Annotated in this window: 45 protein-coding genes and 1 pseudogene; 21 read left to right on the top strand and 25 right to left on the bottom strand. The window is 67.0% G+C overall.

The window, feature by feature from the left end; genetic code table 11:
• From ACK4IU_RS13425 to ACK4IU_RS13435, 3 genes are all read left to right on the top strand, one after another.
• Positions 1 to 506, top strand: a 506-nt coding sequence (locus ACK4IU_RS13425) for a cytochrome c-type biogenesis CcmF C-terminal domain-containing protein (RefSeq protein ID WP_409736026.1), incomplete at its 5' end; no start/stop codon positions are given.
• A complete protein-coding gene (locus ACK4IU_RS13430; protein ID WP_409736029.1) occupies positions 503 to 973 on the top strand; it encodes a cytochrome c-type biogenesis protein CcmH in 471 nt (156 codons plus the stop codon). The genes ACK4IU_RS13425 and ACK4IU_RS13430, both read left to right, overlap by 4 nt.
• Positions 974 to 1,111: 138 nt before the next feature.
• Complete coding sequence (locus ACK4IU_RS13435) at positions 1,112 to 1,882, top strand: enoyl-CoA hydratase-related protein (protein ID WP_409736031.1); 771 nt, start codon at positions 1,112 to 1,114, stop codon at positions 1,880 to 1,882.
• Between the two features lie 43 nt (positions 1,883 to 1,925).
• On the opposite strand, the gene ilvN is transcribed toward ACK4IU_RS13435, so the two are convergent.
• From ilvN to ACK4IU_RS13460, 5 genes are all read right to left on the bottom strand, one after another.
• Positions 1,926 to 2,486: an acetolactate synthase small subunit gene (ilvN, locus tag ACK4IU_RS13440; protein WP_409736034.1), complete on the bottom strand. Its 561-nt coding sequence runs from the start codon at positions 2,484 to 2,486 to the stop codon at positions 1,926 to 1,928.
• A 35-nt stretch (positions 2,487 to 2,521) separates the two neighbouring features.
• Positions 2,522 to 3,523, bottom strand: a complete 1,002-nt coding sequence (locus tag ACK4IU_RS13445) for an acyltransferase family protein (RefSeq protein ID WP_409736036.1) — start codon at positions 3,521 to 3,523, stop codon at positions 2,522 to 2,524.
• Between the two features lie 60 nt (positions 3,524 to 3,583).
• Positions 3,584 to 5,329, bottom strand: a complete 1,746-nt coding sequence (locus ACK4IU_RS13450; protein WP_409736039.1) for an acetolactate synthase 3 large subunit — start codon at positions 5,327 to 5,329, stop codon at positions 3,584 to 3,586.
• Between the two features lie 317 nt (positions 5,330 to 5,646).
• Entirely contained in the window at positions 5,647 to 6,561 is a 915-nt protein-coding gene (locus ACK4IU_RS13455; protein ID WP_409736041.1) for a calcium/sodium antiporter, read from the bottom strand.
• Positions 6,562 to 6,663: 102 nt separating this feature from the next.
• Entirely contained in the window at positions 6,664 to 7,068 is a 405-nt protein-coding gene (locus tag ACK4IU_RS13460; protein WP_409736044.1) for a VOC family protein, read from the bottom strand.
• 282 nt (positions 7,069 to 7,350) lie between these two features.
• On the opposite strand from ACK4IU_RS13460, the gene ACK4IU_RS13465 reads away from it, so the two are divergent.
• On the top strand, positions 7,351 to 8,457 hold the full coding sequence (locus ACK4IU_RS13465; protein ID WP_409736047.1) for a TRAP transporter substrate-binding protein: 1,107 nt from the start codon (positions 7,351 to 7,353) through the stop codon (positions 8,455 to 8,457).
• Positions 8,458 to 8,554: 97 nt separating this feature from the next.
• Here the strand turns inward: ACK4IU_RS13465 and ACK4IU_RS13470 are convergent, their stop codons facing one another.
• From ACK4IU_RS13470 to ACK4IU_RS13480, 3 genes are all read right to left on the bottom strand, one after another.
• Positions 8,555 to 10,345: a TRAP transporter large permease subunit gene (locus ACK4IU_RS13470; RefSeq protein WP_409736050.1), complete on the bottom strand. Its 1,791-nt coding sequence runs from the start codon at positions 10,343 to 10,345 to the stop codon at positions 8,555 to 8,557.
• A complete protein-coding gene (locus ACK4IU_RS13475) occupies positions 10,342 to 10,947 on the bottom strand; it encodes a TRAP transporter small permease subunit (protein WP_409736053.1) in 606 nt (201 codons plus the stop codon). Before ACK4IU_RS13475 ends, ACK4IU_RS13470 begins: the two co-directional genes overlap by 4 nt.
• Before the next feature lie 119 nt (positions 10,948 to 11,066).
• Complete coding sequence (locus ACK4IU_RS13480; RefSeq protein ID WP_409736055.1) at positions 11,067 to 11,417, bottom strand: winged helix-turn-helix transcriptional regulator; 351 nt, start codon at positions 11,415 to 11,417, stop codon at positions 11,067 to 11,069.
• A gap of 120 nt (positions 11,418 to 11,537) precedes the next feature.
• Here ACK4IU_RS13480 and gstA point away from each other — a divergent pair, with 120 nt between their 5' ends.
• The 4 genes from gstA to ACK4IU_RS13500 are packed head-to-tail and all read left to right on the top strand — an operon-like array spanning position 11,538 to position 13,180.
• A complete protein-coding gene (gstA, locus tag ACK4IU_RS13485; RefSeq protein ID WP_409736058.1) occupies positions 11,538 to 12,146 on the top strand; it encodes a glutathione transferase GstA in 609 nt (202 codons plus the stop codon).
• The gene (locus ACK4IU_RS13490) at positions 12,143 to 12,526 is read left to right on the top strand and encodes a nuclear transport factor 2 family protein (RefSeq protein ID WP_409736060.1); all 384 of its coding nucleotides are present in this window, start codon (positions 12,143 to 12,145) and stop codon (positions 12,524 to 12,526) included. The genes gstA and ACK4IU_RS13490 overlap by 4 nt, the downstream gene beginning before the upstream one ends.
• Before the next feature lie 2 nt (positions 12,527 to 12,528).
• On the top strand, positions 12,529 to 12,741 hold the full coding sequence (locus tag ACK4IU_RS13495; RefSeq protein ID WP_409736063.1) for a tautomerase family protein: 213 nt from the start codon (positions 12,529 to 12,531) through the stop codon (positions 12,739 to 12,741).
• Positions 12,734 to 13,180, top strand: coding sequence for a DMT family transporter (locus ACK4IU_RS13500; protein WP_409736066.1), 447 nt, complete (start codon positions 12,734 to 12,736; stop codon positions 13,178 to 13,180). The genes ACK4IU_RS13495 and ACK4IU_RS13500 overlap by 8 nt, the downstream gene beginning before the upstream one ends.
• Before the next feature lie 33 nt (positions 13,181 to 13,213).
• Here the strand turns inward: ACK4IU_RS13500 and ACK4IU_RS13505 are convergent, their stop codons facing one another.
• The 3 genes from ACK4IU_RS13505 to ACK4IU_RS13515 all read right to left on the bottom strand — a co-directional run bounded on the left by ACK4IU_RS13505 (position 13,214) and on the right by ACK4IU_RS13515 (position 15,228).
• On the bottom strand, positions 13,214 to 14,041 hold the full coding sequence (locus ACK4IU_RS13505; protein WP_409736068.1) for an arginyltransferase: 828 nt from the start codon (positions 14,039 to 14,041) through the stop codon (positions 13,214 to 13,216).
• A 129-nt stretch (positions 14,042 to 14,170) separates the two neighbouring features.
• On the bottom strand, positions 14,171 to 14,647 hold the full coding sequence (locus ACK4IU_RS13510) for a DUF2852 domain-containing protein (protein WP_409736070.1): 477 nt from the start codon (positions 14,645 to 14,647) through the stop codon (positions 14,171 to 14,173).
• A gap of 119 nt (positions 14,648 to 14,766) precedes the next feature.
• Positions 14,767 to 15,228: a YbaK/EbsC family protein gene (locus ACK4IU_RS13515; RefSeq protein ID WP_409736072.1), complete on the bottom strand. Its 462-nt coding sequence runs from the start codon at positions 15,226 to 15,228 to the stop codon at positions 14,767 to 14,769.
• 196 nt (positions 15,229 to 15,424) lie between these two features.
• Between ACK4IU_RS13515 and ACK4IU_RS13520 the strand changes: the two are divergent.
• The 3 genes and pseudogenes from ACK4IU_RS13520 to ACK4IU_RS13530 all read left to right on the top strand — a co-directional run.
• Positions 15,425 to 16,123: pseudogene (locus tag ACK4IU_RS13520) on the top strand (glutamine-synthetase adenylyltransferase); the annotation flags it as partial.
• Positions 16,124 to 16,138: 15 nt separating this feature from the next.
• A complete protein-coding gene (locus ACK4IU_RS13525) occupies positions 16,139 to 18,103 on the top strand; it encodes a hypothetical protein (RefSeq protein WP_409736118.1) in 1,965 nt (654 codons plus the stop codon).
• Positions 18,090 to 18,365 carry a hypothetical protein gene (locus tag ACK4IU_RS13530; protein WP_149586849.1) on the top strand — a complete coding sequence of 92 codons (276 nt, stop codon included), beginning with the start codon at positions 18,090 to 18,092 and terminating at the stop codon, positions 18,363 to 18,365. Before ACK4IU_RS13525 ends, ACK4IU_RS13530 begins: the two co-directional genes overlap by 14 nt.
• Before the next feature lie 42 nt (positions 18,366 to 18,407).
• Here ACK4IU_RS13530 and eda read toward each other — a convergent pair whose 3' ends face one another.
• Both eda and edd read right to left on the bottom strand, forming a co-directional pair.
• A complete protein-coding gene (eda, locus tag ACK4IU_RS13535; RefSeq protein WP_409736074.1) occupies positions 18,408 to 19,055 on the bottom strand; it encodes a bifunctional 4-hydroxy-2-oxoglutarate aldolase/2-dehydro-3-deoxy-phosphogluconate aldolase in 648 nt (215 codons plus the stop codon).
• A gap of 155 nt (positions 19,056 to 19,210) precedes the next feature.
• The gene (gene edd, locus ACK4IU_RS13540; RefSeq protein WP_409736076.1) at positions 19,211 to 21,016 is read right to left on the bottom strand and encodes a phosphogluconate dehydratase; all 1,806 of its coding nucleotides are present in this window, start codon (positions 21,014 to 21,016) and stop codon (positions 19,211 to 19,213) included.
• A gap of 255 nt (positions 21,017 to 21,271) precedes the next feature.
• Between edd and ACK4IU_RS13545 the strand changes: the two genes are divergently transcribed.
• The 3 genes from ACK4IU_RS13545 (at position 21,272) to ACK4IU_RS13555 (ending at position 23,417) form a co-directional block, all read left to right on the top strand.
• Complete coding sequence (locus ACK4IU_RS13545; protein WP_409736079.1) at positions 21,272 to 21,547, top strand: hypothetical protein; 276 nt, start codon at positions 21,272 to 21,274, stop codon at positions 21,545 to 21,547.
• 110 nt (positions 21,548 to 21,657) lie between these two features.
• Positions 21,658 to 22,875, top strand: coding sequence for an RSP_2647 family RNA methyltransferase (locus ACK4IU_RS13550; RefSeq protein ID WP_409736082.1), 1,218 nt, complete (start codon positions 21,658 to 21,660; stop codon positions 22,873 to 22,875).
• The gene (locus ACK4IU_RS13555; RefSeq protein ID WP_409736084.1) at positions 22,875 to 23,417 is read left to right on the top strand and encodes an RSP_2648 family PIN domain-containing protein; all 543 of its coding nucleotides are present in this window, start codon (positions 22,875 to 22,877) and stop codon (positions 23,415 to 23,417) included. The genes ACK4IU_RS13550 and ACK4IU_RS13555 overlap by 1 nt, the downstream gene beginning before the upstream one ends.
• Here ACK4IU_RS13555 and pdxA read toward each other — a convergent pair.
• From pdxA to lptF, 5 genes are all read right to left on the bottom strand, one after another.
• Entirely contained in the window at positions 23,414 to 24,367 is a 954-nt protein-coding gene (gene pdxA, locus ACK4IU_RS13560; protein WP_409736086.1) for a 4-hydroxythreonine-4-phosphate dehydrogenase PdxA, read from the bottom strand. The two genes, ACK4IU_RS13555 and pdxA, sit on opposite strands and share 4 nt — an antisense overlap.
• On the bottom strand, positions 24,364 to 25,539 hold the full coding sequence (locus ACK4IU_RS13565) for a peptidylprolyl isomerase (protein ID WP_409736088.1): 1,176 nt from the start codon (positions 25,537 to 25,539) through the stop codon (positions 24,364 to 24,366). The genes pdxA and ACK4IU_RS13565 overlap by 4 nt, the downstream gene beginning before the upstream one ends.
• 98 nt (positions 25,540 to 25,637) lie before the next feature.
• The gene (locus ACK4IU_RS13570; protein WP_409736090.1) at positions 25,638 to 27,779 is read right to left on the bottom strand and encodes an LPS-assembly protein LptD; all 2,142 of its coding nucleotides are present in this window, start codon (positions 27,777 to 27,779) and stop codon (positions 25,638 to 25,640) included.
• Position 27,780: 1 nt separating this feature from the next.
• Positions 27,781 to 28,878: an LPS export ABC transporter permease LptG gene (gene lptG / locus ACK4IU_RS13575; RefSeq protein ID WP_409736092.1), complete on the bottom strand. Its 1,098-nt coding sequence runs from the start codon at positions 28,876 to 28,878 to the stop codon at positions 27,781 to 27,783.
• Positions 28,875 to 29,987, bottom strand: coding sequence for an LPS export ABC transporter permease LptF (lptF, locus tag ACK4IU_RS13580; RefSeq protein WP_409736094.1), 1,113 nt, complete (start codon positions 29,985 to 29,987; stop codon positions 28,875 to 28,877). The genes lptG and lptF overlap by 4 nt, the downstream gene beginning before the upstream one ends.
• Before the next feature lie 150 nt (positions 29,988 to 30,137).
• Between lptF and ACK4IU_RS13585 the strand changes: the two genes are divergently transcribed.
• Together ACK4IU_RS13585 and ACK4IU_RS13590 are read left to right on the top strand one after the other, a co-directional pair.
• On the top strand, positions 30,138 to 31,607 hold the full coding sequence (locus ACK4IU_RS13585) for a leucyl aminopeptidase (protein WP_409736096.1): 1,470 nt from the start codon (positions 30,138 to 30,140) through the stop codon (positions 31,605 to 31,607).
• A gap of 85 nt (positions 31,608 to 31,692) precedes the next feature.
• A complete protein-coding gene (locus tag ACK4IU_RS13590) occupies positions 31,693 to 32,160 on the top strand; it encodes a DNA polymerase III subunit chi (RefSeq protein ID WP_409736098.1) in 468 nt (155 codons plus the stop codon).
• 13 nt (positions 32,161 to 32,173) lie between these two features.
• Here the strand turns inward: ACK4IU_RS13590 and hemB are convergent, their stop codons facing one another.
• Positions 32,174 to 33,175: a porphobilinogen synthase gene (hemB, locus tag ACK4IU_RS13595; RefSeq protein WP_409736100.1), complete on the bottom strand. Its 1,002-nt coding sequence runs from the start codon at positions 33,173 to 33,175 to the stop codon at positions 32,174 to 32,176.
• 124 nt (positions 33,176 to 33,299) lie between these two features.
• On the opposite strand from hemB, the gene ACK4IU_RS13600 reads away from it, so the two are divergent.
• Positions 33,300 to 33,824 (top strand): component of SufBCD complex, encoded by a 525-nt coding sequence (locus ACK4IU_RS13600; RefSeq protein ID WP_409736102.1) that lies wholly within the window; start codon positions 33,300 to 33,302, stop codon positions 33,822 to 33,824.
• Positions 33,825 to 33,841: 17 nt separating this feature from the next.
• On the top strand, positions 33,842 to 37,288 hold the full coding sequence (mfd, locus tag ACK4IU_RS13605; protein WP_409736104.1) for a transcription-repair coupling factor: 3,447 nt from the start codon (positions 33,842 to 33,844) through the stop codon (positions 37,286 to 37,288).
• On the opposite strand, the gene ACK4IU_RS13610 is transcribed toward mfd, so the two are convergent.
• Genes ACK4IU_RS13610 through ACK4IU_RS13620 form a run of 3 tightly spaced genes read right to left on the bottom strand, consistent with a single transcriptional unit; the run spans position 37,285 to position 40,624 of the window.
• Positions 37,285 to 38,442: a multidrug effflux MFS transporter gene (locus ACK4IU_RS13610; protein WP_409736120.1), complete on the bottom strand. Its 1,158-nt coding sequence runs from the start codon at positions 38,440 to 38,442 to the stop codon at positions 37,285 to 37,287. The genes mfd and ACK4IU_RS13610 overlap by 4 nt on opposite strands.
• A 44-nt stretch (positions 38,443 to 38,486) precedes the next feature.
• Positions 38,487 to 39,134 carry a DsbA family oxidoreductase gene (locus tag ACK4IU_RS13615; protein WP_409736106.1) on the bottom strand — a complete coding sequence of 216 codons (648 nt, stop codon included), beginning with the start codon at positions 39,132 to 39,134 and terminating at the stop codon, positions 38,487 to 38,489.
• Complete coding sequence (locus tag ACK4IU_RS13620; RefSeq protein ID WP_409736108.1) at positions 39,131 to 40,624, bottom strand: class I adenylate-forming enzyme family protein; 1,494 nt, start codon at positions 40,622 to 40,624, stop codon at positions 39,131 to 39,133. The genes ACK4IU_RS13615 and ACK4IU_RS13620 overlap by 4 nt, the downstream gene beginning before the upstream one ends.
• A 64-nt stretch (positions 40,625 to 40,688) precedes the next feature.
• On the opposite strand from ACK4IU_RS13620, the gene ACK4IU_RS13625 reads away from it, so the two are divergent.
• Positions 40,689 to 41,312, top strand: coding sequence for a helix-turn-helix domain-containing protein (locus ACK4IU_RS13625; protein ID WP_409736122.1), 624 nt, complete (start codon positions 40,689 to 40,691; stop codon positions 41,310 to 41,312).
• 43 nt (positions 41,313 to 41,355) lie between these two features.
• Here ACK4IU_RS13625 and ACK4IU_RS13630 read toward each other — a convergent pair whose 3' ends face one another.
• Positions 41,356 to 41,469 carry an entericidin A/B family lipoprotein gene (locus ACK4IU_RS13630; RefSeq protein ID WP_149586867.1) on the bottom strand — a complete coding sequence of 38 codons (114 nt, stop codon included), beginning with the start codon at positions 41,467 to 41,469 and terminating at the stop codon, positions 41,356 to 41,358.
• A 24-nt stretch (positions 41,470 to 41,493) separates the two neighbouring features.
• Positions 41,494 to 43,314, bottom strand: coding sequence for an extracellular solute-binding protein (locus tag ACK4IU_RS13635; RefSeq protein ID WP_409736110.1), 1,821 nt, complete (start codon positions 43,312 to 43,314; stop codon positions 41,494 to 41,496).
• A gap of 258 nt (positions 43,315 to 43,572) precedes the next feature.
• On the opposite strand from ACK4IU_RS13635, the gene ACK4IU_RS13640 reads away from it, so the two are divergent.
• Together ACK4IU_RS13640 and ACK4IU_RS13645 are read left to right on the top strand one after the other, a co-directional pair.
• Positions 43,573 to 44,346, top strand: a complete 774-nt coding sequence (locus tag ACK4IU_RS13640; protein ID WP_409736112.1) for a 3-hydroxybutyrate dehydrogenase — start codon at positions 43,573 to 43,575, stop codon at positions 44,344 to 44,346.
• A 61-nt stretch (positions 44,347 to 44,407) separates the two neighbouring features.
• Entirely contained in the window at positions 44,408 to 45,421 is a 1,014-nt protein-coding gene (locus ACK4IU_RS13645; protein ID WP_409736114.1) for a patatin-like phospholipase family protein, read from the top strand.
• On the opposite strand, the gene ACK4IU_RS13650 is transcribed toward ACK4IU_RS13645, so the two are convergent.
• Positions 45,418 to 45,864 (bottom strand): DUF502 domain-containing protein (locus tag ACK4IU_RS13650; RefSeq protein WP_409736116.1); only part of this gene is annotated, 447 nt, incomplete at its 5' end. The two genes, ACK4IU_RS13645 and ACK4IU_RS13650, sit on opposite strands and share 4 nt — an antisense overlap.

The raw sequence follows: 45,864 nt of genomic DNA on the forward strand, positions 1-45,864 counted from the left end.
CCGACTGGGGCAAGGCCTCGGCGCATTTCGGGCTGGGAGTCACGATCTTTGCCGTCTCGGCGATGCTGGCCTGGAAGGTCGAGGACATCCGCGTGGTGCAGGAGGGCGAAAGCTTCCCGCTGGGCAGCTACACGGTGCGGCTGGACAAGGTCGAAGAGGTCGAGGGGCCGAATTACAGCTCGACCATGGGCACGATGACGGTGACGAAGGGCGGCGTGCCCATAGCGGTGCTGAACCCCGAAAAGCGGTTCTACCCCGTGGCGCAGATGCCCACGACCGAGGCCGCGATCGACTATGGCTTCACCCGCGACCTCTATCTGGTGCTGGGCGACCGGCAGAAGAGCGGCGGCTGGGCCGTGCGCAGCTATATCGAGCCCTTCGCCAACTGGCTGTGGGGCGGGGCGATCATCATGGCGCTTGGCGGGGTGCTCAGCCTGTCCGATCGGCGCTATCGCGTGGCTGCGGGCGCCCGGCGGCAGGATTTGGCGGGAGTGCCGGCGGAATGACATCGCTCAAGTCGCGGTGGGGTGGAATCCCACCCTACATCCTTGCCCTGTTCCTGATGCTCAGCCCCGCATGGGCGGTGCAGCCCGACGAAATGCTGGCCGATCCCGCGCTGGAAGCCCGCGCGCGGGCGATCAGCCGCGACATCCGCTGCCCTGTCTGCCAGGGCGAGACGATCGACGATTCCAATGCTCCGATCAGCCGGGACCTGCGGCTGATCATCCGCGAGCGGCTGGTGGCCGGCGACAGTGACGCGGAGGTGGTGGATTTCATCGTCGCTCGCTATGGCGAGGGGGTGCTGTTCAAGCCCAGGGCCGAAGGGGTGAACCTGGTCCTGTGGCTGGCAGGCCCCGCGCTCTTGCTTGCAGGCATTGCGGTTGCGGTTGCGGCAGGGCGGCGGCGGGCAAGACCCGAGGCCGCGCTCAGCGCCGACGAAGAGGCGCGGCTGCGCGAAATCCTGAAACAGTGACGCCGCGTCGGGCTTTGGCCCGGGGGGGGCCGGTCGGTCTATCCAGTCAAGGGCGCAAACATGCGAGGGGCAGGCCCTCACCCCCATCCCCTCCCCACGGAGGGGGAGGGGAGGCGCCCATGGCCAAGGGAGGAACGGATGGCAGAACTTGTGCAGGTGGAGGCGGCAGGGGGCATCTGCCGGATCACGCTGAACCGGCCCGAGCTGATGAACGCGCTGAACCGTGAGTTGCGGCGGGAACTTACCGCCGCGCTTCTGGAGGGGCACGGGGCGCGGGTGATCGTGCTGACCGGCGCAGGGCGGGGGTTCTGTTCCGGGCAGGACCTGAGCGATGCCTCGGGTCTGGACGAGGTCGGGTTCGAGGCGGTGCTGAACGACGAATATGTGCCGATGATCCGGGCGATCACCGAGGCTCCGGTGCCGGTCATCGCCGCCGTGAACGGGGTGGCGGCGGGGGCGGGGGCGAACCTGGCGCTGGCCTGCGACCTGGTGATCGCGGCGGAAAGCGCGGTCTTCATCCAGGCCTTCACGCGGATCGGGCTGATCCCGGATGCGGGCGGCACCAGTTTCCTGCCGCGCCGGGTGGGGTTGCAGCGGGCGATGGGCGCGGCGCTTCTGGCCGAACCCGTCCCTGCGCGCCAGGCGGCGGACTGGGGGATGATCTGGGAAGCGGTGCCCGACGACCGCTTTGCCGAGGTGGTGGCGGCGCGGGCGACGCGGCTGGCGGCCGGCCCGACTGGGGCCTATGCGGCGCTGAAGGTCGCGCTGCGCGGCGCCTTCGACCAGAGCCTTGAGGATCAGCTGGCAGTCGAGGCGCGGTTGCAGGGGATCTGTGGGCAGTCGGCCGATTTCCGCGAGGGCGTGGCGGCTTTCCAGGAGAAGCGCGCACCTCGGTTCACGGGTCGATAGTCGCGGGTCGGACTGAAGCCCGACCTGCGGGCTTCCGGTTCGGTCACACGCCGCGTTTCAGGGCAGCGACACCGGTGCGCGCGATCTCCACCAGGCCGAGGGGGCGCATCAGGTCGGCAAAGGCGTCGATCTTTTCCGGTGTGCCGGTCATCTCGAACACGAAGCTTTCCAGCGTGGAATCGACCACGTTCGCTCGGAAGATCTCGGCCAGCCGCAGCGCCTCGATCCGGTGGTCGCCCTTGCCCTTGACCTTGACCAATGCCAGTTCGCGCTGGACCGAGGGGCCGTCCATCGTCAGGTCGTGGACGGCGTGGACCGGGACCATGCGGGAGAGTTGCGCCTCGATCTGGTCGATGACGGCGGGGGTGCCGCGGGTGACGATGGTGATGCGCGAGCGGTGGCCGGTGTGGTCCACCTCGGCCACGGTCAGGCTGTCGATGTTGTAGCCGCGCCCGGAGAAGAGGCCGATCACGCGGGCCAGGACGCCGGGTTCGTTTTCGACGATGACGGCGAGGGTGTGGGATTCCTCGACCTCGGAATTGGCCGAACGGAGGTCATAGGCGGAATGGCTGGTCGAGCCTTTCTTGATGTTCAGTGCGGACACGGGGGATTACCTTCCGTTGAGGGGTGGCATGGGGTCTAGAAGCCGATCCAGGCAGGACGGCCGATACGGCGGATGACGGCGTAGATCAGGAGCGGGCCAATGATCCCGGCCAGCGTCCCGGCGATCATGTGCAGGGTCAGATCTTGCGTCAGGCGGACCAGCACCGCGCGGGTGCCGGCGGAAAAGATGGTGTGGGCGAGGTAGATCCCCATCGAGGAGACGCCGAGCCAGGCGAAAAGGCGCAAGAGGGGGCCGCTGCGCGCCGCGGTGAGCGCATGGATCACCGCCAGCGCGGACAGCGAGAGCGCGATGCCGAGGAGTTGGGTGGTCAGCAGCGTCTCGGGCAGTCGGAAGCTGAGCACCTGCAAACCGATGAAGGCCAGGGCGGCGATGACCAGCGCCGTAAGGCCTTCCGGCCGGACGCTCGTCTGGCCAAGCGCGAGGCCGGTCAGGAAGGCCCCGGCATAGGTCAGTGCACCGAAGGTCCAGGGGGTCAGGCCGTAAGGGGTGAAGCTGGAGCCCAGCACCATCAGCGCGGCCAGCATCGCCCAGGCTGGCGCGGGCAGAGGGCCGGTGATCAGCCGGATCAGGGCAAGCACGGCGAGATGCTGGAGGAACAGCGCCCAGAGGAACCAGAAATGGTCGCGCGGCGGCAGGGGCCAGAAGGCCAGGCTCTGCCAACCGTCGAGCCGGGTGTTGGCCGCGTCCCCGGCGGCGAGGCGCGCGGCGGCGAAGAGGTAGGTCCAGAGGACCAGCGGCCAGATCAGGCGGGTCAGGCGGCTGCTCGCGGCCTCGGCAAGCGGACGGCGGAGCGCCCAGGTCTGGAAGGTCATGCCGGAGAGGATGAAGAACATCGGCATGTGGAAGTTGTAGATCAGCCGGTCGATCAGGCGGAACAGGTCGGGGTTGCCGATCATCCCCGCGCTGTCGAGGCCGCGCCAGACATGGCCGATCACGACCAGGAGGATGCCGATGCCCTTCGCGACATCCAGCGACAGGTCGCGGGTCATGACGCTGGATTCGGCGGTCTGGATCATGGTCGATCTGCCTGCGGCTGGTCGGCCGGACCCCGGACCGAACTCCGGGGTCCGGGCGCATTACACCAGCACCGCCCCCGACCGGAACGCCTCGGCGTCGGCCGAGAGCAGCATCTCGTTGTGCGGCTTGCCCGAGGGGATCATCGGGAAGCAGTTCTCGTGCTTTTCGACAAGGCAATCGAAGATCACCGGACCGTCGTAGCGGATCATCTCCATGATCGCATCGTCGAGGTCCTTCGGATCGTCGCACTTGATGCCCTTGCAGCCGAAGGCCTCAGCCAGCTTTACGAAGTCCGGCAGGCTTTCCGACCACGAGGAGGAATAGCGTTCGCCGTGCAGCAGTTCCTGCCACTGGCGCACCATGCCGAGGCGTTCGTTGTTAAGGATGAACTGCTTGACGGGTGCCCGGAACTGCATGGCGGTGCCCATTTCCTGCATGTTCATCAGCCAGGACGCCTCGCCGGCCACGTTGATGACCAGCGCCTCGGGATGGGCGATCTGCACGCCGATGCTGGCGGGCAGGCCGTAGCCCATGGTGCCGAGGCCACCGGAAGTCATCCAGCGGTTCGGGTCCTCGAAGCCCAGGAACTGCGCGGCCCACATCTGGTGCTGGCCGACCTCGGTGGTGATGTAGCGGTCCATCCCCTTGGTCAGCGCCTCCAGCCGTTCCAGCGCGTATTGCGGCTTGATCGTGGTGGTCGAGGGCTTGTAGGCGAGGCACTTCACCGCGCGCCACTCGTCGATCTGCTTCCACCATTTCGCGAGGCCCGCCTTGTCGGTCCGGGACCCGCGCGCGCGCCACTGGCGCAGAAGCTCTTCCAGCACCTTCGTCACGTCGCCAAGGATTGGCACATCGACATGGATGACCTTGTTGATCGAGGAGGGATCGATGTCGATATGCGCCTTCTTCGAGCGCGGGCTGAAATCCTTGACCCGGCCGGTGATCCGGTCGTCGAAGCGGGCACCGATGTTGATCATCAGGTCGCAGCCGTGCATGGCAAGGTTGGCCTCGTAAAGCCCGTGCATCCCCAGCATGCCGATCCAGTTCTTGCCGCTGGCCGGATAGCAGCCGAGGCCCATCAGCGTCGAGGTGATGGGGAAGTTCGTCTCGGCCACCAGTTCGCGCAAGAGCTGGCTCGCGCGGGGGCCCGAGTTGATGACGCCGCCGCCGGTATAGAGGATCGGGCGTTCGGCGGTTTCCATCATCTCGACCAGGCGGGCGATCTGGTCCGGGTCGCCCTCGGTGCGTGGCTGGTAATGTGACACCTTGGCCTTTTCGGCGGGCGTGTAGTCGGCGGTGGCGAACTGCACGTCCTTGGGGATGTCGATCAGCACCGGGCCGGGGCGGCCGTGGGTGGCGACGTGGAAGGCCTGATGGATGGTCTCGCTGAGTTTCGCGGTGTCCTTCACCAGCCAGTTCATCTTGGTGCAGGGCCGGGTGATGCCCACCGTGTCGGCCTCCTGAAAGCCGTCGGTGCCGATCATGAAGGTTGGGACCTGACCGGTCAGCACCACGATCGGGATCGAATCCATCAGCGCGTCGGTGAGGCCGGTCACGGCGTTCGTCGCCCCCGGACCCGAGGTCACCAGCGCCACGCCCGGCTTGCCGGTCGAACGGGCATAGCCCTCGGCCATGTGCACCGCGCCCTGTTCGTGGCGGACGAGGATGTGGCGGATGTCGTTCTGCAGGAACAGTTCGTCATAGATCGGAAGCACCGCGCCGCCGGGATAGCCGAAGACGACCTCGACGCCCTGATCCTTCAGCGCCTGGACCACCATCTTCGCACCGGTCATCTGCTTCGACATTTCCCGCGTCTCCGTTCTCGCGCAACAAAAAGCCCCCGAGGTTTCCTTCGGGGGCGCATGGGAACCGTTATGGTCAACCGTCACCGGCCCATGCGCGTCCTTCCTACGATGACAAGAAGTCTGGCCATTTGGACCACCCTTGACGTTTCGGTCGGAACAGTAGGGGGGGATATGCCGGGCGTCAACGGGATTTGCAAACAGAAAGTGTCGCCGTTTGCCGGGAACTTTGAACTTTTGTTGCGATCCGGCGTCGCGGTGCGCAACTTTCCTTCGCTCACTCCGGCCTGGCGGGAGTTGCCCGCGGGGCGCCGCCAGACTCAGGCCATCAGCCAGACATAGCTGCCGTAGAGCGCCAGAAGCGCCAGACCGGCGGTCCTGGGCAGGCCGTTCAGGAGCAGCGCGACCGCAGCCAGCCCGAGCGAGGACAGCGCCACCCACCACATGTCGCTGTCGGCAAAGCGCGGTTCGGCCGGAATCGGCGCGATCAGGGCGGTGATGCCGAGGATCCCGAAGATGTTGAAGATGTTCGAGCCGACCACATTGCCCACGGCGATCTCGGTGTGCTTGCGGAAGGCGGCGATGACGCTGGTCGCAAGTTCGGGCAGCGAAGTGCCCACGGCGACGATGGTCAGGCCGATCACCGCCTCGGGCACGCCGAAGGTCTCGGCGATCTGCGTGGCGCTGTCCACCAGAAGCCGGGCGCCGATGACCAGCCCCACGAGCCCCGCGCCGGTCATCAGCCACGGCTTCCAGGACTGGCCCATGGTTTCGTGGCCGGGTTCCGGCGGGTGGCCGCTGCCGACGACGAAGGCGGTGGTCAGGAAGGCAATGAGGCCGGCCACAAGGATGACGCCATCCATCCGCGAGATGTTGCCGTCCAGCAGCATGACCCAGACCGCCGCCGTGGCTGCCAGCATGAAGGCGAGGTCGCGCCAGAGCTTGCGGCCAGGCAGGACGAGGGGCGCGATCAGCGCCGAGATGCCGAGGATCAGAAGAACGTTTGAGATGTTCGAGCCGATCACGTTGCCGATGGCGATGCCCGGCCGATCGGCCAGCGCAGCCTGGACCGACACGATCAGTTCCGGCGCCGAGGTGCCGAAGCCGACGATGGTCAGGCCGATCAACAGCGGCGACAGGTGGAACTTGCGGGCAATGGCCGATGCGCCGCGCACAAGGGCCTCGCCCCCCGCCACGAGGATGACGAGGCCGACGACGAAAAGCAGATAGGTCAAGACATTCACCCGGTTTGTTTCGGGCAGAGGTTGGTGCGCCGCGGCGGAATGCAAGGGGGGAGCCGTGCGATTTCGCAGCGCAAGGCAGGGATCCGCCGCACGTCACCCGGTCGGCGTGTCCGGCCGGTAACAGACCGCGTTCAGCTTGTTGCCATCCGGGTCGCGGACGTAGGCCGCGTAGAAGTGCGCCCCGTAGTGCGGGCGCAGGCCCGGCGCGCCTTCGTCTGTGCCGCCATGGGCCAGCGCCGCGGCATGGAATGCATCCACCGCCGCGCGCGAGGGGGCGAGGAAGGAGACCATCGTGCCGTTTCCCGGAGTGGCGGGAGCGCCGTCGAAGGGCTGGGTCACCCACAGATGCGGCCCCGGATCATCCAGCCCCCAGGCGGCTGAGCGGTCCTCGGGGTCGTAGTCCTCGATCCGCGTATGGCCGAGCGGGGCAAGGACCGCGTCGTAAAAGGGCAGGGCACGGGCGAGGTCCTTGGTGCCGAGCGAGACGTAACTGAACATGCGGCAGGGCCTTTCGCGTCAGGTGATTCTTGATCCGAGAAGAAGATTTGCCCAGCTTGCAGGCAGTTGTCTGCACCACGGCACCCCTGCCGGGTAATGATAGCGCCAACACAAGGTGGCAATCGGGGCCGGCACGCGGGTGGTAAGGTTTTCTGACCAGATTCGCAGGCCTGATGCAGTTTTGAGTTCTCATCTTGTGCAAGCTTCTCTACGGTCTACTTCGCAGAGATGCCCGCGCCGGGGCCAGCGATCCCGGGCGGGCCAACAGTGGAGGAGAACTGCATGGATCGACGCTCATTTCTGACCAAGGCTTCCGCCGGCGGTGTCGCCGCTGCCGGTGCGGCTGCGCTGGCAGCGCCGGCAATTGCCCAGGATGCGCCCACCGTGACCTGGCGCGTCACATCTTCCTTCCCGAAGTCGCTGGACACGATCTACGGCGCCGCCGAGACGATGTCGAAGTATGTGGCCGAAGCCACTGACGGCAAGTTCCAGCTGCAGATCTTCCCGGCGGGCGAACTGGTGCCTGGCCTGGAGGCCGCCGATGCGGTGTCGCAGGGGACGGTCGAGGCCTGCCACACCGCCAGCTATTACTACTGGGGCAAGGATCCGACCTACGCGCTGGGGACCACGGTGCCCTTCGGCCTGAACTACCGTCAGATGAACGCCTGGCTGTATCACGGCGGCGGCATCGACATGCTGAACGAGTTCTTCAACACCCAGAACCTGCACTATCTGCCCTGCGGCAACACCGGGGTGCAGATGGGCGGCTGGTATCGCAAGGAGATCAACAGCCTCGCCGATCTTCAGGGCCTGAAGATGCGTATCGGCGGATTTGCCGGCAAGATCATCGAGAAGATCGGTGTCGTCCCGCAGCAGATCGCCGGCGGAGACATCTATCCGTCGCTGGAAAAGGGCACGATCGACGCGGCCGAATGGGTCGGCCCCTACGATGACGAAAAGCTCGGCTTCTACAAGGTCGCGCCCTACTACTACTATCCCGGCTGGTGGGAAGGCGGCCCGACGCTGTCGACGATGGTCAACCTGGCCAAGTGGAACGAGCTGCCCAAGTTCTACCAGGGTGTTCTGGCGACGGCCTGCGAGGCGTCGAACTCGAACATGATGGCGAACTATGACTACAAGAACCCGACCGCGCTGAAGAGCCTTGTTGCGAACGGGGCGCAGCTGCGGCCCTTCCCGCAGGATGTTCTCTCGGCGGCCTATGATGCGGCGATGGCGACCTATGCCGAAATCAGCGCCACCAACGCCGCGTTCAAGAAGATCCACGACAGCCAGACTGCGTTCAAGAAGGACGCCTATCTCTGGGCACAGATCGCGGAATACAACTACGACGTGTTCATGATGACGCAGCAGCAGGCCGGCAAGCTGTAAGGCATCCAGACCAGAGAAAAACCGAGAGGCCCCGGAGCGATCCGGGGCCTTTCCAGTTTGCGTTGGTTCATTCGCCGGAACGGCCCGCTCGCACTGGTCAGGGAGTGATGACCGGTGCGCCCAGCCGGGGCAGGCCGCCCGGGGCCGGGGCCTCGCCCTGCGGCGAAGGCGTCGTCGCTCCGCCCAGGTTCGGTGCGCCAAGCGTCGGAGCGCCCGGCAGGCCCGGCAGTCCCCCTGGTGCGACTGGTGCGGTGCCCTGACCTCCCGGGTCCATCGGCTGGAAGCCCGGCACCTTGATCTCGATGGTCGAGGCGTCCACCACCGGCCCCTTGTAGTGCATCACCATCTGCGGGAACAGCACCACGGCGAAGATCATCAGCACCTGGATGATGATGAAGGGGATCGCACCCTGATAGATCTGTCCGGTCTTGATCCCGTCCATCTTCTTTCCGGTGACCTTGTCGAGATAGGGCACCTTGGCCGCGACCGAGCGCAGGTAAAAGAGCGCAAAGCCGAAGGGTGGGGTCAGGAAGCTCGTCTGCAGGTTCACCCCGATGATGACACCCAGCCAGATGAGGTCGATCCCAAGCGTCTGCGCCGGCGCGATCAGGAGCGGGATCAGGATGAAGGCGATCTCGAAGAAGTCGAGGAAGAAGCCCAGGATGAAGATGATCAGGTTCACCACGAAGAGGAAGCCGTACTGGCCCCCCGGCACGGCGGTCAGCAGTTCCTCGACCCAGATGTGGCCGTTCACGCCATAGAAGGTCAGGCTGAACATCCGCGCGCCGATCAGGACGAAGAGCACGAAGGCAGACAGCCGCGTCGTGGCCGCCAGCGCCGACTGCACCATCGGGATGGTGAAGCGTCCCTTCGCGAAGGCGAGCACCATCGCACCGACCGCCCCCATGGCCCCACCCTCGGTGGGTGTGGCGAGCCCGATGAAGATGGTGCCGAGCACGAGGAAGATCAGCGCAAGCGGCGGGATCAGCACCATGATGACCTGCTGCGCGAGCCGGGACAGAAGATTCAGGCCCGCATAGCGATCGGCCAGGGCGTAGAGATAGATCGCCACCGTTCCGATCGTCGCCCCGAGCACGTCGGCATTGGCGCCCCAGTCGGCATAGGCCCAAAGATGAGCGCCATAGCCGATGCCCGACGCGGCTGCGAGTGCGACCAGAAGCGAGGTCACGCCACCGCCCAGCGTCCGTGCCTCCGGGGGCAGGGCGGGCACCTTATGGGGCTGAAAGATCGCGATCATCGCGATGTATCCCAGATACATGCCGGTGAGCACCAGACCCGGGATCAGCGCGCCCTTGTACATGTCGCCGACCGAGCGGCCCAGCTGGTCGGCCAGGATGATGAGCACGAGGCTCGGCGGAATGATCTGTGCCAGCGTCCCCGAGGCCGCGATCACCCCGGTCGCCGTACGCCGGTCGTAGCCGTAGCGCAGCATGATCGGCAGCGAGATCAGGCCCATGGCGATCACCGAGGCCGCGACCACGCCGGTCGTGGCCGCCAGCAGGGCGCCGACCAGGACCACGGCAAAGGCCAGGCCCCCGCGGATTGGTCCGAAGAGCTGGCCGATCGTGTCGAGAAGGTCCTCGGCCATGCCGCTTCGTTCGAGGATGATGCCCATGAAGGTGAAGAAGGGGATGGCAAGCAGCGTTTCGTTGGACAGGATGCCCCACAATCGCTGCGGCATCGTGCCGAGCAGGGGCCAGTCCAGTGTGATCTCGCCGTTGGAGTAGGGCGCGAGCCAGACGCCGATGACGAAGAAGATCAGCCCGTTCGCCGCCAGCGAGAAGGCAACGGGGTAGCCGAGCAGCAGGAAGACGACGAGGCTGGCGAAGATGATCGGCGCCATGTTGTGCGCGAGGATCTCGATCATTTGCGCACCTCTTCGGTCTGGGACTGCACTTCGGCCTTGAGCTCTTCGACCTCTTGCAGGGCGTGGTCCTGGGCCGAGACGAAGGGATGGGGGTCATCGATCAGCCCGCGCATCACGGCGATCTTCTTGACGATCTCGGCCAGCGCCTGTGCCACAAGTAGCAGGAAGCCCGCCAGCAGGATCGCCCGCGCCGGCCAGATGATAAGCCCACCCGCGTTGGTCGAGACCTGGCCCGAGTTGTAGGCCTGCATGGTGTAGGGCCAGAGATACCAGGCCATGAGTGCGGCGAAGGGCAAAAGGAAGAAGATGTGCCCGAAGAGGTCGATCCAGTGCTGGGTGCGGCGCGAGCGCGAGGCATAGAACACGTCGATGCGGATGTGTTCGTTCTGCTGCAAGGTGTAGGCCGCAGCGCCCATGAAGGCCGCTCCGAACAGATACCATTGCAGTTCGAGCCAGGCATTCGAGGACAGGTTGAACAGCTTTCGGCTCACCGCATTGCCAGCGCTGACCAGAACGGCCAGCAGGATGAGCCACATGACGATCTTGCCGATGAGCTCGGTCACGCGATCGACGCCCCGAGACAGGGCCAGCAGGACCTGCATGAATTGGGTTCCTCCCCTGGATCGCCACCGGCTTCTCCGATGGACCAATTATCTGGTAAATTAATCTGACCAATTAGCGCAACTCATGCCCGCAGGTCAAGCCCGTTGGGGTGCACCGGTCACTCCAGGGTCGCGACGCGTTCCTTGAGCCGCTGCCCGACCTCGGCGATGGCGCGGATGACGGGCATGAACTCGCGCCCCAGGTCCGTCAGCGCGTATTCGACCGAGGGCGGAGAGGTTTCCATCACGGACCGGGTCAGGATGCCCCGGTCTTCCAGTTCGCGCAAGCGCTGGGTCAGGACCTTGGCCGAAACGAGGGGAATATCCCCCCGCAATTCGGAAAAACGCCGGGGACCGGAGGACAGATACCAAATGATGTTCGGCGTCCAGGCCCCGCCGATGAAGGCCATGCAGTCGGACAATGGGCACATCGGATGCGGCGTGCGGTTCTTGCGGCGGATCAGGGCCATCGCGGATCTCCGGGCGGTTACCGGGCGGATACCTCATTCTGGAGATTACCGCAAGTTACTGTGTTACCTTTGGTTATCATGTGCGCTAGCCATGTCGCACCGACAACCAAGGAGACGACGATGAAACTCTACATCAAACCCGGCGCCTGCTCGATGGCCTCGCATATCATCCTGGCCGAAATCGGCGGTGATTTCGCGGTTGAGATCGTGGACACCGCGAATGGCGAGACCGCAAGCGGGGCGAACTACCGCGAGATCAATCCCAAGGGAAAGGTGCCGGCCCTGGAGGTCGGGGGCGAAGTCTTGACCGAAGGCCCGGCGATCCTGCAATTCCTGGGCGACCGGGTGCCCGGCAAGGGGCTTGCCCCGGCGCCCGGCACCCTGGCGCGGGCGCGGGTGAACGAGGTGCTGAACTTCACCGGGACCGAACTGCATGTGGCCTTCGGACCGCTGTTCAGCCCCTCCGCGACCGAGGCGCAGAAGGACGCTGCCCGGCAGGCGGTGGCGGGCAAGCTCGACTGGCTGGAGAGCCGGCTGGCCGATGGGCGGACGTATCTGACCGGCGAGGCCTTCGGCATTGCCGATGCCTATGCCTTTGTCGTCGCCAACTGGGCGAATTTCACCGGGATCGCCCTGTCGCGCTGGCCGCACCTGTCGGCCTTCATGGCCCGGGTGGCGGCCCGCCCTGCGGTGCAGTGCGTGCTGAAGGCAGAGGGACTGGCGGCATGAGCGGCACAGCGGTGGATTTCCCAGGGGTGGCGGCCGTGGTCGCGACCTATTTCGACGGGCTGCATTTCAGCGACACCTCCCGCTTGCGGCAGGTGTTCCATCCGAAGGCGCAGTACGTCTGCGCGACCGACGGCACGCTGCTTTACCGCGACATGGACGCCTATTTCCCGGTGGTCGATGCCAGACCCTCTCCGGCTTCGCGCGGAGAGGCGCGGCGCGACGAGATCGTCTCGATCGACTTCGCCGGGCCGGTGACGGCGCGGGCCGTCCTGCGCTGTTCCATCGGGCCGAGGCGGTTCACCGACTTCCTGACCCTGATCCGGCTGGAAGGCCGCTGGCAGGTGATCTCGAAGGTGTTCCACTATGACGAGGAGGCCTGAGCATGCCCTTTGTGAACATCAGGATCACCCGCGAGGGCGCAACGGCGGCCCGGAAGGCCGAACTGATCGCCGGTGTGACCGACCTGCTGGTCCGGGTACTGGACAAGTCGCCGACGACGACCTTCGTCGTGATCGACGAGGTCGCCATGGAGGACTGGGGCATCGGCGGCTTGCCGGTAGAGGCCTACCGGGCGCGGGTTCGCTCCGATGGGTGAGGGCCTGCGCGATGTGGCCCTGATGGTCGCGGCGGGGATCGGCATTCCGGTCCTCGCCGCGCTGAACACAGCCCTGGGCCATCGGATCGGCTCTGCCAATGCGGCCGCCGTGGTGCTGTTTGCCGTGGCGCTGGCGGCGGCGCTGGCGGTGCTGGTCGCTACCGGAGAGGGCAGGGCGCTTGGCCGGGTCGCCGGACAACCGCCGGTCCTTCTGCTCGCTGGATGCCTGGTGGCCTTTTACATCCTGTCGATCACCCATGTCACGCCCCGTTTCGGCCTGGCGCGGGCGATCCAGTGCGTGCTGCTGGGTCAACTGGTCAGCGCGGCACTGATCGATGCGACCGGGTTTGCGGGGCTGGCCTCAAGGCCGATCAGCGGCGAAAGGATGCTGGGGCTCGGCCTGATGGCGGCCGGGGTGCTGCTCAGCCAGCGCGGCTAGGCAAGGGCGAACGGCGCAGTCGGCCCGGTTGCGCTATTTCCGGCTATCAGGCAGGCTGATCCGGGCCACCTGTTCGGCGATGGGATCCACCGAGAGCGGATGCAGGTCGGCCCCGTGGCTGGACGGGTCGCCCATCGGAACCCACTCCCCGCCCTTGTAGATCTCCAGGGCTGAGAAGCCGGCCTTGTAGCCCATCTTGCGGCTGCCTGGCACCCAGTAGCCGAGATAGACATAGGGCAGCCCCGCCTCGCGCGCGATCGCGATGTGGTCGAGAATGACATGGGTCCCGAGGCTGAGCCCGGGCAGGTCGGGATCGTAGAAGCTGTAGACCATGCTCAGCCCGTCGTCGAAGACGTCGGTCAGGCAGACTGCGGCAAGGGGGGTGCCGCGTTCCCCCGGGTTCGGCGGACGGGTGTATTCGATGACCCGGGACTTGATCGGTGTCTCCTCGATCATCGCGGCGAATTCGAAGATGTCCATGTCGGCCATGCCCCCGTCGGCGTGGCGATGGTCGAGATAGCGGCGGAACAGCGCGAATTGGTCCTCGGTCGCCCAGGGCGAGGTGGCATTGCGGCGCAGGTGCGCCGCGCGTTTCAGGATCCGCCTTTGCGTCCGCGTGGGCCGGAAGTCCGCCACCCGGATCCGGGCAGACAGGCAGGCCGAGCATTCCGCGCAGGATGGGCGGTAAAGCACGTTCTGGCTGCGGCGGAAGCCCTGTTTGGACAGGGTATCGTTCAGCTTCTGCGCGTGTTCCCCCTGAAGCGCGGTAAACAGCTTGCGCTCCATCCGCCCGGGCAGGTAGGGGCAGGGTTGCGGCGCCGTCACATAGAACTGGGGCGTCAAGGGAAGGGAATGGCGCATCGGCTTCGGTTCGGGGATGGAGACGCGCAGAGCCTAGCAAGCGAAATCGTTTCCGCCAAGCGTCCCCTTGCGGAAATGCCTGCCCCGCCCGCTCGCAGGCGCGGGCGGGCGGAGCAGGTCGCCAGGCGGTCAGTACTCGCCGGGACGGGCACCGGGTTCGGGACGGGCTTCGGTCTGGGCGACATCCTTCGCGGCCGTGGCGCGGGCGCGTTCCTCCATGAAACTGTCGAACTCGGTCTTGTCCTTCGAGGCGCGCAGGCGCTCGAGGAAGGCCTCGAAGGCCTCCTGCTCTTCTTCCAGACGCCGCAGCGCCTCGGCCTTGTAGTCATCGAAGGCGCGGTTGCCGGTCGGCTGGCCGGCACGCATCGCATGGCGGCCCCAACTGTGGTCGTGGGCATGGCGGCGCTGGCCGCAGGAACGTGCAAACATCTGTTTTCCCCAGATCAGATAGGCCAGGATGGCAAGGCCGAGGAAGGGGTTGATGACGAAGCCCAGGACCGTGAAGGCGATCCAGGCCCATTTCCCCTTGGCATCGAGCCACGCTTCGCCCCGGCGGAGGCTGTTGCGGAAGCCGCCTTGCGGGGCGGTGTTCGTCGAGTTGTGCATGGCGGTCTCCTGTTTGATGTGAACGGCTTTCACATGAGGGAAGATGGACCCGGTCCTGCATCCTCGCAAGAGGTCATGTGAAGTATTTTCACATCCCGGACCTGCGTGCGCTTTTCCGCCTATCCGGTGAAGTCCGCCACGCGCGCGCCCGTCACCCGCACCAGATCCTCTGGCGCGATCCGAAACATGTGGCGCGGCGTGCCGGCTGCCGCCCAGACCTCGGCAAAGTCCAGAAGCCGGGGGTCAAGGAAGGTCGGCAGAGGGGTCAGGTGCCCCAAGGGTGCCACACCGCCGATGGCAAAGCCCGTGACTTCACGCACCAGCTCGATCTCGGCCCGCGACAGCGCTTCCCCGGCCAGTGCGGCCGCCTTGGCCGGATCGACCCGGTTGCCTCCTGCGGTCAGGAACAGGAACAGCCCGCCTTCGCCCCGAAACAGAATCGACTTGACGATCTGATCCACCGCCACACCCGCATCCGCCGCCGCCTCGGCCGTGCGGATCTCGCCCTTCGCCTCGACCGGCACACTGTCCAGCCCCGACGCCCGCAAGGCCGCGGCCACCCGCGCCAGCGATTTCGCCATCGCGCTTCTCCGTTTCCCGGCAGCTAACCGGCGCAACGCCGGGTGGTCAACCGTTGACCCTGCCGCCCCGCCGCCGCAAGGTCGCCCCATGACCCTTGCCGCCCGCATCACCCGCCTGCCCATCCCATTCGACCCCGCCGCAGCTGCCGACCTGCGCGCCGAACTGTCCGGCTTCGCGCCCGAGGTGATGGACCTGATGGCGGCGACAGCGGCCTGCAGCCCTTATCTGCGCGGATTGATGCAGCGGGAGGCCGACTGGCTGCGTGGGGCGGTCGAGAACCCCGAAGCGGCCCTTGATGCAACTCTCCTGTCCGCCACCCACCTGACCGCCGACGCCCTCCCGCTTGGGCTTCGCGAAGCCAAACGCCGCGTCGCCCTTCTTGCCGCGCTGTGCGACCTTGGCGGCGCGTGGCCGCTGGAAGTGGTTACAGGCGCACTGACCCGGCTTGCCGACACCGCCGTCCACCTGTCGCTCACCACCCTCGTTGCCGAGGAGATCCGGCGCGGCAAGCTTCCCGGAGCGACCCTCGAGGATGCCGCAACGGCGGGTGGCATGGTGGCGCTGGCAATGGGCAAAATGGGGGCGGGGGAACTCAACTATTCCTCCGACATCGACCTCATCTGCCTGTTCGACGAAACCCGCTATCCGGGCGAAGTGCAGGAGGCCCGCGCGAGCTTCATCAAGGTCACCCGGCGGATGACGGCGATCCTTTCGGATGCGACCGACGGTTATGTGTTCCGCTCCGACCTGCGCCTGCGCCCCGACGCGTCCGTCACACCCGTCTGCCTGTCGATGGCCGCGGCCGAGGCCTATTACGAAGCCGAGGGACGCACCTGGGAACGTGCCGCCTACATCAAGGCGCGGCCCTGCGGCGGGGATATCGCGGCGGGGGAACGCTTCCTCAAGGCCCTGACTCCCTTCGTCTGGCGCAAGCACCTCGACTTTGTGGCGATCCAGGATGCCCATGACATGCGGCTGCGCATCCGCGACCATCGCGGCCTGCATGGTCCCATCGCGGTCGAGGGCCACAACATGAAGCTTGGCGCTGGCGGGATCCGCGAGATCGAGTTCTTCACCCAGACCCGGCAGCTCATTGCCGGGGGGCGCGACCCCTCGTTGCGCGACCGCACCACGGTGGGCGGTCTGGTCGCACTGGCTGCGAAAGGCTGGGTTCCGCCAGAGGTCGCCGACGAGCTGACGACTCTCTACCGCGCGCATCGCGAGGTGGAGCACCGGCTGCAGATGGTGAACGATGCCCAGACCCATTCGATGCCGACCAGCGCCGAGGGTGTAGCCCGCATCGCGGCCTTCTGCGGCCAGAGCGAAGCCGAGTTCAGGGCCGGCCTGCTGGATCGTCTGACCCGGACCGACCGCCTGACCGAGGGTTTCTTCTCTCCCGGCGAGGTCGAGGAGGGGCCGGAACTTTCGGACAAGGCGCGCGAGATCACCAGGGGCTGGGAAAATTATCCTGCGCTGCGATCGGACCGGGCGCAGGCGATCTTCCGGCGATTGCGCCCACGCTTCCTCAAGGGCCTTGCCCGGGCGGCCAACCCCGACGAGGCGCTGAGCGCGATTGACGGGTTCCTGGCGAAGCTGCCGGCCGGGGTGCAGATCTTTGCGCTGTTCGAGGCGAACCCGACGCTGATCGACCTGATCATCGACATCGCCGGATCCGCCCCGGCCCTGGCGCAGTATCTTGCGCGCAATGCGGCCGTGCTCGACGGGGTGATCGGCGGCAGCTTCTGGGGCGACTGGCCCGGGACGGCGGCATTGCGCGCCGAGCTTCAGGCGCGTCTTGCCCCGGCGCCCGACTACGAGGGCCGGCTCGACATGGCGCGGCGCTGGATGAAGGAATGGCACTTCCGCGTCGGCGTCCACCACCTGCGCGGGCTGATCGACGGGTTCGAGGCCGGAAAGCAGTACGCCGACCTCGCCGAGGCCGTGGTGCAGGTAATCTGGAGCGAAGCCACCGCCGACTTCGCCCGCAAGCACGGGGCGATGCCGGGGCGCGGCGCGGTGGTGGTCGGCATGGGATCGATGGGGGCCGCCCGTCTGAATGCCGGGTCGGACCTGGATCTGATCGTGATCTACGACGATCAGGGGGTCGAGGGCTCGGACGGCCCCCGACCGCTGGCGACGCGCCCCTATTACGCGCGTCTGACCCAGGCCCTGGTCACGGCGCTGACCGCCCAGATGCCGGAGGGCCGGCTTTACGAGGTGGACATGCGGCTGCGCCCCTCGGGCCGGGCGGGTCCGGTGGCGACGAGTCTGCACAGCTTCACCACCTACCAGGAGACCGAGGCCTGGACCTGGGAACATCTTGCCCTGACCCGCGCCCGGGTGCTGGCGGGCGAGCCGACGCTGGCTGGAGAGGTCGAGACCTTCCGCCGCGAGCTTCTGGCGCGAAAGGGGAAAGAAGACCGGGTCAGGCAGGACGTGGCCGAGATGCGGGCGCGGCTTGCCGCGGCAAAACCGGCGCAAGGGGCCTGGGACGCCAAGAACGGCCCCGGTCGGATCATGGACATCGAGCTTGCCGCGCAGACTGTGGCGCTGATCGCCGGAAGCCCCGCCCGTGGAGTGGAACGCCAGTTGGCGGCGGCGGGCCGGATCATGCCGGATTCGGACGTGCAACTGCTGACCTCAGCCTACAGGCTCCTGTGGCGGCTGCATGCTGGGGCGCGGCTTCTCAGCGAGAGAGCGCTCGACTGGCAAAGCCTGGGCGAGGGTGGCCGGGCCTTCCTGTTGCGGGAGACCGGGGCCTCGGACGCGGCGGCTCTGGCCGAAGCCCTGGCGCGGGCGGTGTCGGATGCGGAGGCGGCGGTGACGCGACTGGTGGGGACGTCGGATGGGGAGACGGGCGATGGAACTGGCTGAGGCGGACCCGAAGGGGCTGGTCCGGGAAAGCTACCGGATCGAAGGGATCACGGCCGGGGAATGTCGCTCGATCTTCATGGACTGGGCGCTGTCGATCCCGGTCGGAGCGCCGGTCCCGGACGCCGTGCGGACCCTGATTGCGACCTACGCCACGGCTCATCCCGACCACCCTATGACAGCCGTCCTCCGCCAGGCACTGACGGCACCCGACGTTCCCCGCCGCCGAGGGGGGCGCACCGGGCGCCTCGGCGCCGGCGCCTGACCGCGAACCGGCGGCGCCGCCATCGGTTCTCGCGGCGGATGTTCAGGTGCTGCGGGGCAGGGCGGCGGCTTCCCGGGCCAGCGTCGTGATCGCCTTCCAGTCGCCCCTGGCCATGGCCTCCTTCGGCGCGACCCAGCTGCCACCGACGCAGAGGATGTTCCCGAGCCCGAGGTAGTCCGGCGCGATCTTCAGGCTGATCCCGCCCGTCGGACAGAACTTCACCTGCGGAATGGGCGAGCCGATCGACTTGAGATAGGCTACGCCTCCCGCCTGCTCGGCCGGGAAGAATTTCTGCACGGTGTAGCCCTTCTCGAGCAGAGCCATGATCTCGCTGGCGGTCGCGGCGCCCGGAAGAAGCGGCAGCCCCTCGTCCTCGCAGGCCGCGATGATGCGGTCGGTCGCACCGGGCGAAACCCCGAAGGTCGCCCCAGCCGCCTTGGCCGCCTTTACATCGGCAGGCGTCAGAAGCGTCCCTGCGCCCACGACACCGCCCGCGACCTCGGCCATCGCCCGGATCGCATCCAGGGCGCAGGGCGTGCGCAGCGTCACCTCGAGCGCCGGCAGGCCACCGGCGACCAGCGCCTCGGCCAGAGGTCTGGCATGATCAAGATCCTCGATCACCAGAACGGGGACAACGGGGGCGAGGCGGCAGATCTCTGCGGCTTTCGCGGATTGCAGGGAGGGGGTCATTGTCTTGGCTCCTTCGGGCCCCGGCGTCGGTGCAGGGGTGGGCGGCAGGGTCGCCTCCGGCGGGAGTATTTGCGAAAGGGCAAATGCGGGTGCTGCACTTGCGCGTTTCTGCCTTCTCCCGCCGGTGGCAGTGGCGGATCAACCGGGCGAGCCGGTCAGATGACGAGGGCCCCGCCGGTGTCGGCGGAGCCGGCATGGCGGCGGAAGGCGGCAAAGAGTTCGCGGCCGATACCGTATTCGTTTGCGGAGAGGTCGGCCTCTGCCGGGCTGCGGCTGTCGAAATCGGGCGCCAGCACCGACAACGTCCCGGCCACCGCGTCGAGGCGAACGATGTCGCCGTCGCGCAACCGGGCGAGCGGACCGCCGGCGGCCGCCTCGGGGGCGACATGGATTGCCGCCGGCACCTTGCCACTCGCGCCCGACATCCGGCCATCGGTCACCAGCGCGACCTTCAGCCCGCGGTCCTGCAGCACCGAAAGCGTCGGGGTCAGCGAGTGCAACTCCGGCATGCCGTTGGCCTTCGGTCCCTGGAAACGGACCACCACCACCGTGTCGGAGGTGAACTCGCCTGCCTTGAAGGCGGCCTTCACCGCATCCTGGCTGTGAAACACCCGCGCGGGTGCCTCGATGACTTGGCGCTCGGGCGCCACGGCGGAAATCTTGATGACGCCACGCCCGAGGTTGCCGCCGAGCAGCCTCAGTCCGCCCTGCGGCGCGAAGGGGTCGGCCACCGGACGGACGATCCGGTCGTTCAGGCTGGCGGTCGGACCGTCGCGCCACGCGAGGCGCCCGCCCTCCAGCACCGGCTCCTGCCGGTAGGCGGCGAGCCCCTCGCCGGCGACGGTTTTCGCATCGGGATGCAGGAGGCCCGCATCCAGAAGCTGTCCGATAAGGAACTGAAGCCCCCCGGCCGCATGGAAGTGGTTCACGTCCGCCAGGCCGTTGGGATAGACCTTGGCCAGCAGCGGCACGGCCTCCGACAGCTCGGCGAAGTCTTCCAGGTCGAGGATCACGCCCGACGCGCGGGCCATGGCGGGAAGGTGCAGGACCAGATTGGTGGACCCGCCGGTCGCCATCAGCCCGACGATGCCGTTGACATAGGCGCGCTCGTCCAGGATCTCGCCAACCGGGCGAAAATCGTTGCCGAGGGCGGTGATCGCCGCCGCCCGCTCGACGGCGGCGACCGTCAGGGCCTCGCGCAGGGGGGTGCCGGGGTTGACAAAGCTCGCGCCGGGCAGGTGGAGCCCCATGATCTCCATCAGCATCTGGTTGGTGTTGGCGGTGCCGTAGAAGGTGCAGGTTCCGGGGCCGTGATAGCTGGCCATTTCGGCCGCCATCAGTTCTGCCCGCGTGGCCCGGCCTTCGGCATAGGCGTTGCGGACGGCGGATTTCTGGTCATTCGGAATCCCGCTCGTCATCGGGCCGGCGGGGACGAAGACCGCGGGGACATGGCCGAAGGTCGCGGCGGCGATGACGAGGCCGGGCACGATCTTGTCGCAAACGCCGAGATAGAGCGCTGCGTCAAAGCAGTTGTGGCTCATCGCCACCCCTGCGGCCAGCGCGATGACGTCGCGGCTGAACAGCGACAGCTCCATCCCCGGCTGGCCCTGCGTGACCCCGTCGCACATTGCCGGCACCCCACCGGCCACCTGGGCCGTGACGCCCGCCTTCGCCGCCGCCGCCCGGATGATGTCGGGATAGCGCTCGAAGGGCTGGTGCGCGGACAGCATGTCGTTGTAGGCCGTGACGATCCCGATGTTGGGCACCTTGGCCGCCGCGAGTGCTTCCTTGGCCGGTCCCATCGCGGCATAGGCATGGGCCTGGTTGCCGCAGCTGAGATGAGCGCGCACCGGCCCGTCCGAGACGGCCCGGCGCATGCGCTCGAGATACAGTCCCCTGGCTTCGACGGATCGGGCGCGGATGCGGTCGGTCACGCGGGCGATGGTGGGGTGCAATGTCATGTCGACTTCCGGTTTGGGGCGGTTCGCTTGCGGGCAGTTCGGTCTCGTCTATAGCAGCATCTGTTAGCGCTAACAATCGCTATCGAACCCAATCCGGCATCATTCTGCGCCCGTCCGGCGTGTTTGCTGACCAGAGGTCTGCAATTTGCACATGAATGCCCGATTGTCAGCGGAATCTTTACCCGCACTGGTCAAAAAGCCAACAAACAAACGTGGGATCGACGGGTATCACCCGCAACCAGGAGACATCCCGCCATGAAAACGATGAAGATCCTCGCTGCCGTCGCGGTTTCGCCCGTGCTGCTTTCCGCCGTTGTGTTCGCGTCGACCACCAATGTCGAGATGAAGGGCAAACCCGCCGTGGCCCCCAACCGGGCCGAGATCTTTGCCGAGGCAGAATGCGGCGCGCCGGTGTTCCTGGTCGCGGGCGTCCAGAGTTGGCAGGACGCGTTGGCGGCCAAGCGGCTGCACGAGCGGAGCGTCACGCTGGCTGCCGACCAGTCCGGCGACTGCGCCGAGACCGGCCTCTGATCCCCGACCGGGCCGGGTGACACAGCCGGGCCCGGATACGCCCTTCCCGTGGTCGGGCAAACCGGCTAAGCGGATGCTGGATTGAAATAGCGGAGGCGCGGGGGCGCCGGATGACAGACGAGACAAGCTCGCCACGCGCGCGTCCGGTGGTGCGACTGAAGCCCCGGGCCGAGGCCCGGGCGATCCGGCATGGCTTTCCCTGGGTCTATGGCGACGAACTGGTGACGGACCGGCGCACCATGGCGCTGTCGCCCGGTGCGCTGGCCGTGCTGGAAGACGGCGAGAGGAGGCCCCTGGGCCTCGTCACCGTCAATCCCGGATCGAAGATAATTGCGCGCATGCTGGACCGCGACCCGGCGGCCAGGATCGACCAAGCCTGGTTCGAGGCGCGCCTTGCACGCGCCGCAGCCCTGCGTAACCGTCTGTTCGACGCGCCCTTCTACCGACTGGCGCATGCCGAGGCGGACGGGTTGCCCGGCATCGTCATCGACCGTTTCGGCGAGGTCGCGGTGGTCCAGCCCAATGCCGCCTGGGCCGAGGCCGCGCTGCCCGATCTCGTCGCGGCGCTGGTCGCGGTGAGCGGGGTGCGAACGGTCGTCAAGAACGGCCAGGGCCGGGCGCGGGGGCTGGAAGGGCTGGCCGAAGAGATGGCGGTGGTCCACGGGCCGGCGCCGCAGGGGCCGGTGCCGGTGCCGATGAACGGTGCAACCTACATGGCCGACCTGATGGGTGGGCAGAAGACCGGCCTGTTCTATGACCAGCGACCCAACCATGCCTTCGCGGCCAGGCTGGCGCGCGGGGCGCGGGTGCTGGACGTGTTTTCCCATGTCGGCGGGTTCGCTTTGGCCACTCTCGCCGGCGGCGCGGAAAGCGCGCTGGCCGTCGATGCCTCGGCCCCCGCCCTGGCGCTGGCGGGGCAGGGGGCCGCCGCCTCCGGTTTCAGCGAACGGCTGGCGACCCGGCAGGGCGATGCCTTCGAGGTGCTGGAGGCGCTGGGGGCCGAAGGCGCGCGTTTCGACCTGGTGATCTGCGATCCACCGGCCTTTGCGCCGGCGAAACCCGCGCTGGAGGCCGGCCTGCGCGCCTATGAGCGGATCGCGCGGCTGGCCGCGCCCCTGGTCGCGCCAGGCGGCTTTCTCGTCCTGTGCTCCTGTTCCCATGCGGCCGATCTGCAAGCTTTCCGCAACGCCAGCGCACGCGGCATCGGGCGGGGCGGGCGGCGGGGGCAGATCATCCACACCGGCTTTGCCGGGCCGGACCATCCGGTCCTGCCGCAACTGGCGGAAAGCTCCTACCTCAAGGCGCTGGTCTTCCGGCTGGACGGCTGATGAAGGCGGTCCTCGACGCCTGCGTCCTGTATCCCACGGTGCTGCGCGAGATCCTGCAGGGTGCCGGCGAGGCGGGACTGTTCCAGCCTGTCGTGTCCGAGCGCATCCTGCGCGAATGGGTGCTGGCGACGGCGAAGCTCGGGCCCGAGGCTCCGGTCATCGCAGCGGGCGAGGCGGCAGCCTTCCGCGCGGCCTTTCCCCGCGGGCTGGTCCGCGACCATCCCGAGATCGAGGCACGGCTGCTTCTGCCCGACCCGAACGACCGGCATGTGCTGGCCACTGCCATCGCCAGTGGCGCGGATGCCATCGTCACCTTCAACGCGCAGGACTTTCCGGGGCATGTGCTTGCGGCCGAGGGCATCACCCGGCGCGACCCGGACGGCTTCCTGTGGGAATTGCAGTCCCGCCACACCGAGGCGATGGCGGCCATCGTCGAAGCCGTGCACGCGAAGGCCGAGGCGATCTCGGGTCAGCCGGTCGGGCTGAAGGCCCTCTTGAAACGCGCCCGGCTTTACCGGCTGGCCAAGGCGATGGGCGCCTAGGTGCGGCGCGCGGTGGCCATGTCGCGCGCCAGGCGCAGCGCGGCGATCAGGCTGGCAGGATCGGCCCGGCCCTGGCCCGCGATATCATAGGCCGTGCCATGGTCGGGCGAAGTGCGCACGAAAGGCAGGCCCAGCGTCACGTTCACCCCGCCGGCGAAGTCGATGGTCTTGATCGGGATCAGCGCCTGGTCGTGGTAGGCGCAGACCGCCACGTCATAGCGGGCGCGGGCGGCGGCGTGGAACATCGTGTCGGCCGGCCAGGGCCCCGTGACAGTCAGCCCTTCGGCGGAAAGCCGGGTAACAAGGGGACGGATCATCCGCTCTTCCTCCCAGCCCATCGCGCCACCTTCGCCAGCGTGCGGGTTCAAACCGGCCACCGCGATCCGCGGGTCAGGCAGGCCAAAGTCGCGGACCAGCCCGGCATGGGTGATGCGGATCGTCTCTTCCAGCAGGGCCTCGGTTAACATCGAGGGAACTTCGGATAGGGGAATGTGGATGGTGGCCGGCACCACCCGCAGGCCGGGGCAGGCGAGCATCATCACTACCCGGCCCACCCCGGCGAGATGCGCGAGAAACTCGGTATGGCCGGGAAAGGCGAAACCGGCGCCGTCCTTCAGGGCCTTCTTGTTGATCGGCGCGGTGCAGATCGCCCCGGCCTTGCCGGCCGAGACCAGCCGCACGGCGCGTTCGATGGCGGCGATGACGCCGGCGGCGTTGGCCGGGTCGGGACGGCCGGGCTGGGCAGAGGCGGCAAAGTCCTGCCGCAGGACCGCAAGCGAGCCGTTGCCCGGAGCCTCGCCTTCGCCGATCTCGCGCCAGGGCGTGCCGGTTGGCAGATGCAGGGGATCGCCGATCCAGACAAACCGTTCGCCGGCCGCCCAGGCCTTGGCGGCAATTTCCGGGCCGATGCCGGCCGGATCGCCGCAGGTCACCAGGACGGTGTCGCTCACGGCTCGCGGATGATCGCTGCCGAGCGCAGTTCCTCCAGATAGCCCTGGGCCAGGCCTTCGAGCTTCTGGTTGATGACCTGCTCGCGGATCTGGTCGCGGGTTGGCGGCGGTTCCACCACCTGCTCGCGGCCGCACAGCATCAGCAGCCGCCGGTAACCGCCGCGGGTCAGCGCCGTCGAGATCTCGCCACGGTCGAGCCGAGCCAGTTCCAGCGCCACGTCCCCCGGCACCTGGTCGATCCCGGCCTTGGTGACGGTCAGCCGATCCTCGGGCAGGCCTTTCGCCTGTGCGTAGAGATCGGTGCAACTGTCGGCCGCAGCGCGGATCCTGGCGATCTCGGCGGCATCGTCCGGCACCAGGAATTCCGCCCATTCCACGCTGACCGAAAGCGGTTCGGCCTTGGTGTCCATGGCGACGTCGCGCAACAGGAACAGCACAACCGCCCCCGGAACCGCGATTGGATCGGACACCTCGCCGGTGTCGAGAGCGAGGATCTTCTGGGCGATCGCCGCGGGCAAGTTTGCCAGCGGCAGCCAGTCGAGCCGCCCGCCGGCCCCGGCCGTGGGCGCGGCCGAAAAACGCCGCGCGGCCGAGGCGAAGGCGGCCTCGCCGCTGAGAGTATCCGACAGTTCCTGCGCGCGGGCCATGGCGGCATCCTCCTGGCCCTCGGGCGCGGGGATCACCAGTTCGCTGGCCAGAACCTGCAAGGCGCGCGGGCGGGCCGAAGCCTCCAGCGCGCGATCCAAGTCAACGTCGCTGATCGGTATCTGGCCCAGGAAACGGGCCCGCACCGCCTTGCGCCAGAGCAGTCCGGCCGAGACGAAATCACGAAAGGTTTCGGCAGCGATCCCGGCCTTTTCCAGTTCGGAGATGAACTGCTCCGAGGTCAGGTTCGCGCGACCTGCGAACTCGTTCATCCCGCCCAGGACCTCTGCGTCGGTCACGGTGAGCCCCAGACGCTCGGCCTCGGTCTGGCGCAGTCGGTCCTCGGTCAGCGCCTTGAGCGCCTCTTCCTCGGGATTGCCGGGGGCGCGCAGCACCCGCAGGAACAGGGCGCGCTGCGCAACCTCGTAATTGGTTATGACCCGGTCGTTCACTTGAAGCCGGGGCGTGAACAGGTCTTGTGCCAGGACCGGGGCGGTCAAGGCCAGACCCAGGGCGACAGCTGCCACCTGACGTTTCAGAACCGAAATAACCATCGTTTCCGCCGCTCTTCCTCAATCACGCGGGTCTCGGGCCCGCCGTTTCTTCCGCCGCGATCCATCCACATCTATTTGCGGCAGGTCCGCGCGGGCCCTGCGCTGACGCCGCTGCCGAAGCCGACAAGATCCAGAGACAGCTCGAAGTCGGTCGTCGGCTTCACACTAGTCGAGGACGTGAACCGACGCGAGAGGGAAACATCAAGGCGCACACATTCGTTCTGGAAGCCCAGACCCATGCCCGCGACGGTGCCGCGATCGGCCACGAAATCGTAGCGCCCCGAGAAATTTGCTGTCCAGTTCGGGGTTACCTTGCGTCGCGCATCGAAAGTGATCTCGCGGGTCGGTTCAGGCCGGTTCTCCAGAGGATCGGCAACCGCCCAGATCAGCGAGGTGGACAGCGCGGTCTTCGGGCCGTTCAGCGCCAGGCGCGCCTCGGCCTTGGTGAGGTCGAGGTCGTCGTCCAGCACCAGCCGCCCGGTCAGCGCAAGGCCGTCGGCCAGCGTGACGTTGGCCACCGCCAGCCAGTCGGAACGTATCCCGGAAAGGCCAGACCCGGGCCCGAACTGCCCCAGGTCGGCCTCGCGGATCACCCGGCCCAGGGTCACGCCCATCGACCAACCCGCAGGGTCGTGCCGGGTCCAGCCGATCCCGATGTTGGCGCGCGCGCCGCGTTCCACCGCATCCGAGCCCGGAAAACGGTCGAGCGCGAACAGGTTGCCCTCGTCGAACTCCACCAGCGCGGAATCCTCGTTCGGGATGGAGTCCGTGGCCTTGGAAGCATAAAGCAGCTGCACAACCGGCTCGATCACATGCGTCACGCCATCGGCTCCGGCCTTGACCCAAGGCCAGCGCAGCTCCACCCCGGCTGCGCCGTGCGTGCGCGTGGTGCTGCCCGAGTAGAGCGCATCGTCGGTGATCGTGTAGGCGTCCGCCGTCACCTCGCCCAGCACCGAGGCCTCGATCCCTGCCGGCAGAACGAAGCTGCGCCGCCAGTCGATCCGCGCAGAGATGCGGCCGATATCGCGGCCATCCGGAATGTCGTCGCTGTCCGGCCCGTCGATGGGGCTGGACGACGAGCGGTACTGGTTGTGGGTCTGCAGCCGCAGCCCACCCTCGCCGCCAAGGGGGCCGAGCGAGAAGCGCCGATGGAAGGTGAGATCGGCCACCACAGAGGGGATGGCACTGTCGGTCTCGTCTTCACGCAGGGTCTGGAAGCTGATGATCCGGGCGGCAGTATGCTCGTTCCTGCGGGTGCGCTTGACCTCGATCCGGCTGTCAAGACGGTCGGCGTTGCCCAGTCCGTAGTCCAGCATGTAGGCCGGGTCGCTTACCGTCTGGCCGTCGAAGGTCAGCAGGAAGTTTCTTGGCAGCGAGAATGCCCCTTGCAGGCGCAAGTAGCCCCGCGTCTCCCCCGGGAGCAGCTGGTCGCGAGTCACCGAGGCCGTCGCCTCCAGCAGGCCGGTCGCGAACGCCTGACGATACCGCAGGCCAAGGGTCTGGGACTTGCGGGCGGTCAGGTAGGGCGTCAGCGTCAGGTCGGCGGATTTGCCGATCACAATGAAGTAGGGCAACTTGATCCCGGTGCCGAGGTCCGAGGTCGTGCGGATACCCGGCATCAGGAAGCCCGTGGCGCGCTTCAGCGTCGGGTCGGGCATCCTCAGGCGAGGAATGTAGAACACGGGCACCCCGGCCAGACGGAACTGGGCGCGGTCGAAGTAGATTTGCCGCTCCACCTCGTCATGCACGACACGGCGGGCCCGGATCTCCCACAGGGGCGTGGGGTCGCCCTCGCAGACCTTGCAGGAAGATGCCGCGACCGTCTGCAACGCGGTGTAGCGGCCCGAAACCCGGACCATGCTGTTCGCAGCCAGTTGCAACTGCTGGTTCAGGACCAACCGCGCGCTGGACAAGATGCCTTCAGACAGGTCGGCGGCAAGCTCGGCCTGGCTGGCCAGGATCAAGATGCTGCCGTTTTCTTCGGTCAGGACGATGGGTCCGCTGATCTCCAACCGGTCCGTCGCCTGGTCGAAGACGATGCGGCTGGCCTTGAGGCGGCGACCCTTGAAGAACACCTCGACATTGCCGTCTGCAATCAGCCGGGTGTCCCCGGTGATCTGAAGGCTGTCCGAAACCAGGGTTGCCTGGTCCTGGGCGCGGGCGTAAGGCGACAGGGTCAGGATCGCGGCGATCAGGATCAGGAGGCGGCGCATGTCAGCCATCCTCGAGATGCAGAAGCAGGCCGAGCGACAGCATGACCGCAGCGACCGGCGGGCTCCAGGCGGCCAGCGGAACCGGGATCTGTCCGCTGTCGCCCAGCGCCTGCGCGAAATTTCGCAGGAAGAAGAAGCCGAAGCCTGCCAGCAGGGCATAAAGCACCATCCGCCCGGTACCGCCAAATCGCACATGGCGCATGGTGAAGCCGGCCGCCACCAGCACCATCGCCGCCATCAGGAGGGGCAGGGCAAGTTCCATCTGGTACCATAGCTTGTAGGCCTGCGCCGAAAAACCCGCGCGCTCAAGGTCGGCGATATAGCCGGGCAGATCCCAGAAGGCTATGGCGGACGGCGTGCCGAAACTGTCGCGGATCCGTTCCGGCGTCAGGTCCGATGGCAGTGCGACCGGCCCCGGGTCGACCACTGCCGTCAGTTCCGGGTTCGGACTGGCCAGATCCCAGGTCTTGGTGCCGGTCAGCTCCCAGGCACCCTCGACCAGCCGCGCGGTTTCGGCCTCGACCCGCTTGCCCGGCGTTCCATCGACACCGAAGCCGATGAAGGTAACTCCGAAGAGCTCGGTCCCGTCAAGGTTCGACCGCGCGGCCTGGATCACCGTCTGGCCGTCCTCGGACCCCTGGCGCAGCCAGAGACCCGTGTCCGCAACCGACAGGACCGAGCTCGCGCCCTGGCTGAGCGCCGAGCGCTTGTCGTCGTAGGCCTTCGAGGTCGCGGCGACCAGTGGGTTGAACAGGCCAACGGCCAGCAGGCCAAGCGCGACCGACACCAGAAGCGGGGTCATCAGGAAATGCAGCCCAGACCGCCCGGCTGCGCGCACGACCACCAGTTCCGAGGACCTGGCAAATCCGAGGAAATTGGCGATCGCCCCCATAACCATGATCAGCGGCAGGATGCGGTAAAGCGTTTCCGGCACGCTGAGCAGCGACATCTCTGCCGCCCCGGACAGCCCTATCCCCGCGTCAGAGAAGCGGCGCAGCTGCTCGATCATGTCAATCAGGAACAGGATGGCGAAGAAGATCAGGAACACGCGGCCGACGGTGCCAAGAAAACGGCGCGCGATGTAAAGGTTCAGCGTCATGTGGCTGCCCTCTGTCGCCTCGGGCGCTGTGCATGCCACAGCAGACCCGCCGCTATCGCCATACCGGCCAGCGGCGCGAGATAGAGCGCGGGCCAGCCCGTGACCGAGACGAGGGCCACCGAGCCGGCCCAGGTCCAGACCAGTTGCAGCGCGATCAGCAGGCCCACCGCCAGCGCCATCTGCCGCCACAGCCCGAAGCGCGAGAAACTGCCCAGCATCAGCGCGGCAAAACCGATCAGCGGTGCCGCCACGGCAAGCAGGGGCGCGGCCAGGCGGGAATGACCCTCCTCCCGCATCTGCGCGACGCTTGCCCCGGTGGCCGCCAGCGCTTCTGGCGCCGCTTCGAGCAAGAGGCGCGTCGGAACGGCATTCAGCGCAATCTGCCCGGCTCCGCCGACCGACACCATCCCGGCGAGGTCCAGAGTGAAATCGGCAAACCGCGTCACCGCCATCCGTGCGCCGTCGCGGGTCAGCGTCTGGGTCGAGCCATCGACCATCACCAGCTTCGGCGCCGTCTCGCCTCGCACGAGGAAAGCCTTGCGCGCCGAATGGATCGCGCGCTCGGTGGGCGAGCGTTCGTCGGACAGGAAGAGGTCGAGAAGCTCGCCGTTCGGCGTGATCTGGCGGATGTAGAGTGTGACCCCGGCTGCGGGATGCATGAACTGCCCGGCGTTCAGGAAGCGCGAGGTCACATTGCGGGAAATCTCGGCCGAGCGCTCGTTCAGGATGCGCTGGCTCGTCGGCACGAGCACGTTGGTCAGCACGAGTTGCATCACCATGACCGTCAACCCGAAATACAGCACCGGACGTGCCAGGCGAAACGCCGAGAATCCGGTGGCCTGCATCACGACAAGTTCGCTTTCCTGCATCAGCCGGTTGGTCACATAGACCGTCGCTGCGAAGGCCGCGACCGGCATCACCAGTCGGATCGCATTCGGCAGGGTCAGGATCGAGAATTCCAGGAACACCAGGGCCGACTGGCCGTCGCCGATCAGCTGGTCGAACAGCCCGACCGCCCGGTTCACCCAGTAGACCGCGACCAGCACGAGGGCGAAAAAGCCAAACAGCGCGAGGAGTTGCGACAAGATATATCTGTCGAATCTAGACACGCCCGACCCGGCCCCTACTACATCTGGGTCGGACCCTAGCGGAATTCACCAGCGGCGAAAACTGCTATCTGGCCAATGGTCATGACCGGTTGTAGCCTCCCGGCAAGCGGCCGCCGAGGCTGCCGACCCACCCTGACGAAAGAGCGCACAATGCCGAAACCCCTGCCGATCCAGTTCCAGGCCACGAACCTCGACGCCCTCGCCAGACAGAAGGGCCGCATCGCGGTCCTGGCCGATGTCGGCCTGCCGACCAGCCCCGGCTTTCGCCGCCTCGACCGTCTGACCAAGGGCGCCCTGTCGCGGGCTTTCGGATCGGAAGCCTTTGCCAAGCTCAAGCCAGGCGAGGCACTGGACCTGGCCTTCCCGCCGGGTCTGGAGGCAGAGGCGGTGCAACTGGTCCGGTTGCCGAAGAAGGCCGATCTGGCGGAGGCGCGCAAGGCCGGCGCGGCCATCGGGCGGTCGCATGGGACGGCGGGCTCGCTGGTCCTGGCCGAAGCACATTCGCGTGCCGCCGACATCGCCTTCGGCGTGGCGATCCGGGCCTACGACTTCGACAGCCACAAGACCGGCGACAGGAAGGTGCCAGGCCCGGTCACGCTGATGGCGGCGAACCCCGAGGCGGTCGCCAAGGCCGCGGCTCCGATGGCTGCGGTGGCGGAAGGCGTCTTCTTCACCCGCGACCTGGTGAACGAACCTGCCAACGTCCTGACCACGCATGACTTCGCCGCGCGCCTTGCGGCGATGCAGGAGATCGGTCTGGATGTCGAGATCCTGGAGGAAGAGGATCTGACAAAGCTGGGCATGTTCGCGCTTCTCGGTGTGGGGCAGGGGTCGGAAAGCCCGTCGAAGGTTGTGGTCATGCAGTGGCACGGCGGCAAGAAGGGCGATGCGCCCTTCGCGCTGATCGGCAAGGGCGTCGTTTTCGACACCGGCGGCATCTCCATCAAGCCGGCCGCCGGCATGGAGGAGATGACGATGGACATGGGCGGCGCGGGAGTCGTCGCCGGCGTGATGCGGACGCTGGCGCTGCGCAAGGCCAAGGCCAATGTCGTGGGCCTGGTGGGCCTGGTCGAGAACATGCCCGACGGTCGTGCGCAGCGGCCGGGTGATGTCGTGAAGTCGATGAAGGGCGACACGATCGAGGTCATCAACACCGACGCCGAGGGGCGCCTGGTCCTGGCCGACGTGCTCTGGTATGCTCAGGAAAGGTTCAAGCCGACCGGCATGATCGATCTGGCGACGCTGACCGGCGCGATCATCATCGCCCTCGGCCACGAGAACACGGGTGTCTTTTCCAACAACGACGATCTCTGCAACGCCTTCCTTGCGGCCGCGAAGGCCGAAGGCGAGGGGGCCTGGCGCATGCCGATGGGGGATGCCTACGACGCCAAGCTGAAATCGCGGATTGCCGACATGATGAACGTGGGCGGCCGCGACGGAGGGGCGATCACGGCGGCGCAGTTCCTGCAACGCTTCGTCAAGCCGGATGTGCCGTGGTGCCATCTCGACATCGCCGGGACCGCACTGCTGAAATCCGACTCGACGCTCGCACCCAAGGGCGCGACCGGCTGGGGCGTCATGGCTCTTGATCGCCTGATCCGCGACCGGTTCGAGAAGTGAGGCTCCTCGCTCGCGTTCCGCATCGCTCCTCGTGGGGCGGTGTCGGCGCGAGGAGAAGTCGCAGACGCATGACGAGCGGACCCAGATGGGCACGGTGATGTTCTTCCACCTGATGCAGTCGGCCCCGGCCGATACGCTTGCCGTTAACGCCCCGCGCGCACTGGCGCAGGGTTGGCGCGTCATGGTGCGCGGCACAGACCCGGTGGCGCTGGAGCGGCTGGAAGCGGCGCTCTGGCTCAAGGGCGGCGACGAGAGCTTTCTGCCGCACGGGCTGGAGGGTGGCCCTCGGGATGCCGACCAGCCGGTTCTGTTGGGCCTCGGTGCACCGGTGAACGGGGCAAGGGTTCTGGCGCTCGTCGATGGGGCCACGGCGTCGGATGCCGATATCGCAGCGATGGAGCGGGTCTGGATACTGTTCGACGGCAACGACCCCGACCGGCTTCAGGCCGCGCGCCAGCAATGGAAGGCGACCGTCGCCGCCGGCCACGCCGCGCAATACTGGTCCGAGGACTCGGGCCGCTGGGAGAAGAAGGCCGAAAGCCCCGCGCGTTAGGTGCGTCGCCCGGTCAGCCCTTGCGCAGAAGCCGGGCCATGTCAGGCGCGAAATAGGTCAGGATCCCGTCGCAGCCAGCCCTCTTGAACGCCATCAGGCTCTCGACCATTGCCTTCTCGCCGTCGATCCAGCCGTTCTGCGCCGCCGCCCGGATCATGGCGTATTCGCCCGAGACCTGGTAGGCGAAGGTCGGGGCGCCGAAGGAGTCCTTCACCAGCGCGCAGACGTCGAGATAGGGCATCCCCGGTTTGACCATCACCATGTCCGCCCCTTCGGCCAGGTCGCGCGCGACCAGGCGCAGCGCCTCGTCCCGGTTGGCGGGGTTCATCTGGTAGGTCTTCTTGTCGCCCTTGAGCGCCCCCGACGCCCCGACCGCATCGCGGAACGGTCCGTAGAAGGCCGAGGCATACTTGGCCGCATAGCTGAGGATCGCGGTGTCCTTGTGCCCCGCCCCCTCCAGCGCCGCCCGCATCGCGCCGATCCGGCCGTCCATCATGTCCGAAGGCCCCAGGATGTCGGCCCCGGCCTCGGCCTGGGCCAGCGCCATGCGCACCAGCGCCTCGACCGTTTCGTCGTTCAGGATGATCCCGTCCACGACCAGCCCGTCATGACCATGCGCGTTGTAGGGATCCAGCGCGACATCGGTCATCACGGCAATGTCGGGAACCTGCGCCTTGATCGCCCGGATCGCCCGGTTGGTCAGGTTTTCTGGATTCCAGGCCTCTTCGCAGCCGGGGGTCTTCACCCTGGGATCGGTATACGGAAAGAGGCAGATCGCCGGGATCCCCAGGTCGCAGGCCATCGCGGCGGCCTCCACGGTCAGGTCCAACGACAACCGCTCTACCCCGGGCATCGAAACGACGGGCTGGCGCTGGTTCGCACCGTCGCAAAGGAAGACCGGCCAGATCAGGTCATCGACCGTCAGAGCGTTCTCCTGCGTCAGGGCCCGCAAGGCCGGAGTCCGGCGCAGCCGGCGGAACCGGGTCATCGGATAGGTCGCCTGGACAGGCTGCATGGCTGGCTCCTTCATCTGCGGCACGGCAGGGACTTGCGGCTTGCGCTTCTGCCTGCCATGGAAAGGGATCGGCCTCAAGTCGCCACTTGGGCCGCCGACGGTTCGGCTAGGGAGAGCGTGCAGAGTGGACGTCTTCGACACGGCACTGGAAGTGATCGACCTGCGGTCGTTCTCGAATCTCTGGTACTGGATCATGCTGGCCGTCCTGTGGTCCTCGGTCAGCCACTGGTCGCTTGGCGTGCCGCACGACATGGTCCAGCGCGCCCGGCGCGAGGGCGGTCAGGCCCTGGGCGACGTCGAGGACCTGGTGCGGATCAACGTCAACCGGATCCTGCACATCATGGACAGCGGGGCAATGGCCGTGGTCGGGCTCGCGGCCTTCTGGCTGTCCACGCTGATTGTCCTGGGGTTCTACTATAACGTCGAGTTCGCACAGGCCCTTGTGTTGCTGCTGGGACCCTTGTCCGTGGTCGTCTGGGTCAGCGTGCGCGAATCCCGCCGCATTGCCGCCGGCGCCACTACCGGCGATGCCCTGCTGCGCAGGCTGACCGTGCATCGCCGGGTCTTGCAGGTCATCGGCATGATCTCTATCGCGGTGACGGCCTTCTACGGAACCTGGCAGAACATCCGGGTTTCGATCCTCTACTGACCCATCGCCCGGAACCGATGACAGCCGAACGCATCCTGATGGGCGGAGCGCCCGAGGGCTTCGACGCCCGGATCCTCGTCCGCGAACTGTCGCGCGGCCAGCCGGTCGTCCATGTCGCGCGCGACGACAAGCGGGCCGAGGCAATGCGGGCGGCGCTGGCGGTCCTGGCGCCCGAGGTTGCGGTTACGGACTTCCCGGCCTGGGACTGCCTGCCTTACGACCGCGTGAGCCCCAACCCCGAGATCAGCGCGCGGCGGATGGCGACGCTGGCGGCGCTGGCGGACGGCTTGCCGGGGCCTTTCGTCCTGTTGACGACGCTGAACGCCGCCATCCAGAAGGTGCCCACGCGCGAGGTGGTGCGTGCGGCCTCGTTCCGAGCTTCGGTGGGTGAGAGGGTGGACGAGGCCCGGCTGAAGGGGTTCCTGGCGCGGATGGGCTTCACCCCTGTATCCACAGTGGCCGAGCCCGGGGATTATGCCCTGCGCGGCGGGATCGTGGACATCTTCCCGCCGGGGCGCGGGGGTCCGATCCGGCTGGATTTCTTCGGCGACGTGCTGGACGGCGCGCGGCGCTTCGATCCCGAGACGCAGCGCACAACGGAAAAGCTGAAGAAGGTCGAGTTTTCAGCGGTTTCCGAGGTGATCCTCGACGACTCCGCCATTGCCCGCTTCCGGCAGAACTACCGCATCGCCTTCGGCGCGGCAGGCACTGACGACCCCCTCTACGAAGCCGTCAGCGCCGGCCGCAAGCATCAGGGGATGGAGCATTGGCTGCCTTTCTTCCATGAGCGGCTGGAGACGATCTTCGACTATCTGCCTGGCGCCTCGGTGGTGCTGGACGACCAGGTGACACCGGCGCGGCTCGCACGCTGGGAAGGGATCGCGGACAGCTACGACGCGCGCCACGAGGCGATGGGCGCCAATGGGCGGATCGACACGGTCTACAAGCCGGTCCCGGCCGAGGAGCTTTATCTCGACGACGCGGCCTGGGAAGCGGCACTGGACGGGTCGCGCGTGGTGCAGCTGTCGCCTCTGGCCCAGTCGCCGGGGCCGGGCGTGCTGGACGCGGGCGCGCGGGCGGGGCGGAACTTCGCGCCTGAGCGGCAACAGGAGAAGGTCAATCTTTTCGGGGCCTTGGCGGATCATGTTCAAGCGCTTGCGAAGGCGGGGCAGGTGGTCATCGCCAGCTGGTCCGAGGGCGCGCGGGAGCGGCTGAAAGGGCTTCTGGCCGACAACGGCGTGACCGGCGCGAAGGAGATCGCCGATTTCCGCGAGGTGCCAGAGGGGAAGGGCGGCCTCTTCCTCATCGTCTGGCCGCTCGAGGCGGGGTTCGTGGCGCCCGGGCTGGCGGTGATCTCGGAACAGGACGTGCTGGGCGAGAGGCTGACCGCCAAGCCGCGCCGGAAGCGGAAGGCCGACAACTTCCTGCGCGAGGTGGACACTCTCAGTCCCGGCGACCTGGTGGTGCATGTCGAGCATGGGGTGGGGCGCTATCTCGGGATCGAGACGATCACCGCGCTCGGGGCTCCGCATGCCTGCGTCATGCTGGAATATGCCGACAACGCGAAACTCTACCTGCCGGTGGAGAACATCGAGCTTCTCAGCCGCTATGGCCATGAGGAGGGTCTGCTGGACCGTCTCGGCGGCGGGGCCTGGCAGGCGAAGAAGGCTAAACTCAAGGAGCGGATCAAGGAGATCGCCGACCGCCTGATGCGGGTCGCGGCGGAACGCGCGCTGCGCCATGCGCCGATCCTCGAAGCGCCGCATTCGATCTGGGAGGCCTTCGCGGCGCGGTTCCCCTATCAGGAGACCGACGACCAGCTGGCGGCGATTGCCGATGTGGTCGCGGACCTGGAGAAGGGTTCGCCCATGGACCGGCTGATCGTCGGCGACGTGGGCTTCGGCAAGACCGAGGTCGCGATGCGGGCGGCCTTCGTCGCGGCCCTGTCGGGTATGCAGGTCGCAGTGATCTGCCCGACCACGCTCCTGGCGCGGCAGCACTACCGCAGCTTCGCCGAGCGGTTCCGGGGATTTCCTATATCTGTCAGGCCCTTGTCGCGCTTTGTTCCAGCGAAGGAAGCCAATGCGACACGGGCGGCGATGGCGGACGGGTCGGTGGACATCGTCGTCGGCACCCATGCGCTTCTGGCGAAGGGGGTGACGTTCAAGAAGCTCGGCCTGCTCATCATCGACGAAGAGCAGCATTTCGGGGTCGTGCACAAGGAACGGCTGAAGGAAATGCGGTCCGAGGTGCATGTGCTGACCCTGACCGCGACGCCGATTCCCCGGACCCTGCAACTGTCGCTGGCCGGGGTGCGGGACCTGTCGATCATCGCCACGCCCCCGGTCGACCGTCTGGCGATCCGGACTTATGTTTCCGAATTCGACACGATCACGATCCGCGAGGCGATCCTGCGCGAACGCTATCGCGGCGGGCAGACCTTCTTTGTCGTCCCCCGCATCGCCGACCTGCCCGAGATCGAGGATTTCCTGAAGACCCATGTGCCGGAAGCCTCCTACGTCATCGCGCACGGGCAACTGGCGGCAGGCGACCTCGACGACCGGATGAACCAGTTCTACGACGGCAAGTATGACGTGCTGCTGGCGACGACGATTGTTGAAAGCGGTCTGGATATTCCCACGGCCAACACGATGATTGTTCACCGGGCGGATATGTTCGGCCTGTCGCAGCTCTACCAGATCCGGGGACGGGTCGGGCGATCCAAGACCCGCGCCTACTGCTATCTGACGACTAAGCCCCGCGCGCCGCTGACGCCGCAGGCTGTGAAGCGGTTGCGCCTGCTGGGAAGCCTCGATTCGCTGGGTGCGGGGTTCAACCTGGCCTCGCATGACCTTGACCTGCGGGGGGCGGGGAACCTTTTGGGAGAGGAGCAGTCGGGACACATCCGCGAGGTGGGTTACGAACTTTATCAGCATATGCTGGAAGAGACGATCGCCAGGATCAAATCGGGCGAGTTGCAGGGGCTGGCCAATATCGACGACGACTGGTCGCCACAGCTGAACCTTGGCGTCCCGGTGATGATCCCCGAAAGCTACATCCCCGACCTCGACATCCGGCTGGGGCTGTATCGGCGGCTGTCCTCGCTGACCACGAAGGTCGAACTGGAAGGCTTCGCGGCCGAACTGATCGACCGGTTCGGCCCGCTGCCGAAAGAGGTCAACACGCTGATGCTGATCGTGCGGATCAAGGCGATGGCGAAGCGGGCAGGGATCTCGCGGCTGGACGCGGGGCCGAAGGGGGCGACGATCCAGTTCCACAACGACAAGTTCGCCAATCCCGCGGGGCTGGTGGACTTCCTGAAGGCGCAAGGACCTGCGGCACGGGTGAACGGCAACCGGATCGTCCTGACCGGCGAGATGAAGACGGAAGCCGACCGGATCAAGGGTGCCTTCAACATCGCGCGCGACCTGGCCGAGGTGGTCAAGGCGGGGCGGAAGGCCTAGTTTCGCGGCTCGCCCAGGGTCTTCAGCGACAGGACCAGGTTCAGCGCCGCAAGCACGGTGACGCCCAGAATCAGTGGCGTCGAGGTGCCGTTGAAGGCAAGGCCGATGGGGATGGCCAGCACCACCGAGCCGACGGTGGCGAGCGAGGAGATCACGCTGGCGGCAAGGCCGGCGATGTGGCCGACGGGCTCCATCGCCAGCGCGTTGAGGTTGCCCATGGTCAGGCCCATCATCGAGAAAAGCCCGATGCACCAGAGCATTTGCATGGCAAAGCCGAAGTGGCCTTGCAGGAGGCCGGTGCCGAGGCCGGCCAAGGCCAGCAGCGACAGGAGCAGGACCCCGGCATAGGTCCGCTGGACGACGCGGCGCATGCCGAGGGTCATCACGATGCGCGAGTTCAGGAGGCTGCCGCCCATCGAGGCGACCGCGATCAGGGCGAACCAGAGCGGGAAGGTCTCGGCCCGGTCGAACTGGCGCTCGAAGATGCCTTGCAGCGAGGACAGAGTCGCGAAGAGACAGGCGAGGGTCAGGGTCTGCAGAAGCGTGGAGACCAGGACGATGCGGTGGGTGAAAAGCTCTCGGGTGCCGGTCCGGAGCGTGCCGAGGTGGAGCGGGCGGCGGTTTTCGGGCGGAAGCGTCTCGGGCTGGCGCAGGCCGAGCCAGAGCATCGAGAGGCCGGCGAAGAGGATGTAGGCCAGAAAGATCGCATGCCAGCCGCCAAGGGCGATGATCCCCTGGCCCATCAGGGGAGCCAGCGCGGGGACGATGGTGAAGATCATCATGACGAAGGACATGATCCTGGCCATCTCGCGGCCCGAGAAGAGGTCTCGGACCATGGCGATGGCCACGGTGCGGGGCGCGGCGGCGGCGAGCCCCTGGAGCAGGCGGGCGGCCAGCAGGATTTCCAGGCTGGGGGCGAAATAGCAGTCGACGGCCGCAATTGCGTAGAGGCCGGAGCCGACGAGGATCACCCGCTTGCGTCCGAAGGTGTCGGAGAGGGGGCCGGTGAAGAGGGTGCCGATGCCCATGCCAAGGACGAAACTGGTGACGACAAGCTGTGCCGCGTTCGGGGCGTCGGGCGAGAGGGTGGCGGCGATGTCGGGCAGCGCCGGCAGCATCGCGTCGATCGAGATCGCGATGGTGGCAAACAGCATGGCGACCAGCGCCACGAATTCGGTCTGCGATGGGCGGGATTGGCTCACTCGGCACGACCCGTCAGTTCTTCGATGACCTTGCCCCAGGTCTCGGGCGGCTGGGCGCCGCTTACGACATAGTGCTGGGCGATCAGGAAGGTCGGGACGGCGGTGACGCCCTTGTGGCGGGCGTCCGCGTCGCGCGCGGCGATGTCGTCGGCATCTGCGTCGGAGTTGAGAAGCCGCAGGGTCGCCGCGCGGTCCATGCCGTTTTCGCCGGCGATGTCGGCAAGGGTCGGAAGATCGCCGATGTCACGGCCATCAACCCAGTAGGCGCGCATCAGACCGGCGACGACGGCGGGCTGGACACCCTCGATCCCGGCCCAGTGGATCAGCCGATGGGCGTTCAGCGTGTTCGGCATCCGCTGCGGCCTGTCGGGGTCGAGATCGACGCCGGCGGCCCGGGCTACCTCGCGCAGGCGTTCGTGGATCGCATCGACCCGGGCCTTGCCGCCGAATTTCTGTTCCAGATAGGCGCGCTTCTCGACGCCTTCGACAGGCATGTCAGGGTTCAGCTGGAACGGGTGCCACTGGATTACGAACGGATGTTCGGGATGTGCGGCGAGCGCCCGGTCGAGATTGGCCTTGCCGACATAGCACCAGGGGCAGACCGGATCGGAGAAGATGTCGAGGCGGATGGGGCCGGAGGTCATTCGGGTCTCCTGTAGCGGGCGGCAAGGCCCTTGCGGACGATCTTGCCGGTGCCGGTGCGGGGCATGGCGTCGAGGCGCTGGTAGTGCCTTGGCTGTTTCCAGCGGGCAAGGGTCTTTTCGGCGCATTCCCGCAGGGTGGTCTCGGCGATTTCGCAGGGGGCCTCGTAGAACAGCGCCAGGATCGTGGTGCCGGGGGCGGGTTCGACCTGGGTCGCGGCGCAGGCGGTCAGGGGGAGGTCGTGGAAGGCGGCTTCGATTTCCGCCGGGGAAACGCGGAAGCCGCCGGCATTCAGCAGGTCGTCCTTGCGGCCGAGGTGGGTGACGGCGCCGTCCTCGGTCATCCTGGCGGCGTCGCCGGTGCGGAACCAGGGGCCGGTCGGGGGCGGATGACCGAGGTAATGCCGCATCAGGCCGGGGTCGTCGGTGGAGACGGCAAGTTCCCCGGGCGTCCCGTGCGGAACCGGACGGCCCGCATCGTCGAGGATCGCTATGTGGCGGCCGGGCTGGGCATATCCGGTGGTGCCGTCCGGCGCCGGACGCTCAGGCGATCCGGAGAGGTAGGTCGAGACCTCGGACATCCCGAGTGCCTCGTGCAGGTCGGTCCCCGTGCGCGCGCGCCACAGGCGGCGCAGGGCGACGGGCAGCGCCTCGCCCGCGGAAAGCCCATGGCGGAGGCAGGGCAGGGGCGGCAGGTCCGCGCGCAGCATCTGGCGATAGACGCCCGGAGCGGCGGCGATGATCGTGGCCTTCGTGCGTGCAAGCAGGTCGGGCAGCGCGGTTGCGGGGGTTCCGGCGGCCGGTATCAGGGCAGTCGCGCCGACCGTCCAGGGGTCCAGCAGGCCGGTGCCCAGCGTGTAGGTCCAGTTCAGCGCGCCGGCGTGGAGAAGGCGGTCCTCCCCCGTCAGCCCCTCCCAGTGCCGGAACATGCCGGCCCGCGCGAGGATGGCCCGGTGGGCATGGCTGACGGCCATGGGGCTGCCCGAACTGCCGGAGGTGAAGACGATGTAGGCCTCGCGTTCGGGGTCGCCCAGGTGCGGATCGGCCGGCGGCAGGTGGCCCCAGGCGGCCAGGTCCGGGGTCATGACCGGCGCCGGATGGTCGGGCAGGGCGATGCCGGGTTCGGCCGCGACCAGGGCCGGCCGGACCAGCGCGGCAAGCCGGGTGATCTCGGCCCGGGTCAGCGCGGAAGAAGTCGGCACCGGCACAAGTCCGGCCCAGATCGCGCCGAGGTAGAGGATCGGGAAGGCGAGGCTGTTCCCAAGGCGCAGGAGGATGCGGTCGCCGGGCAGAAGGCCCCGGGACAGAAGTCCGCTGGCGGTCCTTTGCGTCAGGTCCAGCAGCTCGGCGTAGCTGAGGGTTTCGTCACCTTCCGGGCCGAAGAGGACGAGCGCGGGCTTGTCCAATTGGCCGGCCCGGGCCAGCACATGACCCGCCAGGTTGAAGGCCGGCGGGATCGCGGGGAAGGGGCGGGTGTCGATCTCGGACAGCATCGTCAAGCGGTAGGGGGCCTGCGTGCCGGTTGCAAGCCGTGGCGGGCTCGACTATCCGGGTGCCATGGCGCTGACTGATCCGAAAAGCATGATCCGCGTGGCCCGCGAAGCCGGGGGCGAAGCGCATGTCGAACCGGTGAACCTGGGCGAGCGGGTGCGCGAGTTGCGCCGCCAGCGCGGCTGGACGCTGGAAGAGGCGGCGGTGCGGGCGGGGCTGGCGCGGTCCACGCTGTCGAAGATCGAGAACGGGCAGATGAGCCCGACCTACGAGGCGCTGAAGAAGCTTGCCGGGGGGCTGGCGATCGGCGTGCCGCAGCTGTTCACCCCGCCGTCCAGGCGGCAGGTCATGGGCCGGATGTCGGTAACGAAGGCCGGCGAGGGCCAGTCGCAGGCGACCGTGACCTACGAGCACGAGTTGCTCGCCAGCGGGCTTACCAAGAAGCAGATGCTGCCCTATCGCGCCGTGATCCGGGCGCGGGAGCTCGAGGAATTCGACGGCTGGGTGCGCCACGACGGCGAAGAGTTCCTATATGTCCTCACCGGGGTGATCCGGCTTTACACCGAATTCTACGAACCCGTGGACCTGCGCCGGGGCGACAGCGCCTATTACGACGCCGCCATGGGGCACAACGTGATCAGCCTCTCGGAGGAGGACGCGACGATCCTCTGGGTCACCTCGCTGGTCTGAACGGGGTGCCTAGGAACTTTCGCCGAAAATTCCTGGGCCTGGCTCAGAAGATCTCCTGCACCTTGCGGGCGCCGGCCGAGACATCCTCGCCCACGCCGGCAACCGTGTTGCAGCCCGCAAGCGCCGCCAGCGCGGCCAGAATCAGCAGCTTTTTCATGCTCTTGCCTCTCTCTCGCGTTTCTTACTTTGCTTCGTACCACCATGTGTCTGGCAGGAACCCCGTCCAGTCACCATACAGCGGAATGCGTTCGGGATACTTCAGATTGGCCGAAAATGCCAGCCGCGAGCGGTCGGAATACCAGATCGGGATCACATAGCGGCCCGAGGTCAGCACCCGGTCCAGCGCCCTCGTCGCGGCGGTGAAATCCTCCGAACTGGGCGATTTCAGCATTGCCGCAATCATCGCCTCGACCGCCGGGGAATTCACGCCCATCCAGTTCCGCGTGCCGGGTTCAGTCACCCCGGCGGAGCCCCAGTAGAGCAACTGCTCGTTGCCCGGCGACAGCGACAGCGACCGGATGTAGTGGGTCATGTCGAAGTCGTAGGCGTTGGTGCGCTCCTTGTACTGTGCGTCGTCGATCTTGTTCAGCCGCGCGCTGATGCCCAAAGCCTTAAGCGCCTCGATATAGACCTCGGCGGCCGAGGCCATCTCGTCCTGGCCGGTAACGAGCAGGATCTCGAAGGCGAAGGGCTCGCCGGCCGCGTTCTTCAGCACCCCGTCGTCGCCCACCGTCCAGCCCGCCTCCTCCAACAGCGCCGCCGCCGCGCGGATGTTCTTGCGGTTGGCCTGGCTGCCATCGGAGACCGGCAGCGCATAGCCCTCGATCGCGCCGGGCGGCAGATCGGCCTTGAAGGGCTCCAGCAGTTCCAGCTCGCGCCCCGTCGCGGGCTTGCCCGGCTCCATCCCCAGGAACGAATTGCCGAAATAGGACGGGATCCGCGGCGGCAGCCCACCGTTCAGGGTCTGGTTGATGAATTCGAAGTTGAAGGCGAGGATCAGCGCCTCGCGCACGCGCCAGTCGGCGAAGAGCGGGCGGCGGGTGTTCATCACGAACCCTTCGATCCCCGAGGGCCGGCCGTGCGGGATCTCGGCCTTTACCACATCGCCGGACTGCACGGCAGGGAAGCCGTAGGATGACAGCCATTTCGATACATTTGCTTCGCGATAGGCCGAAAGTTGCCCTGCCTTGAACGCCTCGAAGATCGCCTGTGGGTTGGAATAGTAGTCGTAGCGGATCTCGTCAAAGTTCCACTGGCCCCGGTTGAAGGGCAGGTCCTTGCCCCACCAGTCGGGATTGCGCCTGTAGGTGACATGGACGCCCAGTTCCGACTCCGCCAGCACATAGGGACCCGATCCGATCGGCACCTCCATCGTTGCCTCGGCGAACTCCTTGCCTTCCCACTGCGCCTTCTTCAAGACCGGGCGCAGGCCCAGGATCAGTGGCAGTTCGCGGTCCTCGACGTTGAAGGTAAAGCGGACCGACCGTTCCCCGGTCTGCTCCATCGAGGCGATCTTCTTCCACGCCGCAGCGTAGCGCGGGTTGCCCTCGGTGCCGAGCGTCTCCATCGACCACATCACGTCCTCGACCGTGACGGGCGAGCCGTCCGAGAATCGGGCCTCGGGGCGCAGGGTGAATTCGACGTAGGTCCGGCCCTCGTCAGTATCAATCGATTCGGCCAGAAGGCCGTAAAGCGAGAAGGGCTCGTCATAATTCCGGCCCATCAGCGTCTCGACCGTCAGGGTCGAAATGCCAATCGCCGGGCGGCCCTTGGTCACGAAGGGGTTGAAACTGTCGTAGCTGCCCGCTTCGCCCCAGCGATAGGTGCCTCCCTTTGGCGCGTCCGGGTTGACCTGCGGCAGGGACACAAAATCCGGGGGAAGTGCCGGCTCGCCATACATAGCTATGCCATGCATCGGCTCTGCTGCTGCGGTCGCGGCAAGACATGCCAGCGCCACGGACAGCCCGAACCCGCGCAAACTGGCGCTGCTTTTCAGTCCCATCCCCTCTCGTTCTCCTATCCAGCGGTTGTGTGCGGCGAGACTAGGGTGGAGATTGAATCAATTCAAACTTTTAGCTTGGCCATCGGCGGAGAGGGGACTATAAAGGCGTTACTGCTCGATAGGTTTCTTGCCTGTATGAAACCTGCCTCAAAGACTTAACGCCGGCCTCGTGCCGGCGTTTTTTTGTCTTTCAGCCGGGACTTCCGTTCATCCGTGAGGCATGCAATGCTTTCGCAATTGCAGCATTTGGAGGCGCGGATGACACTTTCGGGCAAGCGGGCGGTGGTGACGGGATCGAACTCCGGCATCGGGCTGGGCGTGGCCGAGGCGCTGGCGGCGGCGGGCGCCGAGGTGATTCTCAACAGCTTTACCGACCGGCCCGAGGATCACGAACTGGCGGCCGATCTCGGGTCGCGGCACGGGGTCGCGGCACGCTACATTCCGGCCGACATGTCCAAGGGCGTGGAGTGCAGGGCGCTGGTGGAAAAGGCGGGCGGCTGCGACATCCTGGTGAACAATGCGGGGATCCAGTTCGTCGCGCCTGTCGACGAGTTCCCGGTCGACAAATGGGACGCGATCCTGGCGATCAACCTCAGTTCCGCCTTCCATACCACCGCGGCCGCGCTGCCGGGGATGCGGGCCAGGGGCTGGGGACGGATCGTCAATATTGCCAGCGCGCACGGGCTGACCGCCAGCCCCTACAAGTCGGCCTACATCGCTGCAAAGCATGGTGTGGTCGGCCTGTCAAAGACAGTGGCGCTGGAAACGGCGGGGCAGGGCATCACCTGCAACGCGATCTGCCCGGGCTATGTGCTGACCCCCCTTGTCGAGGCGCAGATCCCCGAACAGATGAAGGTGCACAAGATGGACCGCGAGACGGTGATCCGCGAGGTCATGCTTCTCCGCCAGCCCTCGCGCCAGTTCGCCACGGTCGAGCAGATCGGCGGCACGGCGGTCTATCTGTGCAGTCCGGCGGCAGACCAGGTGACGGGGACGACGATCAGCGTGGATGGCGGGTGGACGGCGTTGTGAGGGGCCAAAATCCTTCGAAGGATTTTGCAAATCTTTTCGAAAAGATTTGCGGGGCCCGGACATGAGGCGGGTGAACCTTGCCTTGCAGGGTGGCGGTGCGCATGGCGCGTTCACCTGGGGCGTGCTCGACCGGCTTCTGGAAGAGGAAGAGCTTGAGATCGCCGGCATATCGGGCACTTCGGCCGGCGCGCTGAACGGTGCGGCGTTGAAGGCCGGGCTGATTGCCGGCGGCAGGGGGGCGGCGCGCAAGCGGCTTGACCGGCTCTGGACCCACGTCGGCGAGATCGGCGATTTCCGCATGCTGCCATGGATCGCGCCCTTCCTGCCCGCGATCCGGTTCTGGCAGACGGCCAGCGCGGCCGTCCTGCCGTTCTCGCCCCAGGGCATCGCGGCGCAGTTCTATTCGCCTTACGTTTTCGGCTCCACCTGGACCAATCCGCTGGAACCTGCCGTCCGCGACCTCGACTTCACTCAGGTCTGCGCCATGGCGGGGCCGAAACTCTTCATCAGCGCGACGAACGTGCGGACGGGCAGGATCAGGATCTTCACCGGGCAGGACATCAGCCCCGAGGCGATCCTTGCCTCGGCCTGCCTGCCATCGGTATTTCAGACCGTCGAGATCGGCGGCGAGGCCTACTGGGACGGCGGCTATTCCGGAAACCCCGCACTCTTCCCGCTCTACGAGCCGGACCTGCCCGACGACATCATCGTCGTCTCGATCAACCCGATGCGCCGCGAGGATGTGCCCGAGACCCCGCTCGAAATCCAGAACCGGATCAACGAGATCAGTTTCAATGCCAGCCTGCTTGGCGAGCTGCGCGCGATCAAGTTCGTGCGCCGGCTGATCGATGAGGGCCGGATGGAACGCGGCACGATGAAGTCAGTCAACATCCACCTGATCGCCGACGATGGCCTGATGAACGCGCTGTCGGTCGATTCGAAGCTGGCGCCAACGCCCCGGCTGCTGGCACGGCTGAAAGAGGCCGGGCGGGCGGCGGCAGAGCGCTTCCTGGCCGAGGGCGGCCCCAAGATCGGCCTCGAGGGCAGCGCCGACCTCAAGGGGCTGCTCGGCTAGGCCTGAAGATCCTTCGGCAACGGGTAGACCAGCCCGCCCGAGACGATCAGCTTGGCCGCATCGTCAACGCCCATGTCCATCACGATCAGGTCCTTGGTCGGCACGAACAGGAGCATCCCGCTAGTGAAGGGCGTCAGGCCGACGAAGACGGCCGACATGTCCGGCCCCATGGCGGCCAGACGTTCGGCCAGTTCGCCCTTGGGACGGGTGGACATGAAGCCGAGCGCCCAGGACCCGGGGCGCGGAAACTCGACAAGGACGACCTTGTCGAAACTCTTTTCCTTCTTGTTGAAGAAGGTCTCGGCCACCTGCTTCAACGCGCTGTAGATCGAGCGCACGATCGGCATCCGGTCGACCAGATCCTCGCCCGAGCGGATGACGGTCCTGCCGATCAGGCCCTTGGCCAGCCAGCCGATGATGATGGTGACGACCAGAAAGACCAG

Origin of the sequence: Tabrizicola flagellatus (assembly GCF_046295235.1) — a bacterium.
Classification (GTDB): domain Bacteria; phylum Pseudomonadota; class Alphaproteobacteria; order Rhodobacterales; family Rhodobacteraceae; genus Tabrizicola; species Tabrizicola flagellata_A.

Excerpts from the sequence above, each read along its gene's own strand:
- ACK4IU_RS13550 (WP_409736082.1), top strand. The coding sequence starts at position 21,658 with ATGACAGACGAGACAAGCTCGCCACGCGCGCGTCCGGTGGTGCGACTG.
- ACK4IU_RS13460 (WP_409736044.1), bottom strand. The coding sequence starts at position 7,068 with ATGTTCAGTTACGTCTCGCTCGGCACCAAGGACCTCGCCCGTGCCCTG.
- ACK4IU_RS13590 (WP_409736098.1), top strand. The coding sequence starts at position 31,693 with ATGGGCACGGTGATGTTCTTCCACCTGATGCAGTCGGCCCCGGCCGAT.
- ACK4IU_RS13505 (WP_409736068.1), bottom strand. The coding sequence starts at position 14,041 with ATGCGCCATTCCCTTCCCTTGACGCCCCAGTTCTATGTGACGGCGCCG.
- eda (WP_409736074.1), bottom strand. The coding sequence starts at position 19,055 with ATGACCCCCTCCCTGCAATCCGCGAAAGCCGCAGAGATCTGCCGCCTC.
- gstA (WP_409736058.1), top strand. The coding sequence starts at position 11,538 with ATGAAACTCTACATCAAACCCGGCGCCTGCTCGATGGCCTCGCATATC.
- ACK4IU_RS13495 (WP_409736063.1), top strand. The coding sequence starts at position 12,529 with ATGCCCTTTGTGAACATCAGGATCACCCGCGAGGGCGCAACGGCGGCC.
- ACK4IU_RS13570 (WP_409736090.1), bottom strand. The coding sequence starts at position 27,779 with ATGCGCCGCCTCCTGATCCTGATCGCCGCGATCCTGACCCTGTCGCCT.
- ACK4IU_RS13530 (WP_149586849.1), top strand. The coding sequence starts at position 18,090 with ATGGAACTGGCTGAGGCGGACCCGAAGGGGCTGGTCCGGGAAAGCTAC.
- ACK4IU_RS13470 (WP_409736050.1), bottom strand. The coding sequence starts at position 10,345 with ATGATCGAGATCCTCGCGCACAACATGGCGCCGATCATCTTCGCCAGC.
- ACK4IU_RS13515 (WP_409736072.1), bottom strand. The coding sequence starts at position 15,228 with ATGGCGAAATCGCTGGCGCGGGTGGCCGCGGCCTTGCGGGCGTCGGGG.
- ACK4IU_RS13635 (WP_409736110.1), bottom strand. The coding sequence starts at position 43,314 with ATGGGACTGAAAAGCAGCGCCAGTTTGCGCGGGTTCGGGCTGTCCGTG.
- ACK4IU_RS13490 (WP_409736060.1), top strand. The coding sequence starts at position 12,143 with ATGAGCGGCACAGCGGTGGATTTCCCAGGGGTGGCGGCCGTGGTCGCG.
- ACK4IU_RS13625 (WP_409736122.1), top strand. The coding sequence starts at position 40,689 with ATGGCGCTGACTGATCCGAAAAGCATGATCCGCGTGGCCCGCGAAGCC.
- ACK4IU_RS13450 (WP_409736039.1), bottom strand. The coding sequence starts at position 5,329 with ATGTCGAAGCAGATGACCGGTGCGAAGATGGTGGTCCAGGCGCTGAAG.
- ACK4IU_RS13610 (WP_409736120.1), bottom strand. The coding sequence starts at position 38,442 with ATGCTGTTTGCCACCATCGCGATCTCGATCGACGCGATGCTGCCGGCG.
- ACK4IU_RS13480 (WP_409736055.1), bottom strand. The coding sequence starts at position 11,417 with ATGGCCCTGATCCGCCGCAAGAACCGCACGCCGCATCCGATGTGCCCA.
- mfd (WP_409736104.1), top strand. The coding sequence starts at position 33,842 with ATGACAGCCGAACGCATCCTGATGGGCGGAGCGCCCGAGGGCTTCGAC.
- ACK4IU_RS13545 (WP_409736079.1), top strand. The coding sequence starts at position 21,272 with ATGAAAACGATGAAGATCCTCGCTGCCGTCGCGGTTTCGCCCGTGCTG.
- ACK4IU_RS13500 (WP_409736066.1), top strand. The coding sequence starts at position 12,734 with ATGGGTGAGGGCCTGCGCGATGTGGCCCTGATGGTCGCGGCGGGGATC.
- ACK4IU_RS13555 (WP_409736084.1), top strand. The coding sequence starts at position 22,875 with ATGAAGGCGGTCCTCGACGCCTGCGTCCTGTATCCCACGGTGCTGCGC.
- lptG (WP_409736092.1), bottom strand. The coding sequence starts at position 28,878 with ATGACGCTGAACCTTTACATCGCGCGCCGTTTTCTTGGCACCGTCGGC.
- ACK4IU_RS13630 (WP_149586867.1), bottom strand. The coding sequence starts at position 41,469 with ATGAAAAAGCTGCTGATTCTGGCCGCGCTGGCGGCGCTTGCGGGCTGC.
- ACK4IU_RS13510 (WP_409736070.1), bottom strand. The coding sequence starts at position 14,647 with ATGCACAACTCGACGAACACCGCCCCGCAAGGCGGCTTCCGCAACAGC.
- ACK4IU_RS13620 (WP_409736108.1), bottom strand. The coding sequence starts at position 40,624 with ATGCTGTCCGAGATCGACACCCGCCCCTTCCCCGCGATCCCGCCGGCC.
- hemB (WP_409736100.1), bottom strand. The coding sequence starts at position 33,175 with ATGCAGCCTGTCCAGGCGACCTATCCGATGACCCGGTTCCGCCGGCTG.
- ACK4IU_RS13435 (WP_409736031.1), top strand. The coding sequence starts at position 1,112 with ATGGCAGAACTTGTGCAGGTGGAGGCGGCAGGGGGCATCTGCCGGATC.
- ACK4IU_RS13585 (WP_409736096.1), top strand. The coding sequence starts at position 30,138 with ATGCCGAAACCCCTGCCGATCCAGTTCCAGGCCACGAACCTCGACGCC.
- ACK4IU_RS13465 (WP_409736047.1), top strand. The coding sequence starts at position 7,351 with ATGGATCGACGCTCATTTCTGACCAAGGCTTCCGCCGGCGGTGTCGCC.
- ACK4IU_RS13615 (WP_409736106.1), bottom strand. The coding sequence starts at position 39,134 with ATGACCTCCGGCCCCATCCGCCTCGACATCTTCTCCGATCCGGTCTGC.
- ACK4IU_RS13645 (WP_409736114.1), top strand. The coding sequence starts at position 44,408 with ATGAGGCGGGTGAACCTTGCCTTGCAGGGTGGCGGTGCGCATGGCGCG.
- edd (WP_409736076.1), bottom strand. The coding sequence starts at position 21,016 with ATGACATTGCACCCCACCATCGCCCGCGTGACCGACCGCATCCGCGCC.
- ACK4IU_RS13475 (WP_409736053.1), bottom strand. The coding sequence starts at position 10,947 with ATGCAGGTCCTGCTGGCCCTGTCTCGGGGCGTCGATCGCGTGACCGAG.
- ACK4IU_RS13430 (WP_409736029.1), top strand. The coding sequence starts at position 503 with ATGACATCGCTCAAGTCGCGGTGGGGTGGAATCCCACCCTACATCCTT.
- ACK4IU_RS13445 (WP_409736036.1), bottom strand. The coding sequence starts at position 3,523 with ATGATCCAGACCGCCGAATCCAGCGTCATGACCCGCGACCTGTCGCTG.
- ACK4IU_RS13640 (WP_409736112.1), top strand. The coding sequence starts at position 43,573 with ATGACACTTTCGGGCAAGCGGGCGGTGGTGACGGGATCGAACTCCGGC.